Raw genomic sequence first — 57,671 nt, forward strand, 5'->3', positions numbered from 1 at the left:
ATCGCCGGCTCCCGCTGCTTCGCCCTTCGCGATGCGCGCATAAAGCTTTTCCAAAACGTCGCGAGCAATGGCGCAGGCGCTGGCAGCGCCAGTGAGAATAACGACATTTCCGTGCGCGTGCGCATCGATGCCGAGACGATCTTCGATAAGTGCAAGATGGCTGTCGTATTCCCCGAGTAGCTGCGTCAGCAGCCGGTTATCTTCAAAGGGTACAACGACACGTGCGGTGTCTTGTTCCGGCTTGTTCGGCCGTCTCGACGCTGGCGCGGACGCCCCGCGGAATGCTGCCAATCCTGAACTCCTTCTCACAAGCGATCTCGAATCGACGAAAGCCGTCGAATGTTAGCACGCCAACGGACCGGCCCGCATCCAGCCCCATGTGGTTAACGCGCCACATTTGGATCTTTGCACTACAATCACATTATGCCTCAGCGATGACACCGGAAAGGCTGACGCGACGTGCGTCGTTCACCACTACGTCCGCCGTCGTCCCGACAAGCTCGCCATCGGCAGCCACACGAATGAGCTGTAGATAGGGAGTGCGCCCGACGAATTCACCAGGCTCCCGTCCCTTGCGCTCGAAAAGCACAGGCAATACCCCGCCAAGGCTCTGGGCATTGAAGGCGAGTTGCTGCGCTTCAAGCACGGCCTGGAGCCGAAGCAGCCGCTCCGATTTAACGGCGTCATCGACCTGGCCGTCATGGCCTGCCGCAGGCGTTCCCGGCCGGGGACTATATTTGAACGAAAACGCCTGAGCGAACCCGACCGCTTCAATCAAATCAATCGTGTCCTCGGCATCCTGATCGGTCTCGCCCGGAAAGCCGACGATGAAATCGCTTGAGAGGGCGATATCGGGCCGCGCCTTTCGAATGCGCGCGACAAGATCGATGTATTCCGCCGCCGTGTGCTTGCGGTTCATCTTCGCCAGAATACGATCCGATCCCGACTGCACGGGGAGATGTAGGAATGGCATCAGCTGCGGAATATCCGCATGCGCCGCAATCAAATCATCGCTCATGTCACGCGGATGACTCGTCATATAACGAATGCGCTCAAGTCCCGCGATCCGCGCCAAACGCGCAATCAAATCGGCAAGGCTGGCACTGCGCCCGCGAAGGTCCTCGCCGTGATAGGCATTGACGTTCTGTCCGAGCAGAACGATTTCCCGCGCACCTGCCTCCACAAGCTCGCGTGCCTCCGCGTCGATCTTGGCAACCGGACGTGAAAATTCCGCTCCGCGCGTATAAGGAACGACGCAGAACGTGCAGAACTTATCGCAACCTTCCTGTACGGTGAGAAATGCAGACGGCGACGACACGCGGCGTGGCGCTTTCATCCGCGCAAACTTCTCTTCTCCTGGAAATTCCGTCTCGACAATGTGCGTCCGCGCCGTCGTCGTCCGGGCAATTAACTCTGGAAGACGATGATAGCTTTGTGGTCCGATGACGAGATCGACGGCCGGCTGACGCGTCGTAATCTCTTCGCCTTCGGCTTGCGCCACACACCCCGCAACGGCAACGACCGTCTCCCGGCCGTCTTTGGCACGCGCGATCTTCACATCGCGAATGCGGCCAAGATCGGAATAAACCTTCTCCGCGGCCTTCTCGCGAATATGGCAAGTGTTGAGAATGACGAGATCGGCGCGATCAAGCTCTGTTGTTTCACGATAGCCCTGGCGTGCCAGCGCTTCCGCCATGCGCTCGCTGTCATAAACGTTCATCTGACAGCCGAAGGTCTTCAGATAGTAGGCTTTAGGCTCGGATTGGGTCACGTCGTCAAATCAGCCAGACAATGAAAATATTCGTTCTCGGGACGCGCATAGCACAAAAGGCCCCGATCATGTCCATTTCTCGCTTTTTCGGACCGGAATGACCATCTTCGCCCGCCGTGCGGCCTCGGAGGGCTCGACCGGAACGAGACTTCCATCCATGCGGCCCCGTAGAATCGAAAGAACGTCACGGCGGACGGCGCGTTCGCTTTTCAGCGCCAGATCTTTACGATCTTTGAAATCGCCGAGCGGCACCGGCGCCCCGACCTTGACCGTCGCGGTAATAGCCCCGGATTTCAGAACACCCCACGCGTGCGAGGTCATCTCCATGTCGCCATACCAGCCAAGCCGAGGCCGGTCGGCGCGCGTCAAGGGCACCCCGCAAAGATGGGTATAGACGACCGCGACCGTCTGAACCACGGCACCGCTGACGAGCCGCTCGTCGGCACCTGCAACCGCACCGAACAATGACGTCTTGAACGGCAGCACGCGATTACCGTCGCTTGATGTCCCCTCCGCGAACAAAACGATCGTATCGCCTTGCTGCAGCCGCCTCGTAATTGCGTTCGCCGCATCGCCGGCCGCAAGGCGACGTGTCCGATCGATGAAAACAGACCGCTGGAGGCGCGCCAAAGCCGACACGAACGGCCAGCTTCCAACTTCGAGCTTGGCAACGAATGAAACCGGCGCCAACGCCGACAGCACAGGGATATCGAGCCAGGACGTATGATTACAGACGAGCAGCACCGGCGCATCCTGCGCGACGGCTCCCTCGACTTGAAGCCTGATACCGAGAATGCGGCACACTTGCCGATGATACCAGTTCGGAAAGCGCCGAGCCGCTTTATCGGAGACCCGCAACAGCAAAGCCTGCACCGGCATCAACGGCAGCGTCAGCCCGAAGAAAGCAGCGAGAACGGTAGACGCGCGAAGCGTTCCTTTTGCCATGGCCGCGGCTCAACCCTTGCGGCCCGAAGTTTTCTTTTTCGCGAGCGGCACGCCATAAAGCTCCAGCCGGTGGCCGACAAGCTCGAAGCCAAGCTCGCGCGCGACGCGCTCCTGCAGGGCTTCAATATCCGCATTCGAGAATTCGATGACGTGGCCCGAGGCAACATCGAGCAGGTGATCGTGATGGCCGCGCATCGTCGCTTCGTACCGGCCCCGGCCGTGCCCGAAATCGTGACGTTCGAGAATGCCCTTTTCCGAAAACAGCTTCAGCGTGCGGTAGACCGTTGAAAGCGAAATGCGCGGATCGATGACGTGTGCTCTGCGGTGGACCTCCTCGACATCCGGATGGTCGGTCGCTTCCGATAGGACCTGCGCGACCACGCGGCGCTGGCCGGTCATCCGTAAGCCATGCTCGGCACACCGCGTTTCAAGCGGGCTCGGATTTTTTGCGCGTCTCGCGGACATTGCTCTACGGCCGGATTCAGAAAGCGATATGGATGTTCGAATCTCAAGACACCGCCGCGTTATAGGCAGCGTACGCCGCGCGCGTCTATATCGAGGGTACCGATCATTGCGCAGTCAAAGCGTTAAGACCAACGTCAACGCATCGACCCTCTGACCATCAGGACGTTGATAGTAACGTTTGCGCCGCCCTGTCTCGACAAAGCCAAGCTTGCGATAGAGTGCCAACGCCGGTTCGTTATCCTCTGCAACGTCCAAAAAAATTTGCTTTGCATCGCCACGCCTGGCCGCACGAGCCAATCCTTCGAGCAACCCCGCAGCGACGCCTGCCCGCTGCCAATTCGGCGCGACGCCAATCGACAGAATCTCAGCTTGATCCGCCGCAAGCTGGCCGATGACAAAGCCGATGATCGCCTTCGGTGAACCTGCTACCGCAATGAGCGAAGTGGCAGCGGGATGTTCTAGCAATTTCCGAATCGCGGCCGCATCCCATGGCGGGTCGAAAAGCTTCGCGTGGAGAGTGGCAATCTCTTCAGCCCGTTCCGGTGCCGCCCACAACATGCTTGCGTGCCTGACGTTTCGGAACGGCGTGACATTCGACGTCATGCCTCGGCTCCGATAAGCGGGCTCGGAGCCGGCGGCTTAGCGTCGGGAGGGCGAAGATAGAGCGGACGCACGGTCGCCGATACCGGAAGCTCGACCGCTGCAAAAAGCATATCGAAAGCATCCGGCAGTAGCTCCGGCAAAAGCGCGGATGCGTCAATGCCGCTCGCGCGTGCCGCATGGGCAAGCGCTTCTGCACCCGAGCCTGCAATCACGATCGGCGCCGAACCCAAAAACTGAACCGCGTTCCCTATTTCGACGCATTGAGCCGCAACGACCGTATTCAAGGAATGACGGTCGAAAACCTCAAGATAGATTTCGCCGCGCCGGGCATCCGTTGCGATCGCGATATGCGCCGTGTTGGCGGCGGGAATAAGCGCGCTCATAGCCATCAATCGGAGACTGGAAATCGCGACCAATTCCGCACCCGCCGCGAGCGCCAGTGCGCGCGCCGCAGAGACGCAAATGCGCGTGCCAGTAAAGGTACCGGGCCCATAGGTCACGGCAATGCGGTCGAGCGCTGCGAATTCCAATTTCGCTTCCGACATGACCGTTCGCACCATCGGCAGCAATCGTTCCGCATGCCCTTTTTGCATGGCCTCGAAGGCGCAAGAAATAGCTGGCGTCAACGAGCGAAGCCCGCGACCCGCCGCCGCCGAGCAGGCGTCAAAGCACGTATCAATCGAGAGTATATTCATCCAGGACGAGATTTATATGATCTTTGCAATTTCGTCGAAATTAAATCGAGGCGATCTTGGGTAAACGCCCTCGGGATCGCCATATCCCAAATTGCATAGGAAATTCGACTTGATTTCGGTCCCCGAAAAAAATTCGGCGTCGACCCCCGCATTATTAAATCCCGACATCGGCCCGCAATCGAGCCCAAGCGCTCGTGCCGCCAGAATGAAATAACCGCCTTGCAGCGAGCCATTACGGAATGCCGTCGTATCGGCATGCGCTTTCTTTCCGGCAAACCAGCTTTTGGCATCGGCGCGCGGATAAAGCTTCGGCAAATAGTCGTAGAAATTGAGGTCATAGGCGACGATGGCCGTCGCAGGCGCAGCCATGGTCTTTTCGACATTGCCGGGATTTAGGTGCGGCTTTAACCGCGCTTTCGCCTCTTGCGATTTAACGAAAACAATTCGCGCCGGCGAGCAATTGGCGCTCGTGGGCGCCCATCGCATATGATCGACAATGCGCTGCAACAGCTCATCCGGCACATCGCGCAGCCGCCATTTATTGCTCGTATGCGCATCATCGAAAAGCTGATCCAGGGCGGCTTTATCCAACGGGTGGCCCATATCGTCCTCGTGTTATTCCAGCCTAATATGAAGAACCCCGCCGGAGCGGGGCTCTAGTGAAGCCTTGTCAGCCTCAAACGGGCTGGACAGCAGTGACTTCGGGACAGAAATGCTTCAGCAGATTTTCGATCCCATGCTGCAACGTGGCGGTCGAACTCGGACAGCCCGAGCAGGCCCCGCGCATATGGAGGTAGACGACACCGTCCCGAAATCCGGAAAATGTAATATCGCCGCCGTCCTGTGCAACAGCCGGACGGACACGTGTCTCCAGAAGTTCTTTGATCGTCGCGACGGTCGCTTCATCTTCCGGATCGTAACTTTCGGCTGCCGCGTCGTTGGAATCTTCTTCATCCGTCACCGGCGCACCGGACATATAGTGTTCCATGATCGCGCCGAGCACCATCGGCTTCAGGTGCTGCCATTCGATCTCGCCCTTGGTGACGGAAATGAAGTCGGAGCCGAGGAACACGCCATCCACACCTTCGATCGCAAAGAGGCGCGTGGCGAGCGGAGATGCGGCCGCATCAGCTTTTGTCCGAAAATCTGCCGTCCCGTCCGCGAGAACGTCCCGCCCGGGAATGAACTTCAAAGTAGCTGGATTCGGCGTGGCTTCGGTCTGAATGAACATGGCATCTCACTTAGGTTGGCTTTGTTTGCGCCCCTGCACGCGAGACAGGCGCATAAACCAGGGTGTTAGAACGCTTCTAATATAGGAAGGCCACGAGCGCCTGTCGAGGATGGCGAGCCCGCCTCATTTATAGGCGTTTTAAGCCAGAGCCTTGATGTCTGCGAGCGAAAGTTGTCCCGGCACCACCGTCACGGGCACCGGAAAGCCACCCGAGGCCCGGCCTGCGGCAAGTGAGGCGACGAGCGGCCCCGGGGCTTGGGGCGCGATCGATGCGCCGAGCACGAGCAACGCAATATCTTCGTCCTCCGCAATGACCTTGACGGTTTCTTCGGCAAGACGCCCTTCTCGGATGACATCTTCCGTCTCGATGTTTTCAAAGCCCGCCAGAGAGAGCTTTCTTCGAAAGAGACGGAATAGCGCCTTCGCCTTCGCCGTCTCTTCTTCGAGCTGTACTTGATGCACATTCGCCCAGTGCTGCAGCTCTCCGGGCTCGATCACGTAAAGCATCACGATCGAGCCCGAGGACCTCTGCACGCGGCATGCTGCGTAATAAAGCGCGCATTCGACCTCCTGGCTCTCGTCGACAACGATCAGGAGCTTGCGGCGATGGCCTTCTTCGAAAGAGCGGCGCGGTTTCATGGAGACGATGCTGCCATCGCTTCGCCGTCGCCGCAACGGCAGCCAGCGAAGTGCTGCACCATTCTGACAATCAGCTTCTGATAAAGCCGACGATATCCTTTACTTTCGCCATGACCGGCTCCGTCACGGCCCTAGCCCGCGCGGTACCGTCCGCCAGAATCCGATCGATCTCGGAAGGATCGCCCACCAGCCGTCTAGCTTCGCCGCCAATACGGCCAAGCTTGTCCGTCGCGACCTCCGCAAGCGCCTTCTTGAACGACGAGAACTGCTGCCCGCCATACTCTTTTAAGACATCCGCGACTGATTGGCCGCTCAGCGCCGCATAGATGCCGACAAGGTTCTCGGCCTCCGGCCTCCCGGCAAAGCCCTTTTCATCGCTCGGCAGCGGTTCCGGATCGGTCTTCGCCTTCTGGATCTTTTTTGCGATGGTGTCGGCGTCGTCCATCATATTGATCCGCGATAGATCGGAAGGATCGGACTTCGACATCTTTTTCGTCCCGTCCCGCAGGCTCATGACACGTGTGGCAGGTCCGGTGATAACCGGCTCGGGAAGCGGAAAGAAAATGCCGTCCTCGAAGCCAGCAGCGACGATCTCTTTTTTGAAATCGTTGTTGAACTTCTGTGCGATATCGCGCGCGAGTTCTAGGTGCTGCTTCTGGTCCTCACCGACCGGCACGTGGGTCGCGCGGTAAGCGAGGATATCGGCCGCCATTAGGTCGGGATAGGCATAAAGTCCGACTGATGCCTGCTCGCGGTCTTTACCCGCCTTCTCCTTGAACTGCGTCATCCGATTGAGCCATCCGAGCCGGGCAACGCAATTGCAAATCCAGGCGAGTTCTGCATGCGCGCTCACCTGCGACTGGTTGAAGAGAATGCTTTTCTTCGGATCAAGCCCCGCCGCGATATAAGTAGCAGTTACCTGCCGAATGGCGTGCCGGAGCTCGGCCGGCTCCTGCCAGACGGTGATCGCGTGCAAATCGACGACGCAATAGATGCAGTCATGGGTCTTCTGCATCTCGATCCAGTTGACCATCGCGCCGAGATAGTTGCCGAGGTGCAGGCTGCCTGTCGGCTGCATTCCGGAAAAAACGAGCGGCGCGGTTTTCATGGGATTGACCGTGTTATGAGAATTCGGGCCGCCTTATCGCTTGCTCGCAGCCCGTAGGCAAGTCCGTCGTCTCAGGCTTTGCCGCCTCTTCCGGTAAAACGGGCGAGTTGGCGAAGCGACAGCACGCCGGTGGCGGCAACAATCAAACCGAAGACGGCCATGCCGACGGCAATCTCAAGCATGAGCCCTGAAAACTTCACGAGAAAAGGTTTGTCGGCGCTCAGGTACGGGGCCAAATGATAACTCGCGACGAGAAGGACCCCGGCCATCGCCAAACTCGCGAGAATAATCAGCGGTATGTTGCGGCGAAGGCGTGCATCGGCGATGAAATCGCCGCGCCGATGAAGCGTTATCCAAAGCAAATAAGCGTTCAACCACCCGCCGAAGGTCGTCGCAATCGCGATGCCGAGTTGTGGCATAATGCCTTGAGACCGGAATATGAAGAACAACGCTATGGCGCCAAGCGTGTTGGCAATCAAACTGATCGCAGCATACTGCATCGGTGTTTTTGTATCTTCGTGTGCGAAATATGCGGGCGAAAAAATCTTGATCATGACAAAGCCGGGAAGCCCTAACGCAAATACGGCGAGCAGTTGAGCGGTCGCTGCCGTATCCGCCGCTTTGAAGGCGCCTCTTTGAAATAGAACTCCGACGATGTCGTAGGGAATAACCGCAAGCGCCAACGTCGACGGGATCGTCAGCAGCATTGCAAATTCGAGCGAGCGGTTCTGGCTATCCATGACGCCAGCCGTATTACCGGCGCGCAGTTGCCGCGAAATATCGGGCAAGAGCACGATGCCGACCGCGATGCCGACGATCGCAAGCGGAAGCTGGTAAATCCGGTCGGCGTAATAAAGCTGAGAGACTGCGCCCGCCTGCAGCGAAGCGATGACGGTCCCTATAGCGACATTGATCTGAGTGACTCCACCCGAGATGATGCCGGGCACGCCGAGTTTCACCAACCGGCGTATATCCGGCGATAATCGCGGACGCCGCAACCCAAGCGTCAGCTTCGCCTGTCGCATACCCCACATCAAAAGAGCTAATTGCAAAAATCCCGCAACGAACACCGCCCAAGCCTGTATGACCCCCGCAGCGGGCTCCGAGCGATAGCCGAGCCAAAGCGAGATGAAAGTCGCAATCATCATCACGCCGTTCAGCACAATCGAAACGGATGCGCTTTCGGCAAACCGTCCGACCGAATTCAGCGCCCCTGACATGAGCGCGACGAGCGACATGCACAATAGGTACGGCATGGTGATTCGCGTCAGCAGCACTGAGAGATCGAATTTCTCGGGTGTTGCGTCGAAGCCCGGCGCCAGGCCGTACATAAAGAAAGGCATCGCGAGTTCGGCAATGATTGTAACGATCAGCAGAATCAGGAGCAGTCCGGCCATCGCCTCCTCGGCAAACGTCCGAGCCGCCTCATGCCCCTCCCCTTCCATCTTTTTTGCGAAGATCGGCACAAACGCCGAGTTGAATGCGCCTTCCCCAAAAAGGCGGCGGAAAAGATTCGGAAAGCGAAACGCGACTACGAATGCGTCCGCGACCCAGCCTGACCCAAGCGTCGCCGCAATAAGGATATCGCGCACGAAACCGAACACGCGGCTCAGCAGCGTCAATCCCCCAACGGTCGCGAACGATTTATAAAGCTTCATCGCGCAAGCGCCGTAACGACATTCGCTTCTGCACGCAAGCTGGTCCCCTCCGTCATGTCCGTAGACAAATGCGCCCCTCGCCGGCCCAAGACTCGGGGCCAAGCTCCCATACACTAAATTCTCGATTACTTCCGTACGGACTTCTTTGGCACACCCGCACCATCCCCAACCATGGTGGAATATAGCCTATCCTGAATTGCCGCCTGCCGCGCCTCGTTAACAACCTGCTTTCCGACGAGATCGGTCACATAGAAGACGTCGACGGCCTTTTCACCGAACGTCGTCACATGGGCCGACGCGATATCAAGCGACAGGTCCGATAATGCCGACGTCAGCTCATAAAGAAGACCTGGCCGGTCACGGCACGAAACCTCGATGACCGTCAGCCGCTCGGACAATGAATTGTTGATGATGACCTCGGGCTCGACGGTGAATGCCTGAACACCCCGGACGCTTGCCCTCCTGCGCTGGAGCAGCACCGGCAGGCGTTCCTTGCCTGCCAGAAGACGTTCGATGGTATCGGATATGCGCTGCGCACGGCGCAACTCGTCGGCGTCGTCTTTGAATTCTCGATTGAGTAAAAATGTATCGAGGGCGTAACCATCCCGGGTTGTCGTGATATGGGCGCCTGCAATGTTGGCACCCGAAGCAGCGCAGGCACCGGCAAAGAGAGACAGAAGCCGCGCATGATTCGGCGCAAAGACCGTCAGCTCCGTTATTGCGGTGAACGCATCTGTCTTGACGATGGACGCAAGCTTCGTATGCGACCGCGTCGCATCTCGTACGACATTTGCGTGCGCCACCTGCGTCGCTGTATCTGTACGCAACCAATAGTTCGGGTAGTTGCGCGCAATGAAGTCATCGACGTCCCGTTTCGGCCAATCGGCGAGCGCCTCTCTCAAGGCCGTCAGCGCCTGATCGATACGCTCTGCTCGCGGAATTTGCGTATGTCCTCCGGCAACGAGCGGCTCCGTCTCGTGATATAACGTCCGAAGCAACTGTCCTTTCCAGCCGTTCCAAACGCCTGGACCAACCGCCATGATATCCGCGCACGTCAGGATGAGGAGGAGCTTCAGCCTCTCTGGGCTCTGCACGATATTCGCGAATGCGCGGATCGTATCGGGATCGGAAACATCGCGCGAGTGTGCGAAGTTGCTCATCGTAAGGTGTTCCTGGATGAGCCAGGCAACAAGTTCCGTTTCGGCGGACGTCAGCCCTAGCCGCGGACAAACCTTGCGCGCGATGCGGGCTCCGACTGCGGAATGGGCTTCCTTACGACCCTTGCCGATATCGTGAAGAAAGGCTGCGACAAGCAAAGCCCGCCGGTTCTGGATCGATGGAAAAATCGCTGTAGCAAGGGGCAATTCCGCCGCAAGTTCTCCGCGCTCGACGGCGATGATGTTGCCGAGCGTTCGGAGCAGATGCTCATCGACAGTATAGTGATGATACATATTGAATTGCATCATCGCGACGATGCGGCCGAATTCGGGAAGAAACCGGCCAAGCACCCCGGCCTCGTTCATATGCCGGAGAGACGTCTCAGGGTTCGTCTTCGCTGTCAGAAGCGAAAGAAAAATCTGATTTGCTTCCCGATCGTTTCTGAGATCGTCGTCAATCAGGCGCAACGACCCGCGCAACAGACGAATGGCGCTCGGGTGAAGATAAATTCCCATACTTGCAGCTTGCGAGAAGAAACGGATCAGATTGACGGGATCACGCCGGAAGACGTTCGGATCCGCCACATTCAAGCGATCGTTGTCGACGCGAAAATCCGTCCTTTGGCGAATCTCGCGCCGCGTCTTCCAGTTGAGCGGACTCAACAGCCGCTTATATGTCGGCGCGGATTTCAGCTGTTGCATTTCGAGCGCGCCGCAGAGAATCGTCGTCAGATCGCCGACATCCTTAGCAACCAGGAAGTAATGTTTCATGAAGCGCTCGACGGCGCGCATGCCGCCGCGGTTCGTGTAACCGAGACTCTGCGCCATCGCCGGTTGCACTTCGAAGGAAAGCACTTCCTCGGCGCGCCCGGTCAGAAAATGCAGAAAACAACGCACGCGCCATAGGAAGTCTTCGCAGCGCCGAAACGTCTGCACCTCCTCTTCGGTGAAAATTCCGGCCTCGACCGCTGCCGATCCGACCTCTTGTCCGAAGATGTATTTTGACAGCCATTGCAGCGTGTGGAGATCGCGCAGGCCGCCCTTGCCATCTTTGATGTTCGGCTCAACCTTGTAGCGGCTTTCCCAAGCACGGCGCACACGCTCGTCGCGCTCCGCCATCTTAGCATCGATGAACTGCCGCGCCGTGCCCTTGACGACCTCTGCCCGGAACCGGTCTTCGAACTCGGCAAAGAGTTGCGAGTCGCCGAGAATGAGCCGAGCATCGAGAAGCGCCGTACGAATGGTGATGTCGGCATAGCCAAGCTTCAAACATTGATCGACGGTGCGCGTCGCATGGCCGACTTTGAATCCCAAATCCCACAGCAGATAGAGCATGTATTCAGCGACGCTTTCGCCCCAAGGCGTCTGCTTGTAGGGAAGCAAAAAAAGAAGATCGATGTCGGAACCCGGAGCGAGGAGTCCACGGCCATATCCTCCCGTCGCAACAACAGCCATGCGCTCGGCATCCGACGGGTTCGTCGCCCGATAGACATGGGCGACCGCATAGTCGTAGATGAGCCGGATCAACTCGTCCTGAAACAGACTGAGCCCCGCCGCACACCGGCGTCCGTTGCCGTCGACTTCGAGGGCGTTCTGCGCCGACTCGCGTCCACTCTTCACCAGCTGCTTCAAATAATCGAGGACATGGGGTCGCGCGTCCGCAACCGAGGAACTGCTATTGAAGATCGTCGTCAGATCACGACGCGCCACCTTTCCATCGAAATAGGGCGGTGGTACCAGCCGTGTCAGCGTATCTTGGGTCAAGCCTTCGTCTTCTTCACGGTTTCAGCGAGCGCCTTGAGTTCATAAAGCTTCTGCAGCGCGGCTTTCGGCGACAAGTCGTCAGGATGGAGCGCAAGCAGCATCTTTTCAACCGCCGACAGCTGCCGTTCGTCGAGCCCGCTTTTTGGTCTCACCGCCGAGAAAAGCGGCAGATCATCAAGCCCGTCATCTCCGGCACGCGGCCGCCGGTCCGCCTTTTCGAGACGGTCAAGTACTTCGCGCGCTCTTGCCACCACAACATGCGGAAGCCCGGCGAGCTTTGCAACTTGGATGCCATAGGAGCGGTCTGCCGCGCCCGCCTTAACCTTGTGCAAGAAGACGATGGTGTCGTGCCATTCCGTGACCTCCATCGTGACGTTCGCAATCCCTTCGAGGCGCCGCGCCAGCGCGGTCAGTTCGTGATAATGGGTTGCAAAAAGCGCCCGCGCCCGCGTCACGCTATGCAGATATTCGACCGTCGCCCAGGCAATGGACAAGCCATCGAACGTCGCGGTACCACGGCCGATCTCGTCGAGAATGACGAGCGACCGTTCGCTCGCCTGGTTCAAGATCGCTGCCGTCTCGACCATTTCGACCATGAACGTCGAACGTCCGCGCGCGAGGTCGTCGGAAGCACCCACGCGCGAGAACAATCGATCGACAACGCCAATGTGCGCCGAACGTGCGGGAACGTAAGACCCCATTTGCGCCATGACCGTGATCAGCGCGTTCTGCCGCAGAAACGTCGACTTGCCCGCCATGTTCGGGCCTGTAACGAGCCAGATTCGCGCATCCGGCACCTTTTCGAATCCGGCCGGAGCCTCGCTGCCGTCCTTTCCGAGAATGCAATCGTTCTCGATGAACGCCGGAGCGCCGCTTCGCGCCAAGGCCTGCTGCACCACTGGATGACGCCCGCCCCGGATATCGAACGTCATACTGCTATCGACGACCGGCCGCGCATAACCTTGTTCAAGCGCAAGCTGGGCAAGCGCCGCATAAACATCGAGTTCCGCGAGAGCGGAAGCCGTCGCGCTGAGATCGTTCGCCGCCGCGCCGATGCGGTCGGCGAGATCGACAAAGATGTCCTGCTCAAGATTGAGCGCACGCTCGCTTGCCGACGCAATCATCCCCTCCGTTTCGAGAAGCTCGGCCGTTGCAAAGCGCACCGCGTTCGCCATCGTTTGGCGATGCCGGAACCTGTCACTCAATGGCGGCGACATCAGCGGCTTGGCATTAAGCTGCGTCACCTCGATGAAGAATCCGAGAATATTGTTGTGCCGAACGCGCAGCGTCTTGATGCCGGTCTCTTCGATATAACGAGCCTCGTGCTCCGCCATCACCTTGCGGCTGTCGTCGCGCAACGCGCGGGCCTTATCGAGATCGCTATTGAACCCCTCCCTGACAAACCCGCCGTCACGTCGCAGCAGCGGCGGATCATCGACGAGTGCAGCATCTAGGGATTCAACGAGATCGGCGGGGCCTTGCACCAGCCGCTCGCAGATGGACCTCAGCTCTTGCGGGAGACCAAGCGGTTGTGCCGATTCGCCGATGAGCGCCACCGCACGGCGCGCGACTCCGAGCGCGTCACGCACGGCCGCAAGATCTCTCGGGCCTCCGCGCCCGAACCCGAGACGCGGCAACGCGCGAGCAAGATCAGGCGCGGACCGAAGCGTTCGACGCAAATCATCCAAAAGACGGCGATTGGCCAAAAGATAGCTGACGGCATCAAGACGGGCTTCGATTGCAACCGGATCGGTCAACGGGCTCGACAGCCGCGCCTGCAACTCGCGCGTTCCGGCACCTGTCACCGTGCGATCCATCGCGGCAAGCAACGTCGAGGATTTCTCCCCCGACGCAGCTTTGATCAGCTCAAGGCTCGCGCGGCTGGCCGCATCGATAAAAAGCCGGGATCCTCCAGCTTTCCGCGGCGCTTTGATTAGCGGCTTGCGGCCCATCTGAGTGAGATCGACGTATTTGAGTATCGCACCGACCGCCGCCAATTCCGAAGACGAAAAACCCCCGAAACCCGAAAGATCGGCGACGCCGAGACACGCTTTGAGATCGCGTACGCCAGTTGCGGCGTTGAAATAAGCAGACGGCACCGCCGTGATCTTCGCGCCCGCGTATTCGACCGCTTTGACGAACGCTTGATCGCCGAGCAATTCGTCCGGAGCGACCACTTCGCTCGGACCTAAGCGGATAAGTTCCCCCGCGACGTCGTATCCGGACACGTCGCCAACCTCGAATTCGCCGGTCGATATATCGAGCGAAGCAAGCGCCAGGCGCGCGTCTTGCGTTGTCGCCCCGATCTCGACAGGCGTTTCGCAATAGACCGCCGTCAGATAGTTGCGAGCCTTCGCGTCGAGAAGGGCTTCTTCGGTGACCGTACCCGGCGTAACAAGTCGAACGACATCCCGTTTGACGACCGCCTTCGCTCCGCGCTTGCGCGCTTCAGCCGGATCTTCGAGCTGTTCGCAGACAGCGACCCGGAAACCCTGCTTGATCAACCGCTGCAAATATTCGTCTGCACGATGCACCGGTACGCCACACATGGGAATGTCCTGCCCCTGATGCTTACCGCGCTTGGTCAGGACGATCGAGAGCGCTTCCGAAGCAACGACGGCGTCTTCAAAGAACAGCTCGTAAAAATCGCCCATACGATACCAAAGCAGACTGTTCGGATTCGCCGCTTTGATTTCGAGATATTGCGCCATCGACGGTGTCGTGGCGGAATTCGCTGGCCGATCGTCGTACGTGCCGAGCTTCTCGTCGTCGCCCGGAACATCCCGCTCAACGTGCTTATGTCTGCGCTGCACGTCGTGTTTAGACATTGAGAAGGTCGCCCCGCTTTACCCCTTGCCCGGACGCAAATATCGAACCCCGGATACCGGCGCTATGCATAGGTTGCCCTCAGAGGCGCAGCAACCGGCAGCAACCCTGCTTATCCCCGGGCTTTAACGACAATGCGAGTCCAACGGCTGAAATGCGCCCAAATGCGCCGGGTTTCAGGTGTTGCCGATTTGCGCACCTTCCGCGAATAACGCGTTGCGCATCACGCTACGGCAGCGATTCGGCTCTTCGTCTCGTCCGGCGTGCCGTAATGCTCGAAATAACGCGGATCGATATTCGATACCGGCATGATGATCAACACGTCGGTCGTTCCGAACTGATGATCGATAACCGCACCGTCTCCGACATAGGCGCCGAGCCTTAGGTAGGCTTTGACAAGCGTTGGCATCGCCTTCATCACGGCTTTGACGTCGATCGCGTCAAGCGGCATCCGGTTCATCGGAACGTAGAGATCGCGACGCGCCCGGCATCGCCATTCTTCCGGTGCAAGAGCCCGATGATGAAGATAGCTCAATGCCAAATTATGATCGTCCGGATTGGTGCCCTCGAAGCTCGCGCAACCGATCATGACGTCAATGCCGTTCTCACGAACGTAAGTCCAGAGACCGTGCCAAAGAAGCTCGACGGAGCGCTTGCTGCGATAAGGTGCCAGCACGCACGAGCGCCCCAGCTCCATGAATCGATGCGTTCCCGCTTTGGCATGAAGTAGCGACGAAATGTCGAACTCACTCGCCGAATAGAATCCCGGGCCACGCTCGGCGACATCTTGCTGAAGAATTCGGTACGTCCCGACGACCTTCGGTGATTCCGGCAGGCCGCTTCGCGCCGGTTTCGTCTGATCGAGATCGACAACCAGAAGATGATCGCAGAGGGCATCGTACGCATCTTCGTCGCGGCGGCGGAATTGAGCCAGCCGCGTTGGGGTGGCTGACATTTCTTCATAGAAAACCTGATAGCGAAGGCGCTGCGCGAGCTTGATCTCCGCCCACGTCCGCGCCAAGCGGACCTCGAGATTCCCTACCCGGCCATAGACCTTCGGCTCAATCCTGCGCGAGAAGGCTTTGAGGCGCCGGGACGGACCCGTGAGTGCTTCGAGAGCCGAAAGCGTACCGGAAAATTTGACTGGCAATCGAGCGCGCCGTCTGCTGCGCTCCGCAATCGCCTGCCACATGGCCGCTCCATCCTGACGAAATATCCCATTGGCGAACTAGCACGATTCCGTGACAGTTTTGAGATCTTAATGCACCGTTTATGCCGCAGGCGGGGCATTTTCCGAACGGCGAAGGACCCAGCGCATCAGCAGCTCTTGCAGCTGATGGATCTCGAAAGGCTTTGCAAGATAGTCGTCCATGCCGGCTTCAAAACAGCGCTCCCGATCCTCCTGAAACGCACTGGCCGTAAGCGCGATGATCGGTGGACAAGCAAGACCTGCATGCGTGCGGTCGCGGAACAGTTCTTTGATGGCCTTCGCAGCCATCAGCCCATCGACGCCGGGCATCAGGATATCCATCAGGATGAGATCGAACGGCCTTTTACGACGCTGTAACGTTTCCCAGACAGCTGCAATGGCAAGCCGCCCATCCTCGACCGCCGTGACGGTGCCGCCGACGCGAATGACCGCCTTTCGCACCAATAGGGCATTGACCGGATTATCCTCCGCAACAAGAACATTGAATTGTCCTGCGATACGAAGAGGATTTCCCAATCCTGAAGACATAGCGGCATGGCGGTCCGGATGCGGCAAAACCTGATCGGGCTGGTGCTTCTCAACATCAGATCGGGCAGCGATCTCGAAACAGAGACATGCCGTAAACGATGTGCTCTCGTCCGGATTGAGTTCCGCAACGATATCGCCCCCCATCGCCTGAGCGAGCCGCTTCGAAATTGCAAGTCCCAGTCCCGTTCCGCCAGGATGCCCAGACGTCTCGCACTGTTCGAACTCACCGAACAGTCGCAACATGAACTCCGGCGGAAATCCGACGCCAGTATCCGTTACCTTGATCGCGATCTTGCATCGACCGGAGTCCGTCGCCTCCGCTACCGACATGCAGATTCCGATCCCTCCCTTCTCTGTAAACTTCACGGCGTTCGAAAGAAGGTTGAGAACGATCTGACGGACACGCATCTCGTCGCCGCGCACCCATTCGGGCACGTCGTTCATGACAGTCGATGTAAAGGACAGTCGCTTTGCCGCGGCGCCAGGCGCCAACAACTGCATGGCCTGGGCAACGCACGTTTTCAGAGAAAAAACCTTATTTTCCAGGTCGAGCCTACCCGCCTCGATCCTGGAAAAATCGAGAATATCGTCGATCAATGAAAGAAGCGCGCGCGCTGAATCTTCGACAATTCGCACGCATGTTCTTTGCTCGCCATCGAGCGCGCCGTCGCGCATAAGCCCGATCATTCCAAGGATGCCGTTCATCGGCGTCCGGATTTCGTGGCTCATCGCGGCGAGAAAGCGCGATTTCGCGCGGCTTGCTGCCTCGGCCTGATCGCGCGCTTCGTTGAGTTCGTTCGCGATCGCACGATCAACCGTGATATCGCGACCGACACTTTGGATGTCGATGCGGCCGTCGTCGCTTTTTATCTCGCACTCCGTCCAAGCGATCCATCGCTTACCATTCCGCATCTGAAGAAGTTGAACGACACACCGGCCGCCGGTTGGGAGCTCCGGCCCCGCCTCCTCCCGGATGATTGGCGGCTCAAACTTCTTTCCTATCAGTGCGTCGGATCGAACATCGAAAGCCTCGCAGAACGCACGATTGGCAAAAACAACATCACCTGCCGCCGAACGGCGAACGATGAAGTCCTGTTGCGCATCGAGCAACTCGCGATAGCGCAACGCATTGTCCGAAAGTCGCCAGTGCGCATCCTCGATCTTTTCAAGCGTTGATTCAGCGCTTCTGTCGTTTTTGCCGTCTCGCGCCAAGAGGCGCCGCAATGATGCGGCCGCCGAACCGATCGAAAACGAATGAAAGTTTTTTCTAAACAAAGCCGGATGCCCCTGAAATGCAGCGAACACTCGACTGTGATGTTTGATGGACTCTAAAGAGACTTGGTTAAGCACCAGATTTGATCAAACGTCGCGATCAATGCGCGAAATTCCAAAATGATTCTAAGGACATCGCGTAAGGCCGATAAAAACAAGCTCAGCGCCGCGCAAAATCTTCATCAGTAAGAGGACGAGCCGCGTCTTCAATCATCAACGGAACACCGTTCTTTATCGGAAATGCTAGCCCTGCGGCCGTGCTGATTAATTCCTGTGCGTTTGCATCATAGATCAAACGCGTCTTGGTCAGCGGACAGACAAGCAGCTCCAGCAATTTTGGATCGACCATATTTGACGGCTCGTCAGCGCCATCGAGACTTTCGGAAGCCATTGCATAATCCCGCGCTACTGCAGCGTCGTGCCGCTGCTGCCGTTAGAAGCCAAATCGATTTCCGCAAGCGCCACGAGCACCTCGGCCCGCGAACGCAGGTCCCTTGCCTCCAGCAGCGCTTGCTTTTCCTCCGGTCCGTACGGGCACATGACCGAAAGCGCGTTGATCAGAAATTCATTCGACGCCCGCTGGATTGAAGCCCAGTCGGTTTTCAGACGATTGACTTCCAGATACGTTTTGAGCACGCGAAGCAGGTTTTGGCGATCGACCAGCTCTTCGCCGAGACCCTCCGTCAGATCGTTCGCGAAACGATCGTAGCTGGCACTCATGATCCGGTATGGCTTGTCGGTTTCCGTTTCTCCGATCGATTCGAAACGTATGATGCCCGTTAACGTGATGATCAGCCGCCCATCATCGAGTTCCTGATAGGAGGTGACGCGCCCGGCGCACCCGACGGAGCGGAGGCCGGCCGTTTTATCGAGGGGGCTTTCCTGGTCGTCATCGCCTGCGACCAGCGGCTGAAGAATGCCAATAACGCGCCCCCCTGACATAACGTCGTCTATCATTTCCAGAAAACGTGGCTCGAAAATATTGAGAGGTAGCGTAGCGCGCGGCAACAGAATTGCACCCCTCAGAGGAAACACGGGAATCCTCGCCGGCAAATCGGCCGGACGCCTGTAACGATCTGTGAGTGTCAATTCAAAAAATCTCCGCCGCGCGTCCGATGTCAGCTGAATAGGAGCGAGGATAACCTCCGGCGCCCCTCAGCGACCAGCGGCTCTTTGGGGCCCCAGGCATCAAAGAACTGCAGAAGTTGCTTGCGCGCCGCTTCATCGTTCCAACTCGCGTCCATCCTGACGAGATCGAGCAGAAGATCAAGAGCCTCCGCCTTTTGTCCGCTCGCCGCGAGCCCGACCGCTAGATCGAACCGTGCCTGATGATCGTTAGGATTTTCGGAAAGACGTTGCCTAAAAGCAGAAAGATCGCCTGTACTTGTCGTCTTCTCGGCAAGAAGTACAGCAGCCTCCACGCTTCGGACCGATGCAATCTCGCGCTTATCTGGTGGAACCAGCGCCAAGGTCTGTTTTGCCCTCTGCGCGTCGCCGCTCTTGAGATAGCAGGACGCGAGCCCGGCCAATGCTTCTGCGTTGGTCCGATCCTCTTGCAGGACCGTCGCAAAAATTTCGGCGGCACCCTGCAGATCGCCCTGCTCGACGAGGTCTGCTGCGGACTTGAGAAGCTCCGAGGCTTCGACCTCGGCATCGTCAGCAATGAGCCGATCGACAAACGCCTTGATTGCGCTCTCAGGCTGCACACCGACAAACCCATCGATCGGCTGCCCATTCCGAAATGCCAGCACCGTCGGCAGCGACTGCACCCTAAGCTGCGCGGCTACGGCTTGGTTTTCATCGACGTTAATCTTCACAAGCCGGACCTTACCGGAATAGCTGCGCACGACCTTCTCGATGATCGGCGTCAGTTGCTTGCACGGCCCGCACCACGCCGCCCAGAAATCAACGATGACTGGCACGCTCTTGGAAGCCTCGAGCACATCCGCCTTGAACGACGACGTTGTCGCGTCCTTGACGACGTTGCCGCTCCCCCCGAGTCCCGAATCCGAATTGCCTGCGCCGAATTCCATAAAATCTTATCTCCTCGCCGCGCTTTCGGCGGCGCTTAAATCTACAATACGCGGCTCATGGCCAGTTGACCGAATGAACCGTAAAAGATCGTCACGCGCAATGTTGGTTGTGGCTGTATTCTCAAGCGGGTGACAATTAATGCTGTCCTCCGCCATCAGCGCTTGATCGAAGACCACCATAACACGATGTGCACTGTCATTTGCGACAGCGAATGCCGTTACGGACCCCGGTGTGACGCCGAGTGCACTCAGCAACAATTCCGGCTTTCCAAACGACAGACGCCCGGTGCCGAGCCGCTTCGGAAGCGACTTGAGATCGATGACCGTCGTGGTTCTCGCGACAATGAGAACAAGGGCTCCGTTTGCATCTTTGAGAAACAGATTCTTGGTATGCGCCCCAGGCAGCGGAATATCGATGGAGCTGCTTTGCGCGACGGTGAACGCCGGCGGATGATCGACCGTCTGCGTCGCAATACCGAGTTCGCTAAGACGAATCATCAAGTCGTCTCGACTAACTGGCATCTCCGCTCTTGCCCCCCGTTGATAAGTTCAATGTCTGGTAGCGATGGGGCGTCCTGCGACCTGGTGACAGGCCGGAATCGGCCCCTTGCATTGCCTTTGCACATGCGCCATAAGGCGTGTCTCGCGGCGCTGCAAGGCACCGCGCAACACGGAATTGCGGGTGTAGCTCAGGGGTAGAGCACGACCTTGCCAAGGTCGGGGTCGAGGGTTCGAATCCCTTCGCCCGCTCCAAACATCGCCAGGGTTACCCCGCCCTGCGGACAAACGATAACCTTCTCAAATTTAGGCGTTCGCAAGCACCCTTGCCGCGCAGTGCGTCAGCTTGCCCGCAGATGCGTGCATCGACAAACCATCTGAATTTCGCCGGTTCTCCGGCCGCGCGCCGCTATCTCACAAATCAGTAAGCCCGCCGCACCCGGAATTGGCGAAACCTTCAATTCGAGGGCGCGTTGCCTATCCACGAAGATCGGGGACTGGTCCGCTCCGGCGGAACGGTGAACGAACTCATTTTCAAAGAGGTTTATATGAATAGATACATAAGCGCACTCGCTGCGGTAAGCGCAGCACTATCTCTTACGGCCTTCGTCCCCGCGGCCGATGCGGCCCATAAGGGCGGCGGTCACGGAGGCGGCCACATGGGTGGGCACATGGGCGGTCACTTCGGCGGCCATTTCGGAGGCAGCCACTTAGCCCGGAATTTCGGCGGTCATCACGGCGGCTGGCATGGCGGCCATGGCCATCACTGGCGCGGCGGCGGCTGGTACGGATATGGCTGGGGACCCGGGATTTACCTCGGTGATCCTTATTATGACGATTACTACGACGACGACTACGATTGCTATTGGCGTCACGGACGCCGGTTCTGCACGTATTGAGGCACACACTCGGGATCGCATGGCTGGCTCCGGACTTAACCGTCCGGAGCCTTTTATTACGTCCCTCACATGCGGAGCATCTATTCTGGCTCGCGATTGGGCATTCCTCCAAAACGCCACGAGAGGCCGCACATGAAAAAGAGCATCAGCGCCTTCATAGTCACAAGCGCCGCACTTTTAGTGCTCGTGTCACCTGCCTTTGCCAAGACAACAGCGTCCCTACACCATCACTACGTGCACAAAGCTCACGTCGCCAAACATCATATGCATCGAAGGCATTCTGCACATTTGCGCCACGGATATTGGCGCCCCGGCCCCCCGTACGGCTATCGCTTCGGCTTTTCGACGTACGCCGGCGATCCATTCTACAGCGACGATTATTTCGACGGTCGCCATTGCTATTATTTGCACCGCCGCGATTTTTGCCGTGGTCCGAAATCCCTCGATTGGCTGCGCTGGTAATATCCAGCAAAAACAGAGACGCGTAAGCGATCGCAACCCCGAACGCCGATCGGGGTCGCAACAGTAGCCTTATTGCCCCATCTTCTCGAAACCGTACGAGTTTACAAAATCGTATGGAAAGAGCGCGCTCACGCCGACGCTATAGTTGTGCAGGCGTCAAAAGCTGGCGACCGACAACAAGGGAGAGCACGCATGAAGATCACATTGGGAGCAATCATCGTGGGCGCCGCGATGGTGCTGTGTGGGGGCTACGCGAACGCGACCGTGAACGGCAACGTACACACGCTGAACCTGATTTCCAAACAAGCCTCGCCGACGCAGGACGTTTATTGGCGTCGTCGCTGGCACCACCGTCATCGTCATTGCTGGTGGAGACACGGCCACCGTCACTGCCGCTGGTGGTAATCGAATTCGTGGCTGTCACGGAGAGTGTGGCGCACGACGCGCCGCACTCTCTGCTTTGCCCCACGGGCGCCCACGCGACGCCAATGTCACGCCATACTCGATCGGCATTATGCATTCCGTGTTGTCAAACAAGGATGCATTGGATTGAAGCACATCATCCAGCTCATGCAAGCCACGCTCGCATGTGTGATTATGGTGGCCATGGTTTTTAGCGTTCCGGTCTTGGCCACAGCCTTCCCGTTACATGTCGGCGTATCGTTCTCAGGTTGGAAGCAACTGCACCCCCCTCAGCAAATACCAGACAGCAAGCTGCCGACTTGACGACTCGCACTCTAGAAAGGCCGCAATTCAATGCGGCCTTTGCCGTCTCAGCCGATCGCACGAACGTTGCCTAAAACGCGGCCGAAGTGTCGTGAATTCTCATCAAGTTGAGGCGCTTCAACGTTATCCGGAGCGACGTTCCCCACGCCCGCCGCCCTTCGGCTGGAACATCGATAGATTTCATTCACGAAATCTCCGGAACAAGCTCCGCTAAGCAATCAATCGTTGTAGAGACGTTCCGTGTCCCGTCCCTCCCTTGAATGGGACAGGCGAAGCTCATAGGAAAGTGAAGGGCCGCCACGCCCCGCAATTCTCCTGCAAACGCGCCCGCTCCGGGCGCCAGACAGAGGAACCACTCGCGCCATGACCGCAACCACCAGAATGTTCGTCGTCCGGCCGCTCGCATTTCTCGCGGTCATAAGCGCTGCACTTGCGACTGCAGGCTGCGGCATCAACACGATTCCGACATACGAGCAGCAGGCCAAAGCGGCTTGGAGCGAAGTGCTCAATCAATACAAGCGGCGCAATGACCTCGTTCCGAACCTCGTCGAGTCCGTCAAAGGCTTCGCCGATCAGGAGAAGTCGGTTCTGACCGAAGTCACGGAAGCGCGCAAGCAAGCGACTAACATTCAGATCCCGCCGGACATCCTCACCAATCCCGATGCCATGAAGAAGTTCCAGGATGCTCAAGGTGCGCTCGGCGGCGCCCTCGGGCGTCTGATTGCCGTCGTTGAACGCTATCCCGACATCAAGTCGGGTCAGAACTTCCTCGCCCTGCAAAGCGAACTTGCCGGCACCGAGAACCGCATTGCCATCGCGCGGCGCGATTACATCGAAGCCGTCCGCAATTATAATACCGAGATCACGACCTTCCCCGGCCGCCTCTGGAAAATGGCGCTTTATCCATCGGCGAAGGAAATGGCGACGTTCGATATCCCAGCCGAAGAGCAGAAGGTGCCGAAGGTGGATTTCAGTAAGCCATAGCGTGGCGGACCTCAAACCATTGACGGAAGCCGTCCGATGATTGGCGCAGCATCCGCCGCTCGGTCCTTGACGCAACGCGATAAGCGTTGGCCCGTCATGCGAACGATCGCGCTCGCCGTGTTTGCCGCGTCCGTGACGCTAATCGCGACGGCATCTGCGGCGCCGACCTATCCGGAACTGACCGGCCGCGTCACCGACCAGGCCGGTCTTCTTTCTCCCGCCGACAAAGCTGATATCGAGAACACGCTCGCCGATCTCGAACGGACCTCGACCGACCAGATCGCAGTCGTGACCGTGAAGTCGCTCGATGGCTATCCGATCGAAGACTACAGCATCGGGCTCGCCCGGAAGTGGGGCATCGGTCAGAAGGGCAAGGATAACGGCATCCTGCTTCTTATCGCCCCGAACGACCGGCAGGTTCGGATCGAAGTCGGGCGCCGCCTCGAACCGTTCATGACTGATACGATGTCGGCGCTCATCATCCACAATGCCATCCTGCCGAAATTCCGGCGCGGCGATTACGCAGGCGGCATCAAGGACGGCGTGCGGGACATCAAGACCGTCCTGCTTGGCGATCCCGAGGAGGTGAAGCGGCGGGCGGCAGGCGGGCGCACTCCGGAAAACGATCCGACAGCATTGATGCATCTGCTGATATTCTTCCTCATCGTCGCATTCATCATGTGGGTTAACTACCGGAACGCCCAGGCCATGCGCGCGGGAACGCCCGGCAATCCGCGGCGGCGCGGAGGTATCATTTTTATCCCTGGCGGTTCCGGGAATTGGGGCGGAGGCTGGTCCGGCGGAGGCGGTGGCGGCGGAGGCTGGTCCGGAGGCGGTGGCGACTTCGGCGGCGGCGGAGCTTCGGGAAGCTGGTAGCGGCGATGACGAAACAACAAGGCGATGGCGAGCGATGAGCTTCATTAGCGACAAAGACGCAGAGCGCATTTCCGAAGCGATCACAAATGCCGAGCGCACGACCTCGGGGGAAATCGTCGCCGTCATTGCCGAGCAAAGCAGCCGATATGAGCACATACCCTTTTTGTGGGCCGCGCTGCTGGCATTGATCGTTCCTTGGCCTCTCATCCATTTCACATGGATGAACGTCCAATTGATCTTCCTCATACAGCTGATCGTATTTTTTGCCCTTCTCGCACTCGCCTGGCATCCAAAGGTGCGAATGGCGCTCGTCCCAAAAGCGATCGCAAACGCCAATGCCCGTCGCCGTGCCAGCGAACAATTCATTGCGCAGAACCTGCATACGACAACCGGACGGACAGGCGTTCTCGTCTTCGTCTCGGTCGCCGAGCAACGGGTCGAGATTATCGCCGACAGCGGCATCGATGCGAAGGTTCCGAAAGGGACATGGCAAAGCATCGTCGACGACTTCACGCGCGAAATCGCTGCGGGCCATGCGGTCGACGGCTTCGTCCACGCGATCGAACGGATTGGCGTGCTCCTCGCAGAGCACTTTCCACCGGGATCGATCGATCCGAATGAGCTTCCCGACCATCTGATCGTTTTGCGAACCTGACCACCGAATGTGCTAAGTCACCGCGAGGGAGAACGCGCGTAGAGGGGAAGCGCAATGGCGTCAATCGATCTCGGCGGTCCGACCGCCAGCGAAGCTTCAGCAGCAAGCCACGCAGTCGTTCGCGCGCCAAGGCGAGCCCGCGTTTCGTGGATGCTGTTCGATTGGGCGACACAGCCACATTACACGCTGGTCCAAACCTTCCTCTTCGCCCCCTACTTCGCCAATACTGTGGTCCAGAACTCGGTCTGCGGCACACTGATCGCCGGAGGCAGCGAGAAAGCGGCCTGCGGACAAACGCTGTGGGGCTACGCGGCTGCCGTGGCCGGACTGCTGATCGCGATCCTAAGCCCGTTCCTCGGCGCGGCCGCAGATGGCCGAGGCGCACGCAAACCGTGGATGGCGGGCCTCTCCGTCATCTTCATTGCCGGCCTCACCACGCTATGGCTTGGAGCGCCTGCCGCCCCGTTGGCGAGCGTTCTCCTGGTGCTTGTGGGATTCGTGGTCGCGACGTTGGCCGCTGAGCTGATGAGCGTGTTCTCGAACGCGATCATGACCGGCCTTGTGCCGCACGCCGAACTCGGACGCCTCTCCGGAACGGGGTGGGCCGTCGGCTACTTCGGCGGTCTCGTCAGCCTCGCTCTCATCGCCGGCTTGCTCGTACCCGTTCCCGGTGCCACGACGACGCTTCTTGGCTTCCATCCGCTCTTAATGCTCGACGGCACTACGCATCAAAGCGACCGCATTACCGGCCCATTCGCCGCCATCTGGTTCACGATTTTCATCATCCCGTTTTTCCTGTTTGTTCCCGACAGGAGAACAGCGCGCAACCTTGCGCCAACCCAGCGATCCGCGACGGCCGAGCTTTGGGATACACTCAGATCGCTCCCTTCGATGCCGAGCCTGATGATCTTTCTTATAGCGCGCATGCTGTTCACCGACGGGCTGACGGCAATCTTTGCATTCGGCGGGATCTACGGCGCGTCCGTGTTCGGATGGGGACCGCTGGAACTTGGGATGTTCGGCATCATCCTGACGCTAGTCGGAGCCTTCGGAGCGCTCGTCGGCGGTCATCTCGACGATCGTATCGGACCGAAAACCGTCATTATCTTCGCTTTGCTTGCACTCATTGCCGGAGCGATCGGCATTTTATCCGTCGATAAAACGCACGTTCTCTTTACGACCGAGGTTGCCGCGAAAATCGCAGGATCGAAACCGTTCTCGTCAGCCGGAGAGCGAGTCTTTCTCGCATTCGCGATTCTGGTCGGCCTCGTCGCCGCACCGGTCCAAGCTGCAAGCCGCTCGCTTCTCGCGCGCTTGGCGCCTCCCGACAAGATTACGCAATACTTCGGTCTGTTCGCCTTTTCGGGAAAAGTCACGGCGTTCCTGGCGCCATTCGCCGTCGCTTTCCTCACGCAGGAAACCGGCAGTCAACGCATCGGCATGTCCGCGATCCTCGCGTTTCTGCTGATTGGCATCTTCTTGATGCTCTTTGTCAGAACGCGCAGACAGGCTCGCGCGGACTGATGCTCGATTTCCCCCCTCCCCCTTCGCGGAAGGGGCTAGGTGTGGGAGCAGGACAGAGCCGCGCTAATGCCGGAAGTGACGAACGCCGGTGAAAACCATGGCCAGTCCGCGCTCGTCGGCAGCTTTAATGACGTCGTCATCCCGCACCGATCCACCCGGCTGAATGACGGCGGTCACGCCCGCTTCCGCTGCTGTGATCAATCCATCTGCAAACGGGAAAAACGCATCGGACGCGACAACCGCGCCGACGGTGAGTGGTTCGCTCAATCCCTGGGCCTTTGCAGCTTCGGCAGCTTTCCAGGCCGCGATGCGCGCCGAATCAACCCGGCTCATCTGGCCGGCACCGACTCCAACTGTCGCTCCATTTTTTGCATAAACAATGGCGTTCGATTTGACGTGCTTCGCAACCTTGAACGCAAATCTCAGGTCTGCCAGCTCCGCATCCGACGGTCGGCGCTTGGTAACGACCTTTAACTCCACATCGTCAGCATTGCTCGCGTCTCGTGACTGGACCAGAAAGCCACCCGCGACAGATTTGACGAACAACCCCTCACCCCGCGAATTCGCCAAACCGCCCGTCAGTAACAGCCGCAAATTTTTCTTCGCCGCAAAAATTACCTTCGCTTCTTCACTTGCATCAGGAGCAATGACGACCTCGGTGAAGATCTTTGTCATCTCCTCGGCTGCGCTTTTATCGATCTTCTGATTGAGCGCGACGATCCCGCCGAATGCGCTTACCGGGTCGGATGCAAGCGCCTTGACGTACGCATCCTTCAGCGATCCGGCCACCGCCACGCCGCAAGGATTGGCATGCTTGATGATCGCAACGGCCGGAGATTTCGCATCGAATTCCGACACCAGTTCAAAAGCCGCATCCGTGTCGTTGATGTTGTTATAGGACAGTTCCTTGCCTTGAAGCTGCGTTGCCGTCGCAACGCCAGGCCGGCCGCGATCCGAAATGTAGAGTGCCGCCGACTGATGCGAATTTTCGCCATAGCGAAGCGATTGACCGAGCTTTCCGCCAAACGCGCGCCATTCCGGCGTATCGATGCCAAGCTCCCGCGCAAACCAGCTACTGATAGCGGAGTCGTATGCCGCCGAGCGCGCAAACGCCTTTGCCGCCAGCTGCTTGCGAAATTCGAGCGTCGTTGCGCCCTCGTTTTCAGCAATCTCGGATAAAACGCGCGCATAATCCTCCGGCTCAACGACAACCGTAACGCCCGCATGGTTCTTGGCCGCCGCGCGGATCATGGCCGGTCCGCCGACGTCGATATTCTCGACGCAGTCGTCGTAGGATGCACCCTTCGCAACCGTCGCCTCAAACGGGTAGAGATTTACGACGAGCAGATCGATCGGCAGAATGCCATGCTCATTCGCGGCCCTCTCGTGCTCGGCATTGCCGCGAATACCGAGCAATCCCCCATGGACCAGCGGATGAAGCGTCTTGACCCGGCCGTCCATCATTTCGGGAAAGCCGGTCAGCTCCGAAACATCGATAACTGCCAGGCGCGCAGCTTTGAGTGCCGCCGCCGTACCCCCCGTCGAAACGATCTCGATTCCGCGCTCCTGCAAGGCAGTCGCAAATGCCACGAGACCCGTTTTGTCGGAAACCGAGAGCAGCGCCCGGCTAATTTTTGCTTCGGCCATAGTCACCCCGCATGTTTGCGACAGGCGGTTATCATGGTCTTTCCGGCAAGGCCATCCCACTTTCCGAAGAACGCGCGATTGTGCCACGCTGGCGCTCGCGGTCATCAACCAAGAACGTCGGCTGTCTCGGCGCGCATCGACCAGTGAACCTCTGTCTCACCGAAGGTAGTCCCGCGCAGTACAATCTGCAGGGCCGGACGCGGTCCGGCGCTATCGACGTAAAACAGGCTTTCTTCGATAGAAAGCGAAGCATCGTCGGCGCGGAAGACCCAGAAGCGCCCATCCGGTAATTTCACACGGCAAGTTGCGCGGTCTTCGAGTGTACACCGGCAATCGGGATGCAGGTGGAAGTGAATTGCATAGGGCAGATCCTGCTTCAACCGCAGCTGCCCTTTCGGCGGACCGAGAGTATCCATGCCGTCAAGCTTATGACCGTCGGGCGAAAGAGAGAGCTGACGCGTATGAATTAATCCATAACGCTTCAGATACCCGTCATGCGTTGCCCTAAGTACCGCATACCCTGTTTCTTCGCTATATTCCGACGTTACGGAATCGGGTCCACGGATAGGTAGCCCGCCAATCATGTCTTCGAGCTGCGCATGCCGCACGAGACGAGACGATGACGTCCCAGCGAGGCAAAGAGTGTTGTGGCTCGCAGTCGCGCGCGCAGCCGAATCCCAGCTGTGATCGGCTGGACCGGGAAAACCGCCATTCGCGAGCACGAGATACTGACGCGACGTTAATTCGAATGACAGCGCACCAGCCTGTGCCTCGGTTGCCATTTCGAGCGGCGGCGGCGGGCCGACGTCGGCAACAATGATGGTATCTCCCCGTTCAAGCCGCGCGTAACCGGATGCGCGCGCAACAGCCCGCACGTCGAAATCTTCAGCCGAATAGGCAAGGACAGTTGCAAGCGTTGCCGGTGAACCTGTGCTCACACCATTGAAGCGCGCGAGCATCCCATCTCCGAGACGCATAAACCGGAGGAAGCCCAGCGATTTCCGAACCGCTGCATTGATCTCCTCCGGCGGCTGACGTCCGCGCGAATGGAAGCATTGCCCGAGTGGCAACAGATCGAGAATCAAATCGGCCAAGACGCTCGCGCTGCGACTGATATGTCCGCCATCGTCGAGTATTTGCCGATTTAATTCTTCGATAAGCGCATCAAGTGCCTCTTTGAGCTGCCGGTCATGACCTGAAACCGAGAGATCGGATAAGACGAGCGCGATAAGGCAAACGAGCCGCGGAATGCCGTCTGGCGCGCTGCGCCATGTTGTTTTCAGCGCGACGATTTGCTGACCGATGCTCGATAGGATCGCCGAATACGAGCGTGCGTCGAGTCCTTCGAGGAGCATGTTCGCCTGCGCGATCCAGGAGATCAATCGGCGTCCGACGACCTCCGGTTCATAGGCGATCCCATTTGCGACTCGCCGCGTCGCGATCCAGTCGAGTACGAGTTCTCGCGCGGCCGCAGCCGCTTCCTCCTCTTCGGTTGCAGCGAGATGGCGCAACCAGCCAAAACCATGCAGCTCCCGCGCCCAAGCGAGACTTGGAGGGTCGACCCGGAATGGCGATGCACCTTTCAGATCCGCGATCTGGGATGCGAGACCAAAATGCCCATGCGCGACCTCGCTCCAAAAGCTTGGATCGGCGGCGCGCAGCTCCTGCGGCACGATCAGAATTTGATCCGCGCCCGTTCCGGCGTAACGCCACCGAAAGAGCGGAGACGAAAGTGTCCGCGTTACCGCCCGGCGCCGTAGCCGCTCGACCGACAGCGAGCGAATTTTCAACCGCTCCGTAACGTTGAGACTCGACATTGAGATCCCCGGCTGCGCACGCATCCGCCGCGCAAGCCCGACTAAGCCCGCACTGGCGCCAAAACAAGGCGTACCGATGAGGTAGCAGTTAACAATGCGCTTTCACAAGCGCCGCGGCGTAGAAGCCGTCAAGTCCGCGCATTCCCTCGGGCAATTCCGAAAGGTACGATGGCAAAGTCCTAAGATCGCCATCCTCCGTCCGCCAAAGGAGCGGAACGACGGTGTCATCGAGCTGCACAGGTTGCCGCCTGAAATCCGCGTGCCGCGTAAGAAATGCGGAAACCTGATCCTCGCCCTCCTCGGGCTCCAGCGAACACGTGCAGTAGACGAGCGTTCCTCCCGGCTTCACGAGCGATGATGCATGGTCGAGAAGTCTTTTCTGCAAATCCGCGAGCGCCGCCACATCCTCCGCGCGTTTTAAATAAAGAATATCGGGATGCCGCCGGATCGTCCCGGTCGCCGTGCACGGCGCATCGAGCAAAACAAGGTCGAATTCGGAGCCGTTCTGAAAGCTTTGCGCATCGGCAACCGCAACATCCGCCGACAATCGCAGACGTTTAAGATTTTCGCTTAAGCGCGCCAAGCGCCCCGCCGATTTATCGACCGCAACGATGCGCGCGCCGCCATGTGCAAGTTGCGCCGTCTTCCCGCCGGGCGCGGCACAAAGATCGACCGCCGAAAGCCCCGAAACATCGCCAAAGAGCTTGACCGGCAACGCTGCGGCCGCATCCTGAACCCACCACGCGCCGTCGCCATATCCCTCAAGATCCTCAATGCGCCCAACACCTGAACATCTGACCGACCCACTCGGAAGCGCGATCCCGCCAAGGCGCTCTGCCCAACCTTTGACGTCGGATTTGACAGTCAGATCGAGCGGCGGCTCGGCAAGGCAAGCCCGAGCAATCTGCCGTGCTCTCGCAGCGCCATAGACGCGGCTCCATTTATCGAGCAACCAATTCGGGAACGTCAGCGCAACGTTGTCGAGCGAAGCAAACCGCCCGTGGCCGCTTTCACTGACGCGCCGCAAAACCGCGTTCGCCAGATTAGCGAAACGTCGCCCGAGGCGATCGTTGCGACACTGATCGACCGCGAGCGAGATCGCCGCATGCGGCGGCGTCTTCAACAGCAGAAGTTGCGCGGAAGCAGCGAGCAGGATGAGCTCCAGCCGTCCAAGATGCTCTGGCAAAGGCTTTGCTATATAGGTATTGAGCACGGCCTGAAGCGAGCCGCGATTACGAAGCACCGCCGTCGCGACCAACCGCGCAAACGCGCGATCGCGGGATGCCAGATCGCGCGACGCAGCTGCCTTGGCGAACGAGTCGTCAAATGGCCGCTTGTCGATCAGAACGGAAAAGAGCGCCGAAACCGCAAGATCGCGCGCCCCCAAACCGTCTGCACCGGAAGCCTTGCCGTTTGCGGCACGAACGCGCGTTGCGCCACGGACGATGCGTGTCGCCGGGCGGGCGCTCTCGCCGCTTGTTCTACCGTTCGACACATCAGCCCCAGGGATTCTGAGGTTTCGTGTAGTTTTGTCCACCAATCCAAACTTGGCCTCGACCGTCGCCCGCCGGCCCAGCCACGTCCCCATTACCCCACGGACCGGAACTCGATCCCGAAGCGGACGTAACGCCCATCTCGCGCGCCAGAGCTTCGAGTGCAGCGACACGGTTCTCCACATTGGGATGCGTCGAGAAGAGATTATCTATTCCATGACCGTTCAGGGGATTGATGATGAACATATGTGCGGCAGCCGGAACGGCTTCAGCTTCGGGATTGTCGATCCGACGCGCCTGCGAATCGATCCGTCGCAACGCCGACGCAAGCCAAAGCGGATTGCCGCAAATCATACCCCCCATGCGGTCGGCTTGGTATTCGCGTGATCGGCTGATCGCCATTTGTACGAGACCGGCGGCCATCGGCGCTACGATAATAGCGGCCAGTGTACCGATCATTCCGAGACCGCCCCGATCATCGTTGCGCACGCCACCGAAAAGCATGCCGAACTGCAGATACTGAGCGACCATGGAAACGGCACCGCCGATTGTCGCCGCCACTGCCATCGTCAGCGTGTCGCGATTTTTGATATGCGAAAGCTCGTGCGCAAGCACACCCGCTAGCTCGTTCCGATTTAAGGATTCGAGCAGTCCCGTCGAAGCGCAAACCGCCGCGTTCGACGGATTGCGTCCTGTCGCGAAAGCATTGGGCTGCGCATTGTGCATGACATAGACGCGCGGCACCGGCAGCTCGGCGCGCTTCGCAAGCTCACGGACCAGTCCGACAAACTCCGGCGCGGTCGTTTCGTCGACGGCTTGCGCGCCGAACATCCGTAAAACGGCCGTGTCGGACTTCCAAAGGCTCACGGCATTCATGACCATCGCTACGACGAATGCAATGACCAGGCCCGATTTGCCGCCGATCGCCGCGCCAAGCGCTACGAAAATGGCAGTGAGTACCGCCAGTAAAAGCGCCGTCTTGGCATAATTCATGGGCATCGCCGCGATCCCTAAAGCTACCGGCACACATCCTGCGGCCGACCGCAGCATATATATGATCCGGCCGGCAGCGTATAAAGGGCCGTAAAGAGGGCTTCCACCTCCGATCTATTTGAACCGTTTTAATGAACATGGATTCCGATCGACATCCCGAAGCCGAAACGCCGGAAACGGCGACGAAGCGCACGCTGACGCCCGAAGCTCAGAGAGCCCTGGCCGAAGCCGCAACGCGCCGCAAAAATGCTGCCACTCAGTCCACTCAACGCGAAATCGGAGGCCGCGACGGTCCCGAGCCGACGCGTTTCGGCGATTGGGAGAAAGGCGGCATCGCCTCCGACTTCTAGGTCGGCGGCGCGCGCCTATTTTGCCGGTTTGAGATCAGGTCATCGACGACCGCCGGATCGGCAAGCGTCGAGGTATCTCCAAGATTGCCGAAATCGTCTTCCGCGATCTTCCTGAGAATACGCCGCATGATTTTGCCCGAGCGTGTTTTCGGCAGCCCAGGAGAAAACTGGATTAGGTCGGGCGACGCAATGGGGCCGATCTCCTTCCGGACATGCGCGACCAGTTCCTTCTTCAGACTGTCGTCGCCGTTCTCGCCCAAGATCAGAGTGATGTAGCAGTAGATGCCCTGACCCTTTAGATCGTGCGGATATCCGACGACAGCTGCTTCCGCGACCTTCGGGTGTGCGACGAGCGCGCTTTCGACTTCAGCTGTTCCCATGCGATGGCCGGAAACGTTGATGACATCATCGACGCGCCCAGTAATCCAGTAATAGCCGTCCTCGTCGCGGCGACATCCGTCACCGGTGAAATACATGCCGGGATAGGCTGAGAAATACGTCTTCTCAAAACGATCGTGATCGCCGTAGACGGTTCGCGATTGTCCGGGCCAGCTATCAAGGATGACCAGGTTGCCCTGCGCGGCTCCTTCGAGAATAGTTCCCTTATCGTCGACGAGCGCCGGTTGGACACCGAAGAAAGGAAGGGTTCCCGAACCCGGTTTCAATGCCGTTGCGCCGGGAAGCGGCGAAATCATGATCCCGCCCGTTTCGGTCTGCCACCACGTATCGACGATCGGGCACCGGCCTTCTCCGACGACGTGATAGTACCATTCCCACGCCTCGGGATTGATCGGCTCGCCAACCGAACCGAGAAGTCGGAGCGATGCGCGGCTTGTCCGTTTCACGAGATCATCGCCCGCACCCATCAGCGAGCGGATCGCGGTCGGTGCCGTATAGAAGATCGAGACCTTCCACTTATCGATCACGTCCCAGAAACGCGAAGCCGAGGGATAGGTCGGAACCCCTTCGAACATTAGAGTCGTCGCGCCGTTTGCGAGCGGGCCGTAAACGATATAGCTGTGCCCAGTAACCCAGCCGACGTCCGCCGTGCACCAGTAGATATCTTCATCGTGGTAATCGAAGACATATTGGTGCGTCATCGCGACATAGACGAGATAGCCCGCAGTTGTGTGAACCACGCCCTTTGGCTTGCCTGTCGATCCCGACGTGTAGAGAATAAAAAGAGGATCTTCGGCCTTCATTTCTTCCGGCGCACATTCTGCTGGAACCGTTTCGAGTTCCTCGTGCAGCCAGAGATCGCGTCCTTCTGTCCACGGCACAGTATTACCCGTACGGCGGACGACGAGCACTTTTTCGCCGCCCTTGCATCCGGCAAGCGCCGTATCGGTGTTCTTCTTGAGCGGCACCGGCTTGCCGCCGCGCAATCCTTCATCCGCAGTGATGATGAATTTGGAATCTGCGTCTTCAATACGGTTCTGTAGACTTTCCGGAGAAAATCCGCCGAAGACGATCGAGTGCACGGCCCCGATCCGCGTGCACGCCAGCATCGCATACGCCGCCTCGGGAATCATCGGCAGATAGATTGTGACTCGATCGCCCTTCTTGACGCCGTGCTTTTTCAAGACATTGGCAAAACGCTGTACGCGTTCCGACAGCTGCCGATAGGTGATCTTCTCGCTATCCTTCGGATCGTCGCCTTCCCAGATGATCGCCGTCTGGTCACCGCGCGTCGCAAGATGCCGGTCGATGCAATTCTCCGAGACGTTCAGCGTACCGTCTTCGAACCACCGGATATCGACGTCGCCCGGCCCGAATGTCGTGTTCTTCGCCCGTGTGTAAGGCTTGATCCACTGAAGACGTTTTCCGGCTTCCAACCAGAAGCCCTCCGGATCGGAGACGGATTGTGCGTACATTGTCCGATATTCATCGGCATTGACAAAAGCGCGTTCGGCCCATTCCCTGGGCACGGGATAGACTTTGTCCGACATTCGAGCGTTCCTCCGGTCGGCCGTCTGGCGTGCGGCCTTCAAGCCCGCTATTATGCTGCGCCTGCGAGCGCCCTACAACATGCTCGAAGGTCGAACCGGCCCAGTTACCAGCACTTCAGACCTGCCAAACTGCAGTCTTCTTAATCTCTGCGTCCTCAAGCTCGCGCGTAACCGGCACCTGATATTCCGCAAGCTTCTCGAAACGGTTCCGCGGAAAATAGCTCCGCTGCGGATCGCCGATCAAAACCCTGCTTCCGTTCGATTTTGCAGCGTCTAAGAAAGCCAGAACGCGTTCGGCGAGCTCCCGTTCGTAAAAGAGATCGCCAACGATTATGACACCCTCGTCGCGCGGACCGCCGCTGAGAAGATCGTCCATTGTCGTCGAGACAAGAATATCGTTGACCTCAGCGTTCAGATCGACTGCAGCACAGGCAAGCGGATCGACATCGGCCGCGAGAACGCATGTGGCACCCGTCTTTGCTGCCGCGATCGCCGAAATGCCCGACCCTGAACCAAGATCCAGCACCGCCTGACCTTCGCAAACGCTGGCATTGTCGAAGAGGTAGCGCGCCATCGCCTGACCGCCTGCCCATGCGAAGGCCCAATAGGGCGGCGGCACGTTCATCTCTCCAAGTTCTTCTTCCGTCTTCTGCCAGATCGGCAGTGACTCAGCCGCGAGGTGAAGGCTGATCTCAGGCACAAGAGGCGGAGCAAGCAATTTGGTATTGTTCACGATGAAGCTCTTCAAGCCCGCACGGCCGGAATGATCGAGGCCCGCTTGCATCAGATCTTAAGCTTCCGGAAATCGACGCCCCCCATGCGGCACACTTCTTTCCATTCGTCTGCCCGAACAGGCTGAACCGATAGCCGCGAATTATTGACCAGAACCATATCGGCAAGCTTGGGGTTTGCCTTGATGGCATCGAGCGCCACAGGCTTTGGCACCGGGGCCAGTGCAGCAACGTCGACGCACTCCCATTTGCCGCTTGCGTCCTTGGCTTCGGGATGCGCCGTCGCGATGACATGACAGATGCCGACGACGTCCTTGCCTTCGTTCGAATGATAAAAGAACCCCAGATCTCCGACCTTCATCGCACGCATGTTATTGCGTGCCTGATAGTTGCGCACGCCGTCCCACGCCTCGCCTTTGGCACCGCGTGATACGAGATCATCCCATGAAAATGCATCGGGTTCGGACTTGAACAACCAATAGGCCGGCATTGGGAGCGCCTTTTCGTAACGTCAACGCTTTGCCTAGCGTGAAATGCAAGGTTGCTCAAGTCACCGAAATGACAAGGACTCCGTGCTCGGCGAGCACGAAGTCCTTGAACGCAACACCAAAGGGTCTGCTCGGTGATGGATTCTCGGATCGCTCACCGGCATGTGTGCAGAGCTTGAACGAACTCTCTTGAGATTCCGTAAAGGCGCTTTCTCGCACGTACGTAAAGACAGCTCAGCCCGAACTCAATCTTCAGCCTTCAGTGGACGTTGCATCAACGCCGTAATCGCTTCATCGACGTCGAGCCGCCCTTCAATGATACTGTGGACCGCTTCGGCAATCGGCATATCGACATTTTTCTCGCGTGCAATCCGAACGACGGCAGCCGCCGTATAGACGCCCTCAGTCACGGCTGACCGGCCCGCAAGAACCTCGGCAAGCGAACGGCCCTCACCCAGCGCCCTGCCAAGCGACATATTGCGCGACTGAACACTTCCGCACGTCAGGATCAGATCACCAAGCCCGGATAGACCGAGTAACGTTTCCGGCCGCGCGCCCATTGCTTCTCCGAACCGCCGCAACTCTGCAAAACCACGTGTAACAATTGCAGCGTGCGCACTCGATCCAAGCCCTCGGCCTTCAACAATTCCGGCTGCAATCGCCAGCACGTTCTTGACCGCCCCGCCAAGCTCTGCACCAACGACGTCACTGGACCAGTAGAGACGCATCTGCCGGGACGACAGCGCTGCCGCAAGCTGCCGTCCGACCGTCTCGTTCCGGCAAGCGAGCGTAAGGGCAGAAGGCAGACCGCGCGCAACGTCGGCTGCAAAGCTCGGCCCCGATAGAACGGCACGCAGAGCTTGCGGGGCGACTTCTTCGAGCACGTCGCCCATGAATTTTCCGCTCTGCTGCTCAATCCCCTTCGAACAAATGACGACCGGCGTGTTCGTGGACATATGTTGCGCCAGCTTGCCGGCAACGCTGCGTAAATGCTGCGCCGGCACAACGGCCAAGACAACGTTAGCATTCGCAACGGCCGCAATTTCGCCAGTCGCACGGATCGCGTGATTGAGTTCGACGCCCGGCAGAAACACGCGATTGACGTGCCGCGCATTGATATCCTCGACAACGTCCGGCTCGCGCGCCCACAATGTGACCGTCGTGCCGTTATGGGCAAGCGTTTGCGCCAACGCTGTTCCCCACGCGCCGCCGCCGACGATACTGACCGAACGCAATTGCAAAATCGCTTCCCCCGCCTGAACGTTGCCGGAGCCTAACACGTCATGCGCCTCCTTGGCTCGGCTTCACGCCTTGACGCCAGCACCCGCCGCTTTGGCCGCGTTGGGGTCGAGAGGCCACCGCGGCCGGACAGGCGCATCAAGATCGTCAACGAGCCCTCGCGCCAATCGCTCGGCACCAGCCCAGGCGATCATAGCGCCGTTGTCCGTACAAAGATCCAAAGGCGGCGCATGAAAAACGAAGCCAAAATCTTCTGCAACGTTTACGAGCGCAGCGCGCAAAACCCGATTGGCCGCGACACCGCCCGCAACGACAAAAGGTTTGTGATCATTTTCAGGAAGAACTGGAAGTACGGTCGTCATCGCGCGCCGGACCCGATCGGAAACGCTGGCGCAGACCGCCGCTTGAAAGCCCGCGCAGAGATCGGCCACGTCGGAAGGAGAAAGTGGCGCAGAGCGCACCGCAGCGTGACGAACGGCTGTCTTCAATCCAGCGAACGAAAAATGCGGGTCTTCTCTGCCGAGCATCGGTCGCGGCAGATCGAAACGTGCCGGATTGCCATCCAGCGCCGCTTTTTCGACAGCGGGCCCCCCGGGCATGGGCAGCCCGAGCAGCTTCGCCGTCTTGTCGTAAGCTTCCCCCAACGCATCGTCGATCGTCGTGGCGAGCCGCCGGTACTGACCGACATCTTCGACCAAAAGAAGTTGCGTATGCCCGCCTGAAACGAGCAGCATCAGATAGGGCGGCCTTATCCCATCTGTCAGCCCAACCGTCAGCGCATGCGCTTCGAGATGATTGACCGCAACGAATGGCTTGCCGGTCGCAAGCGCTAGAGCCTTCCCGGTCGTCGCGCCGACGATCAAACCGCCGACAAGCCCTGGACCCGCCGCCGCGGCGATCCCGGAGAGATCGTCCAGTCGAACCTTGGCTTCATCGAGCGCCAACCGGATCAACTGATCGAGACTGTCCGTGTGCGCTCGAGCCGCGATCTCAGGGACGACTCCGCCATAAATCGCGTGCTTATCGAATTGCGAAAGGACGACATTAGCGAGAATCCGCCCCGCACCCGACGCCGTCCGCTCGACGACGGCCGCAGCCGTTTCGTCGCAGCTTGTCTCCAGCCCCAAGACGAGCGAAGACCCCGGCGCGGAATGAACATACGGCATCGTCTCGTTAATGTCTTGACGCGTAAGGTTGGAATTCATGTACCTTTAGAGCATTAATGGCGCCGAATTTGGCCGCCGGGCCGAGCGCCCCGCCTAGCATCCGGAGAAACCCTTTTGCAAGTTGCCCGCATTCGCATCGGGACACGCGGCTCGCCGTTGGCGCTGGCCCAGGCTCACGAAGTCCGCGAGAGGCTTGCCAAGGCCCATGGCCAGCCCGCTGATGCCATTACGATCACGGTTATCAAAACGACCGGCGATCGGGTTCTCGACCGCCCGCTTTCGGAGATTGGCGGCAAAGGGCTCTTCACCAAGGAGATCGAGGACGCACTATTCGCGAACGAAATTGACGTTGCCGTGCATTCGATGAAGGACATGCAGACGGCGCTGCCCGATGGCCTGACCATCGGCGCGGTCCTGCCTCGCGAAGACCCGCGCGATGCCTTTATCTCCCTGAAATATCCAAACCTCGGCGCTTTACCAACAGGTGCCATCGTCGGAACGTCGTCGCTCCGCCGGAAATCCCAGATTCTGAGCGTCCGCCCCGACCTGCGCGTCATCGACTTCCGCGGAAATGTCGAGACGCGGCTCCGAAAGCTGAAGGACGGCGTCGCGGACGCCACATTCCTCGCCGTCGCCGGACTAAATCGCCTCGGGCTGAACGACCGCATCACCGCTGTTGTGCCGATTGACGACATGCTTCCGGCCGTCGCACAGGGTGCGATCGGCCTTGAAATTCGCGCCAACGACGAAGCGACGGCTGCATACATCGCGCCATTGAACGACGTCGACACCGCGACTGCCGTAACCGCGGAACGCGCATTCCTTGAACGGCTCGAAGGCTCATGCCGGACGCCGATTGCCGGACACGCGACACGCGACGCCGACGCGCTATCGTTCCGCGGACAAGTACTCTCCCCGGACGGCAAAAAGAAATACGACATCGCTCGAACAGGCATGCCAAAAGCGGCCCGTGCCCTCGGCCTCGCAGCCGCCGACGAAGTTCTTAGCAATGCCGATCCTGCCGTACTTTCCCGTTCGAGCGTCTGATGCACGTTCTCATCACACGGCCAAAGGATGATGCGGAACCGCTAAAATCCCAAATCGAACAGCTTGGCTGGCGCACGAGTTTGGAACCGCTCATCAGCGTCGTCGCAGAACCCATATCGCCCGCCGCGCTTGCGAACGCCGCGACGCTGATTGTCACCAGTCGTAACGCCCTCAGGTCGTTGGCGGCTTCGCCAGCCCTCCAACACGCGGTTACGCTGCCGCTTCTTACCGTTGGTCCCGGCACGGCTTCGCTCGCGCGCGAAATGGGATTTCAGAGAATCTTCGAAGGCCCCGGAACAGGGGCCGGACTGGTTCCTGAGATCACGCGGCGTGCAACGTCGCGCGGGGAACCTTTTCTCTATCTTTCGGGCGACATTCTAGCATTTGATCTTCCCGCCGCGCTGGCGGAAAAAAAAATTAATGTTCAGCGTGTGATTGCCTACCGTTCTGTTGCAGCAGAAACCCTCTCGCCCGCGACAACAAACGCCCTGGAGAAGCGCGAGATTGACATCGTGGCGTTGATGTCGCCGAGAACAGCCAGGACTTGGACCCGGCTCACCGCGAAGCTCGCAGCCCGAGCGGACCTGGCAGGAGTTACTTACGTTTGTCTTTCCGAAAACGTGGCCAGCGCCATAAAAGGCGTTATGCCAGCGCCTGCAATCTTAACCGCCGCCCGCCCCAATCTTGAAGAATTATTTATCGTGCTGAAACGTCTCGCCGCCCGGCCGTAAGCGAGGTAAGAAAGCGGCTGTAGTCGATGACGAGGTGCGCTAGTAAGCCTCTCTGGGCAAATAGACTTTGCCCAGAATTGACCGCTATTGGTGACCTACGCGAGTTTCGTACGGAGTCGTGAGTTTCTAATGACAAATGGCAAATCGAGTTCCGGCAAGGGCAACCCGCCCGGCGGTCCCGGCAAGCGGCCTTACGCAACGCTCGATCTGAAAGCAACCGAGATCAAGATCACACCAGTCGCATCTGGCGCCGACCGGGCATCCACGCGCGGCGCGGCCGGTAGCGAAACAACGCCGGATTCCGAAGTCCCGCTTCCGGCTTCCGCCTCGTCTTACGCAGCGAAATCAGCATCACGTGAGCAACCGAACGTTGGAGCAAGGATGCAATCCGAATCCGAAAGATCGGAAGCGAGCCGGGCTTCCGCAGCGGCCGCAGCTGGAGGCGCATCGGCCAATCGTGCATCGACCGCCGCGGATCCGAAGGTCATCGTCGAACGCAGAGGCGGTTTTTTTACCCACCTCGTGGCGGGTATCGTCGGCGGCGTCCTTTCATTTCTGGCGTTGCAATGGGCCGTGCCGGAGCTTGGCCTCGACGGAACCATAGCGTCACGCTTCACGAATGATACGGCGGCTCTCACGGAACGCATCGGAGCGCTTGAGAAGAAAGTTTCGAAGAACGCGCGCGAGTCTGACCTTGAAAACGCGGAGAGCCGCATCGCGAATCTGGAAAAAACCGCCGAAACGATTCCCGCTTTGACCGACAGCCAGCGGCGGCTCGTCGCCGAGACGAAAGCTGCACTAGCCTCCGCTGCATCTGACTCCGGATCGACGGAACTCATTGACCGTGTGAGCAAAGTCGAGAACAAACTCAAGGCGCTTGCCGATGCTGGAGCGAACGATCCGAATCCGAACCGAATCGAACAGCTCGCAGGGGTGACGGCGAAGGTCGCCGATCTCGAGTCCAGTTTATCGACAAAGCTCGCCGCGCTACGCACCGACCTTACAAAGGACGTCGACAGTCGCGTTCAAACCGCAACCGCCGCAAGTGCGACGGCACAGGCGGCAACGCAACGACTCGATAAGGACGTCGCCGGCCTGAAGACCGACACTGCCCGCATCGACGCCAGCGTCAACGCAAACCGGGAAGCCACCGCCAAGGTCGCCGCCGAACTCAAATCGGCGCAGGACCAGACGGTACAGCTGAAATCGGCCCTTGATGCGCTCAAAACGGAAGTCGCGAAACCCGCCGAGATCGCCGCCGCCGTTGCGCCGATCGCCGACAAAACCGCTTCCCTTGAAAAAAGCGTCGCCCAAGTTGTCCAGACCGAAAGCGAACGCCAGAAAACCGCCGAACAGGTCGTATTGGCCCTTGAGCTGCAGAACCTGAAACGGGCGCTGGACAGCGGCCAGAAATATTCCACACAGCTTGCCGAGGTTAAAAAGCTCGCCGCCGGCACCGTCGATCTCGCATCTCTAACGAAACTTCAGGATACTGGCGTCCCGACGCTGACGGAGCTGAAGAAAGAATTCCGCTCTGCAGCCAATTCCGCCATGGATGCCGAGTCGGCTTCCGAAAAGTCGGGCGTCATCGACCGTCTGTGGTCTGAAGCGAAATCGGTGGTTCGGGTTCGCAGGATCAATCTCAAGCCGGATGACAAGAGCACAGAAGCCGTTCTTGGGCGCATGCAAGTGGCGCTGAACGACGGTCGATTGAGCGACGTTCTCGACGCATCGAAAGACCTGTCGCCAGAAGCAAAGGATGCTGCACGCCCCTTCCTCGATCGGCTCTCGGCGAGAGTCAGCGTCGATAGAAGCCTCGCGCAGCTCGAATCTCAGCTCAAGTCATCGATCGCTCCGGGCGCGTCGCCCGCGGAGAAGTCAGCGCCTTAGTCCAGCGAAGGGTTTGCGTTCATGGTGCGCCTCGTCGTCTATCTTATATCAATCGCGCTTATCGCGTCCGGCTTAGCCTGGCTCGCCGATCGGCCCGGAACACTGCAAATCGTCTGGCAGGGCTACGATATCGAAACATCGGTGTTTCGTGCCGTGGTCCTTCTGGCCGCGGCAATCGCAACCATTGTATTCCTGTGGTCGTTGTTCCGCGCTTTGTGGAACAGCCCCGCTGCAATAGGCGATCGTCTTATTCGACGCCGGCAGAGACGAGGCCTCGACGCCGTATCGAGCGGCCTAATTGCTGTCGGAGCGGGAGACAGCGCCCTGGCCTCGCGCTACGCATTACAGGCACGCAAATCTCTTCCCCACGAGCCTCTGACGCACCTCCTCCGCGCGCAAACCGCCGAACTGACCGGCGACCGCGCCACCGCCCGCCGCATCTACGAAGCAATGCTTACGTCTCCCGAAACGGAGCAATTAGGCTTGCGCGGTTTGTTCCTCGAAGCCCAGCGCGAAAACGCCAGCGAAGCCGCACGCCAGTTTGCGAGCCGCGCGCTCAAGGCCAATCCGAAACTCGGCTGGTCGTCGAACGCACTGTTTGAACAGCAATGCAAGCAAAAGGATTGGACCGCCGCACTGCAGACGTTAGAGCATGCGCGCAAAAACGGCCATGTCGCGAAAGCAGCCGCCGAACGCAAGCGCGCCGTCCTCCTCACCGCCAAAGCATTGGAGGCCGAGGACGACGCACCGGAAAAAGCGCTGAACCTTGCATTGGAAGCCCACAGTCTTGCGCCGGACCTCGTGCCCGCTGCGGCTCTTGCCGGACGCATGCTCGCGTCACGGGGCAATACCGCGAAGGCTGCGAAGATTTTGCAGAAGACGTGGGCGAAATCGCCCCATCCGGATCTCGCGGCGGCCTATGCTTATGCCCGTGTCGGTGACAGCACGCGCGACCGCTTCGACCGTGTCCGCCAACTCGCTGCGCTGAACCCGCATTCAATTGAAAGTCCGATCGCCGTCGCGACGGCAGCCATCGATGCGAGGATGTACGACGAAGCGCGCCGCGCCCTTGAACCGCTGCTGGCCGAGCGTCTAACGCAACGCGTCGCAACATTGATGGCGCGGATCGAAGCTGGTGAGAACGGCGAAAAGGGGCGCGTTCGCGAATGGCTCGCACGCGCTATGAATGCCGCACGCGATCCGGCATGGATGGCCGACGGCGTCATCTCCGACCATTGGGAACCAACCTCGCCAGTAAACGGCAGGCTCGATGCGTTCCAATGGCGCGTGCCGGTGGAAACACGCGATGCAACCCGCAATGAGATCCTGGCGCGCCGCCTCGAAGAACTGATCGCAATCGAAGCGCCTGCGGATTCCGCCGTTGCGGCAAGCGCTCCGCAATCGGTGAACGACAGCGACGTCATTTCCGAAGATGACATCATCGATGCCGAACCTGTCACTACGACGGCAAAACCCGCCGATATTTCCAACGCATCGGAAGCCAGCTCCGCTCCAGAAGCTCCCGCCGAAGCACCTACCGAGTCCAACACCCAACGACCATCAGGCAATCGCGACACTGCCACTGCTGTCCCGGCGCGCGCCAACCTGCAGCCGACCGGAAAAGACGATGTGAAGCTCTTCGTCGCACCACGCGCTCCAGACGATCCAGGCACCGACCCCCTGGCGCCAGAGCCCGAACAGCCAATTGCACGGCGAAGTTTCCGCGCGGTAAATTGAAAAGCGAACCCCAAAGCATTGGCGATGGCAAAACTCGATACGCGCTCGTCGCAGGCGCTTGCAATTCCGAACCGGGGAGGGTATCCCTCGCGCCTCTCCGGCGGACCTATCCGCCGGATGGAATGCCGCTTTAGCTCAGCCGGTAGAGCACGTCATTCGTAATGACGGGGTCGTGTGTTCGAGTCACACAAGCGGCACCATTCCAAAAATTTTCTGCAAGCCAAATTATTGCTCGATATCTTAGGACCGTCGCGGGCCGTGCCGAGCGAAGGGCAGCGGTTCCCGCCGCATAGAGTTAAAATGCGGGACTTGGCGCACATATACCGCATTCGAAGAAAACTTGACCGCCAGGCAATACACGAAATGCACGATCATTCCTCCGCAGCGTCCACGCCAGTCCAACGCGTGGATATAGATGCGTGCTGCCAAATTTTGCCAGGAGAGGTTCCATGCGTACTCTGTTTATTGTTTCGGTCGCCGCCTTTTCTTTCGCCATAGCTGCACACGCACAAACCCCGTTGAGTGATGCCGATTGCACCGCAGCTTGGAAGGAAGCAGGTGGCGCCGACCTAACACCGGAAAAGGCGAAACCTTTCATTGCGAATTTCGATCAGGTCGATGTCGACCATAACGGCGCGATCAATTGGGAAGAGTTCAAGGCCGGCTGCGCAAAGGGCTTGGTGACGAAATAATTCGTCGGCAAGCGCAGCCATATCAGCGACAGCTTCGCGAACAAGCGATCGCTCGCGAAGCTGATTAGCAAGGGTGCCGATTTTAGCAGCGGCGACGCCAGACGCAATTCCCGTATTGTGGTTCGTTCACACCGAAACGGCCGAAGCAGATATGCCGAACCTCGCGACACCTTCGATCGTCCGGATCTTCAGATGCGCCGGGCGACGCACTCGTGATCGGCATGTCGAGATAAACATTGAGCCCGGAATTCCAGTCGCGCCCCGGAGTGCCATGGCCGTGCATTTGACCGGCCAAAACACCGCCCGCAAGCACCGACGAGAAAACGATAGCAGTAGCCAGCCTTTTCACTGATCCGCTCCGTGTGCGACCTCTCAATCGCAACATCAATGAAAGGAAAGTGTTGCTACCCGCTTGCACGCGAGCAGTCCGGAGCGGCTATTTTCGCCGGGCCGGTTTCGGCACTTCAAACTGACGATTCAAAATAGGACGCAGCTCCAGAAATTTTCCGGATACCCGGAGGCTGCGACAAACACGCCGCAAAAAACCGAAACTTTGTCGCGCGCGGGGAGTAATTGGATCGAAGGCCGTGAAAGTCTGAAAGCCCCTGAACGCGGCCATCACGGGCGCCACAGAGTACCGCTTCACAAACACCGCAATCGCGGAACTCCTTAGGTACTCATCCGGAGCCCACCCGGCGTCGGTGCAGAGCAGCTCCTCGTCGGCATCATGGCGAAAATAACGCCATGGAAAGTCTCAGCCTTTATAATCAAAAAAGGCTGGGGCTTTTTTGGCGCGTTCAGGAACCCGCATCGCCTGAACATCGTTTCCTGATGCACCGGCTGCGTTCGATTGAAGGACATCGAAAAATGACGAAAGTGAAAGAGGTCGTGACGGCTGCAATTGCGGCGCTCGCCGTTCTTGCGTTTGCCGGATCGGCTGAAGCCCGCGGCGGACACTTCCATGGTGGCGGATTCCACGGCGGTGGGCATTTCCATGGCGGAGGTTTCGGCCATGGCGGAGGTTTTGGCCATTTCCGCGGCGGACACTTTGGGTACGCCCGCGGCGGACACTGGCATGGACACGGACGTTGGCACGGCCGCGGACATTGGCGCGGCGGTTATTATGGCGGCTATGGATTTTGGCCCTATTACGGATTCTACGACTATCCCTATTACGACGATTACTACGACGACTATCCCGACTGCTATTGGCGATATGGCAGACGCTACTGCAGTTATTACTGATTACCTACGAGGCATCGAAAGGGCTCCCCAAGGAGCCCTTTTTTGTTTGCCCGGAAGACGGCTACAAACCGGCAACCAGACGGGGAACTTCGCCAAAAGCGAAACGTTCGCATGCTGAGTAGCGAGTGTTCATAATGACCGGCGAAGCATCCACCCTGACGAGCGCACCAACATCCGATCTGGAGCGTTTGGAAGAGCTGCGGGCGCGGATCGCCGAGCTCGAAGCAAAGCTTGCGCAAGCCGACCGCATCATTGTCAACGCGCTCGATTGCTCCGTTAGCCTTGAGGACATATGCAAAAAGCTACGATCCGCACACGCGATGTTGAAGGAAGCGCACCGCAATGATCGGACATACGCACGCAACATAATCGAGCATCCCCGAGCCGAAGGACCTCGACCTGATGCGCTTCTCAACCCTTATCGTTGGGACGCGTCCCATTCAGCGAAGACGGCGCCGTCGCGGGATTAGCCTTCTCCTTGACGTTCACCTTGTCTCCATCGACGATATCATCGGGAGCGCTCTCGATGACGCGATCCTCGGGGGCAAGACCGGCCGCAATTTCAATTTTACTGCCGAGATCCTTACCGATTTTAATCTGCTTCATAAGCACACGACTGTCGGAGCTAACCGTTGCGACGCGCAGACCCTCTTTGTCAAAAATAACGGCACTCGATGGAATCACCAAAACGTCGTGCTTATCGCCAACCGTCAGACGAACGCTCGCGTAAGCGCCAGGCATAAGTTCGCCGGCGGCGTTGTCGACGACGAGCTGCATTCGCGTTGTCCCCGAAGCGACATCGACGGCACCCGCCGAAGCTTCCACCTTCGCTTCATATTGCTTCCCGGGCCTTTCTGGAACGGTCAGGACGGCCTTCGTACCTTTCGTAATCAACGGCACGTAATTCTGCGGAACGTTCACATAAAGCCGAAGCTTGTGAACATCCGCGACGACGAACATCTCGGACCCGGTCGTACTTCCCGTATTGATCAGATTGCCGACGTCCGTATTGCGCACTGTGACAACGCCGTCGAAGGGCGCCACCAAGCGCTTATACTTGCTGAGCGCCTGCAATCGATCGACGTTTGCCTGAGCCGACTTCACGAGCGCGTTCTTGGCCTTAAGATCCGCCGCTTTCTCATCGGCAGCTTGATGGGTTACATAGCTGTTCGGCAACAATGCCTGATAACGCTCGTTCGTTACCTTGGCCAGCGCAGCGTTGGCCTTGGCATTGTTGAGATCCGATTGCGCTTGAAAAAGCTGCTGATCGAGATCCGGCGCATCAATCTCCGCAAGAACATCGCCGGCTTTGACGCGTGTGCCGATGTCCGCGTTCCAACTTCTTACATAACCGCTGACCCGCGCAAAGATAGCCGCTTGTGAATAGGCGTCGAGCCGACCCGGCAGCTCCAGAATGCTGATACTTGGCTGCACCCTGGGCGTCGAAACAGCAACGGTAGGAACAGCCCGCTCGGCGGACTTGATCCTGAGTTTCGCGACGCTTTGCTCGCGACTCTCGATGCCGGTGAATGCAATAAAGGCGGCACAGCCGACGAACAGTATCGCAGCCAACGGCATCGTCCAACGCGAGCGTTCCCGCTCCTCTTTGGGCGGCTCAGGCGACATTGTATTCTCCTGGGATTGGACCTTGCGAAGAAATCGCGGCCTTCCGGCGATGCATGAGGCTGAAGACAGCTGGGACGACGAATAGCGTCGCTGCGGTGGCAAAGATAAGCCCGCCGATCACAGCACGACCGAGCGGCGCATTCTGTTCACCGCCTTCGCCGAAGCCGATAGCCATCGGCGCCATGCCTATGATCATCGCGAGCGCTGTCATAAGCACCGGACGAATCCGGACATAGCCCGCTTCGATGGCCGCCAGAACGGGATCGCCATGCTCATCGAGTCGTTCGCGTGCAAAGCTGATGACAAGCACCGCATTCGCGGTCGCGACACCCATGCACATGATTGCGCCGGTCAGCGCGGGAACGGACAACGTCGTACCTGTCACGAAAAGCATCCATACGATTCCCGCAAGCGCAGCAGGCAGCGCCATGATGATAACAAGCGGATCGGTCCACGATTGAAAATTGACGACGATAAGCATGTATATAAGCACGATTGCACCTGCTAAGCCGAACAACATTCCGGAATAGGCGCTATTCATCGTGCGCACCTGTCCGAGCAGCACGGCCGTCGCACCCTTTGGCAAATCTCCCTTCGCACCGTCGACAATTTTCTGAATGTCAGCCGCAACGGCACCGAGATCCCGCCCCTCGGTCGTCGTTAAAATTTGAACCATCGGCCGGATGTCGTATTGCGAAACGACGGCGTCGGATGTTGTGCGCTTCAGGTTGGCAACGCCGCCGAGAATCTGCGGAGACGATGCGGTAGCCGACGTAATGGGCAAATTTTCGAGCGACGCAAGAGAATCGAGCTTGTACTGCGGTGTTTGCAAGACGATCGGATAAGAAACACCGTTCTTGGGGTTTAACCAAAACGTCGGCGTCACCTGTCCCGAGCCGGACAGACTTGTGCCAATGCTGGTCGTGACATCGCTTTCGGTGACACCGACATATTTTGCTCGCGACCGATCGACATTCACGTCGAATGTCGGATTTTCACGCGATTGCTGAATCCGCGCATCCGCGACGCCGGGAACAAGCCGGATCTTTCTCAAAAGTTTATGAGCGTAATCGAAATTCGCAGCCAGATTGTTGCCCCTGATCTGAAGATCAATCGGCGTCGGCGCACCGAAATTCAATATCTGACTGACGATATCGGCAGGCAGGAACGAGAACGTCACGTCTGGAAACCGCTTCGGCAATTCGTCGCGAAGCAGCTTGACGTACTGAGCGGTCGGCCCGTGGTCGGATTTCAGCGCAATTTGTATGTCGCCATCCTGAGACCCGATCATGCCGGTGTTGTTATATGACGTATTTATGCCGCTAATCGGCATACCGATGTTATCGACCATGACTTCAGGTTCTTCCGGCGCGATGATTTCCCGGATGGCATCCTGAATTTGCGCGAATGTGTGCGCGCTCTCTTCGACGCGCGTTCCGATCGGCAGACGCGCGTGCATCAGAATCTGGCCAGCGTCGACCGAGGGGAAAAAGTTCCGGCCGAGATACGGAACCAGATAAAACGACGACAAAATGAACGCGAACGCAAAAACGAGAAACACCGCGCGGTGCGTCAGCGTGCGTTCCAGAAGATTGCGGTAGCTCAACCGCATTGTCTCGAAGGCGTGCTCAAAGCCTCTCTGAAAGAGAACAAAGGGGTTCAGCGAACGCTTCTGATGACCGTCCTGCATATGCGGCTTCAGAAGATACTTTGCCATTGTCGGAACGAGCGTGCGCGAGAGGATGAATGACGCCACCATCGCAAACACCACAGCTTCCGCCATCGGCACGAAAAGAAATTTCGCAACGCCTTCCAAGAAAAACATCGGCACAAACACGATGCAGATACAGAGCATCGAGACAAATGCCGGCGTCGCGATCTGATCGGCGCCATCAAGAATGGCTGTCTCGACGCCCTTACCCTGTTCGAGGTGGTAGTTGATGTTCTCGATCGTCACTGTTGCTTCGTCGACGAGAATGCCGACCGCAAGCGCCAGACCGCCAAGCGTCATGATGTTCAGTGTCTCGCCGAGCGCCGACAGGATCGCAACCGATGCAAGCACGGCGAGCGGAATCGACGTAGCAATGATCAGCGTCGACCTGAAGCTTCCGAGAAACAAAAGAATCATTACGCTGGTCAGCGCCGCCGCGAGCACACCCTCATGAATAACATTCTGAACCGCACCGCGAACGAATACCGATTGGTCGCCGAGAAATGAAATCTTGAGTGCATCCGGCAAACTCGGCTTGATTTCCTCGACCTTCTTCTTGATGCCTTCGATAATATTGGGCGTCGAAATAGGCCCGCTTTTCAGAACCGACAGCAGAACCGAGCGCGAGCCGTTGACGTGAACGATATTTTGCTGCGGCGGGTTGCCATCATGAACGTGAGCTACATCCTTGATGTACACCATGCCGCCGTTGACCGCCTTGATCGGCAGGTTACCGAGTGCCGCAATATCGGAAGGCGCGCTGTTCAGATCCATCGTGTATTCGGTCGCGCCGATCTTCTGGGTCCCGACCGGATTGATCAGATTTTGAGCCGCGAAGGCATCGGCGACATCCTGAGCGGAAAGCCCCTTCGCATGTAGCGCGGCCGTATCGAGATCGATTTGAACCTGTCGCGTCTTACCCCCATAGGGGTACGGGATCGCAGCGCCAGGCACCGTCACAAGGCGAATGCGGACCTGGTTCATGCCGAGGTCTGCGAGGTTCTGCTCCGTCAAACCCTCGCCGCTCAGCGCAAGCTGCAGGATGGGCACGGTCGATGCGCTGTAGTTCAGGATGAGAGGCGGCGTCGTTCCCGGCGGCATCTGCTTCAGCATCGTCTGCGCGATCGCCGTCACCTGCGCGTTCGCAACGCTGATATCTACTTGGGGATGAAAGAAGATCTTGACGACACCGATACCGCTATAGGACGTCGCTTCGATGTGCTCGATGTCGTTGACGGTCGTCGTCAGCGCCCGCTGAAAGGGCGTGATCATCCGGCCCGACATACCGTCGGGAGGAAGTCCTTTGTACTGCCAGACGGTGGCGATGACCGGAATTCGGATTTCCGGAAAAATATCTATCGGCGTGCGAAAGGCCGCCAATCCGCCGACCAGCAGAATAAGCAGAGCCAAAACGATAAACGTGTATGGCAACCGCAACGCGATGCGAACAAGTGCAGCCATGCTTTCGAAGTCTCCACACCGCTGGCACGCGATCTACGTTGCGAGGGGTCAAGCCCATCCCATAACTGCCGGACCCCCGCCGATCCGTCCCCGCGCGCGACACAATCTTACGGCGGAGAAATCACGCGCTCGGCACAGCCGTGAACCCGGTAATCCAATCCGGCACCGATTTGTGCAGGGCGGCAGCTCATTGACCCCCAAGTGATGAAGATCGCGGGTCAATCTGTCCAATAGTATGTTACGATAAGATTATGCTGTATTTCTAATTAATCATGCTGCTAGGAGGCCGCCGTGGACCTGAAGCAGATAGAACACTTTCTTGCCGCCGCCGACGAGCAGCACTTCACCCGAGCCGCCCGTCGCATGAATATCGTGCAATCAGGCTTATCGGCCTCGATTCGCGCTCTGGAACAGGAGCTTGGCGCTCCCCTCTTCATCAGGACGACTCGCAAGGTTGAGCTGACAGTGGCAGGCCGGGTCTTCTACGAAAAAGCGCAGAACCTGATCAATGGAGCCAAGGAAGCCCGCCAGGCCGTTGCGGCCATCAGCGGGCTGCAACGCGGCTCTCTCAGCATCGGCACTTGCTCCAGCCTCAATGCCTTCTTCGATCTCTCATTGCTGCTCGGCGAGTTTCACGCTTTGCATCCCGGCATCGAGATCCAGCTTTGTCACAGCACGGCAACCGGCCTTATGGAGCAGGTAAAGGTCGGGCGCATGGATGTCGCATTCTTGCCGCTCTATGAAAAAAGCGAAGACATCTCCACGAGTCCGATCGCCGCCGACAACCTCGTCATTGCGCACCCGATTGGAGATTCTCTTGAGGGACGCACGGCTGTCTCGCTGCATGACCTCGGCGAAAAAACATTTGTCGATTTCCAACAGGACAAAGGGACAAGGCGCATCGTCGACCAGGCGTTTGCCGGGATGAACATAACGCGCAAAACGGCTCTCGAAGTCGGCGACGTACAGGTGTTGCTGGATCTCGTCGCCCGCGGGTTCGGCATCGCCCTGGTACCACGAACGTTTGCAACGGCCCGTGCCGCCGTCGGATCGATGCCGCAGATCGGGATTGCGACGCTCAGTCCGCCCGAAATCCGTTGGGAACTTGTGGCCGCTGTTAACGGCAAGTGCGATGCCGCCCATGCCAGGAACCCTGCCGTCGCAGCTTTCGTAGACGTTCTGAAGAAAGTTCGGAGTGACCGCCGCCAATTCCTGGTGGCTCACCAAAACCTGCTGCGGTCAGCTAATGCTTGCCTCGTAGACATAGAAGGCGACCGCAGCCGTCGCGAGCGGCACACCGACAATATGTAGGAATCCCAGCGCTCGCCGCAGCCAGCCGATAGGCTCGATGCGCCTGTTCACGCGCGCGATTGTTATGGCAATCATGACGCTCAGCACCAGATAACTGAATAAGAAAATGCGGTCCGAGAGCGTCTCGGTGTTCGCTTCCAGTTTCGGCAACGCCAGATAGAGAGCAACCGCAGACAAAAGGGCCGTCACTTGAATCGTCACGATCGCCTCGAAATGATGAGTCGAAATGAATATCGACAGATAGGCGATGATGATAATGAATCCCAGCGGAACGACGACACGCAGGAAATAGTCTGTGGTCTCGCGCTGCATGAGCCAGACGAAGCTCGCCTTGTAGAAGGGCACAACGCTTGGTTCCAGCGTCTGCGCATCGACCGTACGCACGAAATCCTTGTCGTAACCGACGTACTGATCTTTCGGTTCCCATCCATCGACACTGATGACGCGATCACGCAAATTTTGCGGCGGCGGCTGCACAATGAACGGGGCATTGCCGTGCTTCGGCTGGATATCGATCGAAAACCTCTGCGTATCGAAGGGATAATCGAGCAGCCTCGGTTCGAATAGAAACTTCCCCGTCACGCGATAGACCTTCATGTGATCGGGAAATGCCTCGCTTTTCCCGCCATCGTGAACCACGCGCACAGTGATCTGGCGATCATTGGAACCCGGTTCGAGATAGGCGTTGGAAAATTCGATCTGGTCGATTGACGCGCCGCGGCGGTCATTCATCGATAAATAGAAATCCGCCAGAAAGGTCTTGTCGTTGTCGTCGATACGCTCGGCCCGAATGAGATCGATATCGGCATAGAGTGTATCTATCCGCTGCATGCTGTTGTTACGGAGATGCAGGAACTGCACGGGCGCAAGCTGCGTATGACCAAGCCCCTTCGGTAACATCAGAATCATTGGCGTCCGTGCCGCTGCCCGCGACGACGGTTGAAATGACCAATTATCGAAACGCCCGGTGAATGTTCCCCTCCCCGAAGCGTAATTCGTCCTCAGCCGCTGCAGGATCAGCTTATGAAGCTCAGGTAAGCTGGTTCTGGCGTCCGCACCTCTCATAGCCTCGGCGACAAGCCCAACCATATCGGCATATTGGGTACCCACCGATAGGGCGCGCATATTGTCATCGTCGACGACACTAAGCGGAACATCCTCATCTCGAAGTTTGCACGTCCCCTTCTTCCAGCCAACGGCACCTCTATTCTTCGCGCCCTCGAAAATCCAAGCGTCGGGATTGGGAGAATCCGATACGAGCTTTCGCAGACGATCATTGTAGACGTCCGGAAAACCATCCCACGCGAGTTGATAAACATCGTTGGGATAGGCGTCCTCGCCATTGAGTCCAAGAGCCGTCAACCGACCCGTCATGAAAAGCGGTGGGGTAAAGCCGGCAGATTTAAACTGCTTCAACAGATCTTTTGTTCTTTGCATTCCGACACTGAGGAACAACAGATCTATGTTTTTGCCTTTCAGGTCCGTGATCATCGATGCGACTTCCCCCGCATCGAGAATATCGTCGCCGACCGTATTCAACCGATAATCCGCAGTCACGGCTTCCGGACCAAGAAGTTTTTTCAAACCGTCACCGAGATTGTTGCTGAAAAAACTAGACCGTAAGCCGACGAACCCGACCCGATTGATTTTCATTTGCTTGACGAATTGCCCAAGGACCGGCATCCGCTCTTCGTCTTCCGACGGCCGTGTGGTGTACACATTCGGATAATTGGCGATAAGGCTGCCGACAGAAACGTTGGAGATGAAGGGAATACCGCTCGCTTTCAGCTCTTTTCCGTTAGCATCGAAAGCTATTTTCGCCCGCGCGGAATTCGACATTCCGATCATCGCAACCGTTTGGGGATCGGAAAGCGCCGACGCCAAGTTCGCCGCCGTTTGCTTTTGATCGGCGCGATCATCGAGGAATGTCAGCCGAATGCGGCGCCCGGCAACGCCGCCATCGCGATTGATTCGGCGCTGCTCCTGTCGCGAAAGACGTTTGATCGCCGCCACGAAGCCATTGTCGTAACAGGTATCGTAGCGGGAAGTGATGAAAATCGGCAGGTTGAGCGGCGGCCGCTGAGCGGCTTCAGCTTCGTCCGCGGCATTGACCGATTGCGACGTGCTCGCGGCCATTGCCAACGTGAGAACCGCACCGAGTGCAGAAACCACGCGACGCAAGGAGATACGGCACGCGCCATGCGCGCGGTCCTTCAAAAACGCAAAGCTCACCTGTATCCACCTGCTGATTGTTTGTGCCCGTAGATGAAACGAGAAGTGCCCTTTCTCGTTTCTGTCCATGTCTTTCTAGCAAAGCCCTGCAACCAAAGAATGGAAAAATTAGGGTTCGCCCAAGACTTTCGTCGTCGAACACAATTCAACACAGAAACCCGATTGCGATCGGGTTCTTGCATCGGGAAATTCTCAACGCACTTGTTCGCTCAATTCCCTCTCCTTAACTTTCTATCCGGCTCATCGAAAGCGAGCCGAGAGGTACCATGCCGGACACACCGACCGCTGGACTTTCGCGTTTTTTCCCGTGGCGATCAGGTATCGATCCCGGGGCCGTTCATGCTGCACGCGCAGCGGTCGCTCACCTGAAACCATGCGTTGTCGTGACTGGAGGATCTCGCGGCATCGGCTTCGCGATCGCCAAGCGGTTTCTCGAAGCTAAAAAGGAAACCGTCATTGTCGCTCGCAACGGCCAAAAGCTGAAACAAGCCGCCAACGAGCTGAAGGCAGCGACCGGAATAGAACCGCTTTCGATCCTCTGCGACGTGAGCGAACCAAACGCCTACGAAATCATCGCAACGGATTTGCGAAGCGCTGGCCTGTACCTGGATGTATTGGTCAACAACGCAGGAACCGGGCTCGCAGGTCCGTTCCTCACGCAGAACCCAATTGAGATTTCCCGCCTCATTGCTCTCAACGTCGAGAGCGTGACCCGGCTTACGCGCGCGTCCCTGCCGGCCATGGTTGCGCGGGCGAGAGGCGGAATTTTGAACGTCGCCTCTCTCGGCGCATACGTTCCTGGCCCCAATCAGGCTGCGTACTATGCCAGCAAATCTTATGTCGTATCCTTGACCGAGGCCGTCGCCAGCGAGGTCTCCGGTTGCGGCGTCCGTGTTTCAGCGCTGGTACCAGGCCCGGTTGACACAGCCTTCCACGGCAAAATGGGCGCGGAGCGATCGCTCTATCGTCTTCTTTTACCCTCGATGACCCCCGATCGCGTTGCGCGAAGCGCCTATCGGGGCTTCATATTCGGTCAGCGCGTCATCGTGCCCGGCATCTTCAACACGGTTTCCCTTTTTGCATTAAAGATTCTTCCACACATCATCACTGTGCCGATTATGTATGGGTTCCTCAAACGCAATCTTCCGGAGCGTTAAGCATCGTTTTGTTTCCCGTTTGCTTTGTAGCAACCAATTTCGATTTAAATGGTCAGGGAACCTGGAATGAAGTATCGCGTATCCGGGCCTCCCTCGCGGCCGCGCTCTGCGGGCTCTTAGGGCTCGATATCTTCGAAGCGTGGCCGCGCCATTCTTCCGCCTTCCGCGATTTTTTGCGGCCGCCAACCGCTTTTCAAGCCACCAATTGCGTTTCGAACGCCGTTCCTATGGGGACACCGGCGTACCTCGTGGTATGAAAATGCCAACCACGAAAATCCGCCCGATTATCGGGCGCCGTGCCTTTGGAAACGCCAGCCTTGCCTCAGCCCGTCATCGCCGCAACGGGACTTTATGTTCCGCCGCATGCCATCAGCAATCAAGAGCTGGTGGATACATTTAACGCCTATGTCGAGGGATTTAACGCCGAGAACGCCGCAGCCATTGCCAAAGGCAACATCGCGGCGCTCCTGCCGTCCTCTGCCGAATTCATAGAGAAAGCGTCCGGCATCAAATCCCGGTACGTGATGGACAAGACCGGTATTCTTGATCCTGAAATCATGCGGCCGATTATACCCGAGCGGCCGAACGAACAGTTGTCCGTCCTAGCCGAAATGGCCGTCGCCGCGGCTGAGGAAGCCGTTGCAAACTGGGGCGGACGAACGAGCGATATCGGCGCCGTAATTTGTGCTGCGTCGAATATGCAGCGTCCCTATCCGGCGATGGCCGTCGAAATCCAGAATGCACTTGGCATCAGCGGCTTCGCTTTCGACATGAATGTCGCGTGTTCGTCTGCAACCTTCGGCATCAAAGCCGCCGCCGACTTCATTTCGGCCGGTTCTGCCAAAGCAGTCTTGATAGTGAACCCCGAGATTTGCTCTGGCCATCTGAACTTCAGGGATCGGGACAGCCACTTCATTTTCGGCGATGTCGCGACTGCCATCATCGTGGCCGCACCCGAATTGGTCGAAGCCGGTTGGACCATCCTCGGCGCGCGGCTCAAAACTCAGTTCTCCAACCACATCCGCAACAACTTCGGCTTCCTCAACCGCGCCGCGCCGGAAGGTATCGGTAAACCGGACAAGCTGTTCGTTCAGGAGGGGCGCAAGGTTTATCGCGAAGTCGTTCCGTTGGTCTGCGATTTGATCATCGCACATGCCCGCGACATAGGTTTAGATCCGCATGCTCTAAAGCGGCTTTGGCTACATCAGGCAAACATCAACATGAATGATATGATCGGCCGAAAAATCCTAGGGCGCGATCCGCGGCCGGGAGAAAACGTCATCATCCTCGACAAATTTGCAAATACGAGCTCTGCTGGCTCGATCATCGCGTTTCACACGGCAAACGGCGACTTCGCACCCGGCGAACGAGGGCTGATTTGCAGCTTCGGTGCCGGTTATTCGGCTGGTACGGTGTTTGTGGAGAAGCGCTGATTCCGCTGCGGAGCCAAATTTCAAGAATCGTTGCCGGGCTAAATGCTCTTTCTGAGCGGCACGATCGTCGACGCTTCGCTTAGCATCTGCTGAACGACATCCATTAGCCGCTGCCGATGGAATGGTTTTTTGATCAATGTTGTCTGTCTGAACGCCTCTGGCAAACCTTCACGGCCATATCCACTCACGAACGCAAATGGAATCTTCCGGCGCGTGAGCACCGCCGCAAGTGCATCGACCGGTTCACCGGCAAGATTTGCATCCAATAACCCCGCGTCGATGTCTTCGGTCTCGATAAGGTGAAGCGCTTTTTTCAGAGTCGCGGCCGGGCCTACGACTTTACAGCCTTCGTCCTCAAGGCTCGCAACGATGTCCATAGCAATCAACGGCTCGTCATCGACGACAAGAATGCGCTTACCCGCCACGGCCGGTGTCTTTCCCGCATACATGCGCGCTGCTTTGGCAATCTCCACTCCCGAAGCCAATGGCTTATTGTAGGAGCCGCCGCCGATTGAATCGACGTCTGGAAGCGGCAGATTGATCTCGCACGTCAATCCTTCCGCCTCATAGCGGATTGAGGTGACGCCTCCATGAGCTTCCAAACTTTTTTCGATGAGAGTCGCCCCGAACCCGCGGGATTGGGGCACCGAAACAGTCGGTCCGCCCCGTTCTCGCCATTCGAGCAGCAGATGGCGTCCATTGTCGGTGCGGACGATCCAATGTATCGCAAGCTTACCGCGCGGATCCGACAAAGCCCCGTATTTCAGCGCATTCGTTGCCAACTCATGCAAAACGAGGCCAAGATGCAAGGCGGCCTGCGCGTTCAATTTCACCGTCGGACCGGAATAGGAAATGCGATCGTCCGCAGCTTCGCTAAGAGGCAACTGATCGCGCAGCACGTCGGCAAGATCGGCCGCTTGCCATGTTGACTGCGTAAGCAAGGTATGTGTCCTGGCTAAAGCTTGCAGTCTCCCGCTAAAGCTCGCAGCAAAATCG

General features: G+C 58.4%; 49 protein-coding genes and 2 tRNA genes (2 of these 51 running past the window's edge). 19 read left to right on the forward strand and 32 right to left on the reverse strand.

The window, feature by feature from the left end:
- The 19 genes from VHB22_RS14625 to VHB22_RS14715 form a co-directional block, all read right to left on the reverse strand.
- Positions 1-291 carry the start of a PhoH family protein gene (locus VHB22_RS14625; RefSeq protein WP_325457714.1) on the reverse strand. The gene continues 711 nt to the left of window position 1, outside the view, so 291 of the gene's 1,002 nt are visible here — the first part of the coding sequence; its start codon is at positions 289-291; the stop codon falls past the left edge of the window.
- Positions 292-421: 130 nt separating this feature from the next.
- Entirely contained in the window at positions 422-1,771 is a 1,350-nt protein-coding gene (gene miaB / locus VHB22_RS14630) for a tRNA (N6-isopentenyl adenosine(37)-C2)-methylthiotransferase MiaB (protein ID WP_325457715.1), read from the reverse strand.
- A 66-nt stretch (positions 1,772-1,837) separates the two neighbouring features.
- A complete protein-coding gene (locus VHB22_RS14635; RefSeq protein WP_325457716.1) occupies positions 1,838-2,716 on the reverse strand; it encodes a lysophospholipid acyltransferase family protein in 879 nt (292 codons plus the stop codon).
- A 9-nt stretch (positions 2,717-2,725) separates the two neighbouring features.
- Positions 2,726-3,181, reverse strand: a complete 456-nt coding sequence (locus tag VHB22_RS14640; protein ID WP_325457717.1) for a Fur family transcriptional regulator — start codon at positions 3,179-3,181, stop codon at positions 2,726-2,728.
- Between the two features lie 114 nt (positions 3,182-3,295).
- Positions 3,296-3,784: a ribosomal protein S18-alanine N-acetyltransferase gene (gene rimI, locus VHB22_RS14645; protein WP_325457718.1), complete on the reverse strand. Its 489-nt coding sequence runs from the start codon at positions 3,782-3,784 to the stop codon at positions 3,296-3,298.
- Positions 3,781-4,479 carry a tRNA (adenosine(37)-N6)-threonylcarbamoyltransferase complex dimerization subunit type 1 TsaB gene (tsaB, locus tag VHB22_RS14650; RefSeq protein WP_325457719.1) on the reverse strand — a complete coding sequence of 233 codons (699 nt, stop codon included), beginning with the start codon at positions 4,477-4,479 and terminating at the stop codon, positions 3,781-3,783. The genes rimI and tsaB overlap by 4 nt, the downstream gene beginning before the upstream one ends.
- Positions 4,480-4,491: 12 nt before the next feature.
- The gene (locus tag VHB22_RS14655) at positions 4,492-5,082 is read right to left on the reverse strand and encodes a malonic semialdehyde reductase (RefSeq protein ID WP_325457720.1); all 591 of its coding nucleotides are present in this window, start codon (positions 5,080-5,082) and stop codon (positions 4,492-4,494) included.
- A 73-nt stretch (positions 5,083-5,155) separates the two neighbouring features.
- Positions 5,156-5,710, reverse strand: a complete 555-nt coding sequence (locus tag VHB22_RS14660) for a NifU family protein (RefSeq protein WP_325457721.1) — start codon at positions 5,708-5,710, stop codon at positions 5,156-5,158.
- Between the two features lie 138 nt (positions 5,711-5,848).
- Positions 5,849-6,349 (reverse strand): universal stress protein, encoded by a 501-nt coding sequence (locus VHB22_RS14665; RefSeq protein ID WP_325457722.1) that lies wholly within the window; start codon positions 6,347-6,349, stop codon positions 5,849-5,851.
- A gap of 70 nt (positions 6,350-6,419) precedes the next feature.
- Positions 6,420-7,457, reverse strand: a complete 1,038-nt coding sequence (trpS, locus tag VHB22_RS14670; RefSeq protein WP_325457723.1) for a tryptophan--tRNA ligase — start codon at positions 7,455-7,457, stop codon at positions 6,420-6,422.
- A gap of 71 nt (positions 7,458-7,528) precedes the next feature.
- On the reverse strand, positions 7,529-9,115 hold the full coding sequence (murJ, locus tag VHB22_RS14675) for a murein biosynthesis integral membrane protein MurJ (protein ID WP_325457724.1): 1,587 nt from the start codon (positions 9,113-9,115) through the stop codon (positions 7,529-7,531).
- Positions 9,116-9,240: 125 nt separating this feature from the next.
- The gene (locus tag VHB22_RS14680; RefSeq protein WP_325457725.1) at positions 9,241-12,036 is read right to left on the reverse strand and encodes a [protein-PII] uridylyltransferase; all 2,796 of its coding nucleotides are present in this window, start codon (positions 12,034-12,036) and stop codon (positions 9,241-9,243) included.
- Positions 12,033-14,864 carry a DNA mismatch repair protein MutS gene (gene mutS, locus VHB22_RS14685; protein WP_325457726.1) on the reverse strand — a complete coding sequence of 944 codons (2,832 nt, stop codon included), beginning with the start codon at positions 14,862-14,864 and terminating at the stop codon, positions 12,033-12,035. Before mutS ends, VHB22_RS14680 begins: the two co-directional genes overlap by 4 nt.
- 221 nt (positions 14,865-15,085) lie before the next feature.
- Positions 15,086-16,054 carry a GNAT family N-acetyltransferase gene (locus VHB22_RS14690; protein ID WP_325457727.1) on the reverse strand — a complete coding sequence of 323 codons (969 nt, stop codon included), beginning with the start codon at positions 16,052-16,054 and terminating at the stop codon, positions 15,086-15,088.
- Between the two features lie 78 nt (positions 16,055-16,132).
- The gene (locus VHB22_RS14695; RefSeq protein WP_325457728.1) at positions 16,133-17,875 is read right to left on the reverse strand and encodes an ATP-binding protein; all 1,743 of its coding nucleotides are present in this window, start codon (positions 17,873-17,875) and stop codon (positions 16,133-16,135) included.
- Between the two features lie 157 nt (positions 17,876-18,032).
- Complete coding sequence (locus VHB22_RS14700) at positions 18,033-18,263, reverse strand: Trm112 family protein (protein WP_325457729.1); 231 nt, start codon at positions 18,261-18,263, stop codon at positions 18,033-18,035.
- A gap of 14 nt (positions 18,264-18,277) precedes the next feature.
- Positions 18,278-18,961, reverse strand: coding sequence for an LON peptidase substrate-binding domain-containing protein (locus VHB22_RS14705; protein ID WP_325457730.1), 684 nt, complete (start codon positions 18,959-18,961; stop codon positions 18,278-18,280).
- A gap of 29 nt (positions 18,962-18,990) precedes the next feature.
- Positions 18,991-19,905 (reverse strand): thioredoxin, encoded by a 915-nt coding sequence (gene trxA / locus VHB22_RS14710; RefSeq protein ID WP_325457731.1) that lies wholly within the window; start codon positions 19,903-19,905, stop codon positions 18,991-18,993.
- A gap of 6 nt (positions 19,906-19,911) precedes the next feature.
- Complete coding sequence (locus VHB22_RS14715; protein ID WP_325457732.1) at positions 19,912-20,427, reverse strand: prolyl-tRNA synthetase associated domain-containing protein; 516 nt, start codon at positions 20,425-20,427, stop codon at positions 19,912-19,914.
- Positions 20,428-20,583: 156 nt separating this feature from the next.
- Here VHB22_RS14715 and VHB22_RS14720 point away from each other — a divergent pair.
- The 8 genes from VHB22_RS14720 (at position 20,584) to VHB22_RS14755 (ending at position 26,529) form a co-directional block, all read left to right on the forward strand.
- Positions 20,584-20,658: transfer RNA gene (locus VHB22_RS14720), tRNA-Gly, on the forward strand.
- A gap of 293 nt (positions 20,659-20,951) precedes the next feature.
- Entirely contained in the window at positions 20,952-21,302 is a 351-nt protein-coding gene (locus VHB22_RS14725) for a hypothetical protein (protein WP_325457733.1), read from the forward strand.
- A 132-nt stretch (positions 21,303-21,434) separates the two neighbouring features.
- On the forward strand, positions 21,435-21,764 hold the full coding sequence (locus tag VHB22_RS14730) for a hypothetical protein (protein ID WP_325457734.1): 330 nt from the start codon (positions 21,435-21,437) through the stop codon (positions 21,762-21,764).
- Positions 21,765-21,956: 192 nt separating this feature from the next.
- Positions 21,957-22,169, forward strand: a complete 213-nt coding sequence (locus tag VHB22_RS14735) for a hypothetical protein (protein ID WP_325457735.1) — start codon at positions 21,957-21,959, stop codon at positions 22,167-22,169.
- 684 nt (positions 22,170-22,853) lie between these two features.
- Positions 22,854-23,474 (forward strand): LemA family protein, encoded by a 621-nt coding sequence (locus VHB22_RS14740; protein ID WP_325457736.1) that lies wholly within the window; start codon positions 22,854-22,856, stop codon positions 23,472-23,474.
- Between the two features lie 96 nt (positions 23,475-23,570).
- The gene (locus tag VHB22_RS14745) at positions 23,571-24,350 is read left to right on the forward strand and encodes a YgcG family protein (protein ID WP_325457737.1); all 780 of its coding nucleotides are present in this window, start codon (positions 23,571-23,573) and stop codon (positions 24,348-24,350) included.
- Positions 24,351-24,384: 34 nt separating this feature from the next.
- Complete coding sequence (locus VHB22_RS14750; protein WP_325457738.1) at positions 24,385-25,005, forward strand: TPM domain-containing protein; 621 nt, start codon at positions 24,385-24,387, stop codon at positions 25,003-25,005.
- Positions 25,006-25,059: 54 nt separating this feature from the next.
- Complete coding sequence (locus VHB22_RS14755; protein ID WP_325457739.1) at positions 25,060-26,529, forward strand: MFS transporter; 1,470 nt, start codon at positions 25,060-25,062, stop codon at positions 26,527-26,529.
- 63 nt (positions 26,530-26,592) lie between these two features.
- On the opposite strand, the gene purH is transcribed toward VHB22_RS14755, so the two are convergent.
- The 4 genes from purH to htpX form a co-directional block, all read right to left on the reverse strand.
- Positions 26,593-28,176, reverse strand: a complete 1,584-nt coding sequence (gene purH / locus VHB22_RS14760) for a bifunctional phosphoribosylaminoimidazolecarboxamide formyltransferase/IMP cyclohydrolase (RefSeq protein ID WP_325457740.1) — start codon at positions 28,174-28,176, stop codon at positions 26,593-26,595.
- Between the two features lie 104 nt (positions 28,177-28,280).
- Positions 28,281-29,993 (reverse strand): heparinase II/III family protein, encoded by a 1,713-nt coding sequence (locus VHB22_RS14765; RefSeq protein ID WP_325457741.1) that lies wholly within the window; start codon positions 29,991-29,993, stop codon positions 28,281-28,283.
- 88 nt (positions 29,994-30,081) lie between these two features.
- Positions 30,082-31,488 (reverse strand): RsmB/NOP family class I SAM-dependent RNA methyltransferase, encoded by a 1,407-nt coding sequence (locus tag VHB22_RS14770; RefSeq protein ID WP_325457742.1) that lies wholly within the window; start codon positions 31,486-31,488, stop codon positions 30,082-30,084.
- Position 31,489: 1 nt separating this feature from the next.
- Entirely contained in the window at positions 31,490-32,479 is a 990-nt protein-coding gene (gene htpX / locus VHB22_RS14775) for a zinc metalloprotease HtpX (protein WP_325457783.1), read from the reverse strand.
- A gap of 131 nt (positions 32,480-32,610) precedes the next feature.
- Between htpX and VHB22_RS14780 the strand changes: the two genes are divergently transcribed.
- Positions 32,611-32,829 carry a DUF1674 domain-containing protein gene (locus tag VHB22_RS14780; RefSeq protein WP_325457743.1) on the forward strand — a complete coding sequence of 73 codons (219 nt, stop codon included), beginning with the start codon at positions 32,611-32,613 and terminating at the stop codon, positions 32,827-32,829.
- Here VHB22_RS14780 and acs read toward each other — a convergent pair.
- The 5 genes from acs to tsaD form a co-directional block, all read right to left on the reverse strand.
- Positions 32,826-34,778 (reverse strand): acetate--CoA ligase, encoded by a 1,953-nt coding sequence (acs, locus tag VHB22_RS14785; protein ID WP_325457744.1) that lies wholly within the window; start codon positions 34,776-34,778, stop codon positions 32,826-32,828. The genes VHB22_RS14780 and acs overlap by 4 nt on opposite strands.
- 115 nt (positions 34,779-34,893) lie before the next feature.
- Positions 34,894-35,562, reverse strand: coding sequence for a methyltransferase (locus VHB22_RS14790; RefSeq protein WP_325457745.1), 669 nt, complete (start codon positions 35,560-35,562; stop codon positions 34,894-34,896).
- Positions 35,562-35,999, reverse strand: a complete 438-nt coding sequence (locus tag VHB22_RS14795; RefSeq protein WP_325457746.1) for an EVE domain-containing protein — start codon at positions 35,997-35,999, stop codon at positions 35,562-35,564. The genes VHB22_RS14790 and VHB22_RS14795 overlap by 1 nt, the downstream gene beginning before the upstream one ends.
- A gap of 243 nt (positions 36,000-36,242) precedes the next feature.
- Positions 36,243-37,277, reverse strand: coding sequence for an NAD(P)H-dependent glycerol-3-phosphate dehydrogenase (locus VHB22_RS14800; protein ID WP_325457747.1), 1,035 nt, complete (start codon positions 37,275-37,277; stop codon positions 36,243-36,245).
- Between the two features lie 24 nt (positions 37,278-37,301).
- Positions 37,302-38,402, reverse strand: coding sequence for a tRNA (adenosine(37)-N6)-threonylcarbamoyltransferase complex transferase subunit TsaD (tsaD, locus tag VHB22_RS14805; protein ID WP_325457784.1), 1,101 nt, complete (start codon positions 38,400-38,402; stop codon positions 37,302-37,304).
- Positions 38,403-38,516: 114 nt separating this feature from the next.
- Between tsaD and hemC the strand changes: the two genes are divergently transcribed.
- From hemC to VHB22_RS14840, 7 genes are all read left to right on the forward strand, one after another.
- Positions 38,517-39,449, forward strand: coding sequence for a hydroxymethylbilane synthase (gene hemC, locus VHB22_RS14810; protein ID WP_325457748.1), 933 nt, complete (start codon positions 38,517-38,519; stop codon positions 39,447-39,449).
- Positions 39,449-40,180: a uroporphyrinogen-III synthase gene (locus VHB22_RS14815; protein ID WP_325457749.1), complete on the forward strand. Its 732-nt coding sequence runs from the start codon at positions 39,449-39,451 to the stop codon at positions 40,178-40,180. The genes hemC and VHB22_RS14815 overlap by 1 nt, the downstream gene beginning before the upstream one ends.
- Before the next feature lie 129 nt (positions 40,181-40,309).
- Positions 40,310-42,070, forward strand: a complete 1,761-nt coding sequence (locus VHB22_RS14820; protein ID WP_325457750.1) for a hypothetical protein — start codon at positions 40,310-40,312, stop codon at positions 42,068-42,070.
- A gap of 21 nt (positions 42,071-42,091) precedes the next feature.
- A complete protein-coding gene (locus VHB22_RS14825; protein ID WP_325457751.1) occupies positions 42,092-43,807 on the forward strand; it encodes a heme biosynthesis HemY N-terminal domain-containing protein in 1,716 nt (571 codons plus the stop codon).
- 124 nt (positions 43,808-43,931) lie between these two features.
- Positions 43,932-44,007 (forward strand) — tRNA-Thr (locus VHB22_RS14830).
- Between the two features lie 249 nt (positions 44,008-44,256).
- The gene (locus VHB22_RS14835; protein WP_325457752.1) at positions 44,257-44,499 is read left to right on the forward strand and encodes an EF-hand domain-containing protein; all 243 of its coding nucleotides are present in this window, start codon (positions 44,257-44,259) and stop codon (positions 44,497-44,499) included.
- An 867-nt stretch (positions 44,500-45,366) separates the two neighbouring features.
- Positions 45,367-45,744 carry a hypothetical protein gene (locus tag VHB22_RS14840; RefSeq protein WP_325457753.1) on the forward strand — a complete coding sequence of 126 codons (378 nt, stop codon included), beginning with the start codon at positions 45,367-45,369 and terminating at the stop codon, positions 45,742-45,744.
- Positions 45,745-46,155: 411 nt separating this feature from the next.
- Here the strand turns inward: VHB22_RS14840 and VHB22_RS14845 are convergent, their stop codons facing one another.
- Both VHB22_RS14845 and VHB22_RS14850 read right to left on the reverse strand, forming a co-directional pair.
- Positions 46,156-47,370, reverse strand: a complete 1,215-nt coding sequence (locus VHB22_RS14845; RefSeq protein ID WP_325457754.1) for an efflux RND transporter periplasmic adaptor subunit — start codon at positions 47,368-47,370, stop codon at positions 46,156-46,158.
- Complete coding sequence (locus VHB22_RS14850; protein ID WP_325457755.1) at positions 47,360-50,542, reverse strand: efflux RND transporter permease subunit; 3,183 nt, start codon at positions 50,540-50,542, stop codon at positions 47,360-47,362. The genes VHB22_RS14845 and VHB22_RS14850 overlap by 11 nt, the downstream gene beginning before the upstream one ends.
- Before the next feature lie 291 nt (positions 50,543-50,833).
- Between VHB22_RS14850 and VHB22_RS14855 the strand changes: the two genes are divergently transcribed.
- Positions 50,834-51,853 (forward strand): LysR family transcriptional regulator, encoded by a 1,020-nt coding sequence (locus VHB22_RS14855; protein WP_325457756.1) that lies wholly within the window; start codon positions 50,834-50,836, stop codon positions 51,851-51,853.
- Here VHB22_RS14855 and VHB22_RS14860 read toward each other — a convergent pair.
- Positions 51,782-54,085: an ABC transporter substrate-binding protein gene (locus VHB22_RS14860; RefSeq protein WP_325457757.1), complete on the reverse strand. Its 2,304-nt coding sequence runs from the start codon at positions 54,083-54,085 to the stop codon at positions 51,782-51,784. The genes VHB22_RS14855 and VHB22_RS14860 overlap by 72 nt on opposite strands.
- A gap of 266 nt (positions 54,086-54,351) precedes the next feature.
- On the opposite strand from VHB22_RS14860, the gene VHB22_RS14865 reads away from it, so the two are divergent.
- Together VHB22_RS14865 and VHB22_RS14870 are read left to right on the forward strand one after the other, a co-directional pair.
- Positions 54,352-55,242 carry an SDR family oxidoreductase gene (locus VHB22_RS14865; RefSeq protein ID WP_325457758.1) on the forward strand — a complete coding sequence of 297 codons (891 nt, stop codon included), beginning with the start codon at positions 54,352-54,354 and terminating at the stop codon, positions 55,240-55,242.
- 317 nt (positions 55,243-55,559) lie between these two features.
- The gene (locus VHB22_RS14870) at positions 55,560-56,675 is read left to right on the forward strand and encodes a beta-ketoacyl-ACP synthase III (protein WP_325457759.1); all 1,116 of its coding nucleotides are present in this window, start codon (positions 55,560-55,562) and stop codon (positions 56,673-56,675) included.
- Positions 56,676-56,713: 38 nt separating this feature from the next.
- On the opposite strand, the gene VHB22_RS14875 is transcribed toward VHB22_RS14870, so the two are convergent.
- Positions 56,714-57,671, reverse strand: partial view of a PAS domain S-box protein gene (locus VHB22_RS14875; RefSeq protein ID WP_325457760.1) — the 3' portion only. 947 nt of this gene lie beyond the right edge of the window; the window shows 958 of its 1,905 coding nt (coding positions 948-1,905); the start codon falls outside the window, past its right edge; its stop codon occupies positions 56,714-56,716.

The sequence above is a fragment of the Hyphomicrobium sp. genome, from assembly GCF_035548195.1.
Taxonomy (GTDB): domain Bacteria; phylum Pseudomonadota; class Alphaproteobacteria; order Rhizobiales; family Hyphomicrobiaceae; genus Hyphomicrobium_B.

Excerpts from the sequence above, each read along its gene's own strand:
- trpS (WP_325457723.1), bottom strand. The coding sequence starts at position 7,457 with ATGAAAACCGCGCCGCTCGTTTTTTCCGGAATGCAGCCGACAGGCAGC.
- VHB22_RS14790 (WP_325457745.1), bottom strand. The coding sequence starts at position 35,562 with ATGCAAGCGGGCCTCGATCATTCCGGCCGTGCGGGCTTGAAGAGCTTC.
- VHB22_RS14865 (WP_325457758.1), top strand. The coding sequence starts at position 54,352 with ATGCCGGACACACCGACCGCTGGACTTTCGCGTTTTTTCCCGTGGCGA.
- VHB22_RS14715 (WP_325457732.1), bottom strand. The coding sequence starts at position 20,427 with ATGCCAGTTAGTCGAGACGACTTGATGATTCGTCTTAGCGAACTCGGT.
- VHB22_RS14735 (WP_325457735.1), top strand. The coding sequence starts at position 21,957 with ATGAAGATCACATTGGGAGCAATCATCGTGGGCGCCGCGATGGTGCTG.
- VHB22_RS14840 (WP_325457753.1), top strand. The coding sequence starts at position 45,367 with ATGACGAAAGTGAAAGAGGTCGTGACGGCTGCAATTGCGGCGCTCGCC.
- VHB22_RS14660 (WP_325457721.1), bottom strand. The coding sequence starts at position 5,710 with ATGTTCATTCAGACCGAAGCCACGCCGAATCCAGCTACTTTGAAGTTC.
- VHB22_RS14730 (WP_325457734.1), top strand. The coding sequence starts at position 21,435 with ATGAAAAAGAGCATCAGCGCCTTCATAGTCACAAGCGCCGCACTTTTA.
- VHB22_RS14640 (WP_325457717.1), bottom strand. The coding sequence starts at position 3,181 with ATGTCCGCGAGACGCGCAAAAAATCCGAGCCCGCTTGAAACGCGGTGT.
- htpX (WP_325457783.1), bottom strand. The coding sequence starts at position 32,479 with ATGAATTATGCCAAGACGGCGCTTTTACTGGCGGTACTCACTGCCATT.
- VHB22_RS14825 (WP_325457751.1), top strand. The coding sequence starts at position 42,092 with ATGGTGCGCCTCGTCGTCTATCTTATATCAATCGCGCTTATCGCGTCC.
- VHB22_RS14690 (WP_325457727.1), bottom strand. The coding sequence starts at position 16,054 with ATGTGGCAGGCGATTGCGGAGCGCAGCAGACGGCGCGCTCGATTGCCA.
- VHB22_RS14655 (WP_325457720.1), bottom strand. The coding sequence starts at position 5,082 with ATGGGCCACCCGTTGGATAAAGCCGCCCTGGATCAGCTTTTCGATGAT.
- VHB22_RS14850 (WP_325457755.1), bottom strand. The coding sequence starts at position 50,542 with ATGGCTGCACTTGTTCGCATCGCGTTGCGGTTGCCATACACGTTTATC.
- VHB22_RS14700 (WP_325457729.1), bottom strand. The coding sequence starts at position 18,263 with ATGGCTTCCGAAAGTCTCGATGGCGCTGACGAGCCGTCAAATATGGTC.
- murJ (WP_325457724.1), bottom strand. The coding sequence starts at position 9,115 with ATGAAGCTTTATAAATCGTTCGCGACCGTTGGGGGATTGACGCTGCTG.
- rimI (WP_325457718.1), bottom strand. The coding sequence starts at position 3,784 with ATGACGTCGAATGTCACGCCGTTCCGAAACGTCAGGCACGCAAGCATG.
- trxA (WP_325457731.1), bottom strand. The coding sequence starts at position 19,905 with ATGGAATTCGGCGCAGGCAATTCGGATTCGGGACTCGGGGGGAGCGGC.
- mutS (WP_325457726.1), bottom strand. The coding sequence starts at position 14,864 with ATGTCTAAACACGACGTGCAGCGCAGACATAAGCACGTTGAGCGGGAT.
- tsaD (WP_325457784.1), bottom strand. The coding sequence starts at position 38,402 with ATGCCGTATGTTCATTCCGCGCCGGGGTCTTCGCTCGTCTTGGGGCTG.
- VHB22_RS14755 (WP_325457739.1), top strand. The coding sequence starts at position 25,060 with ATGGCGTCAATCGATCTCGGCGGTCCGACCGCCAGCGAAGCTTCAGCA.
- VHB22_RS14665 (WP_325457722.1), bottom strand. The coding sequence starts at position 6,349 with ATGAAACCGCGCCGCTCTTTCGAAGAAGGCCATCGCCGCAAGCTCCTG.
- VHB22_RS14750 (WP_325457738.1), top strand. The coding sequence starts at position 24,385 with ATGAGCTTCATTAGCGACAAAGACGCAGAGCGCATTTCCGAAGCGATC.
- tsaB (WP_325457719.1), bottom strand. The coding sequence starts at position 4,479 with ATGAATATACTCTCGATTGATACGTGCTTTGACGCCTGCTCGGCGGCG.
- acs (WP_325457744.1), bottom strand. The coding sequence starts at position 34,778 with ATGTCGGACAAAGTCTATCCCGTGCCCAGGGAATGGGCCGAACGCGCT.
- VHB22_RS14820 (WP_325457750.1), top strand. The coding sequence starts at position 40,310 with ATGACAAATGGCAAATCGAGTTCCGGCAAGGGCAACCCGCCCGGCGGT.
- VHB22_RS14725 (WP_325457733.1), top strand. The coding sequence starts at position 20,952 with ATGAATAGATACATAAGCGCACTCGCTGCGGTAAGCGCAGCACTATCT.
- VHB22_RS14745 (WP_325457737.1), top strand. The coding sequence starts at position 23,571 with ATGCGAACGATCGCGCTCGCCGTGTTTGCCGCGTCCGTGACGCTAATC.
- VHB22_RS14780 (WP_325457743.1), top strand. The coding sequence starts at position 32,611 with ATGAACATGGATTCCGATCGACATCCCGAAGCCGAAACGCCGGAAACG.
- VHB22_RS14795 (WP_325457746.1), bottom strand. The coding sequence starts at position 35,999 with ATGCCGGCCTATTGGTTGTTCAAGTCCGAACCCGATGCATTTTCATGG.
- VHB22_RS14635 (WP_325457716.1), bottom strand. The coding sequence starts at position 2,716 with ATGGCAAAAGGAACGCTTCGCGCGTCTACCGTTCTCGCTGCTTTCTTC.
- purH (WP_325457740.1), bottom strand. The coding sequence starts at position 28,176 with ATGGCCGAAGCAAAAATTAGCCGGGCGCTGCTCTCGGTTTCCGACAAA.
- VHB22_RS14835 (WP_325457752.1), top strand. The coding sequence starts at position 44,257 with ATGCGTACTCTGTTTATTGTTTCGGTCGCCGCCTTTTCTTTCGCCATA.
- VHB22_RS14845 (WP_325457754.1), bottom strand. The coding sequence starts at position 47,370 with ATGTCGCCTGAGCCGCCCAAAGAGGAGCGGGAACGCTCGCGTTGGACG.
- VHB22_RS14815 (WP_325457749.1), top strand. The coding sequence starts at position 39,449 with ATGCACGTTCTCATCACACGGCCAAAGGATGATGCGGAACCGCTAAAA.
- VHB22_RS14765 (WP_325457741.1), bottom strand. The coding sequence starts at position 29,993 with ATGTCGAGTCTCAACGTTACGGAGCGGTTGAAAATTCGCTCGCTGTCG.
- VHB22_RS14740 (WP_325457736.1), top strand. The coding sequence starts at position 22,854 with ATGACCGCAACCACCAGAATGTTCGTCGTCCGGCCGCTCGCATTTCTC.